The sequence below is a fragment of the Roseateles sp. FW301-B2 genome (assembly GCF_058788955.1).
Genome location: NZ_JBYTBE010000011.1, coordinates 1 through 56,611, shown reverse-complemented (window position 1 = coordinate 56,611; position 56,611 = coordinate 1). Strand labels below are relative to the sequence as shown.

Below are 56,611 nucleotides of genomic sequence, written 5' to 3'. Positions count from 1 at the left end.
GGCTGGGTGGTGATGAGGCGCCGGCCCAGCTGCGTGTCGCCCACGGCCTGGTAGGAGGTGATCGCGCGCACATCACGCAGGTTTTGCACCCACAGGCTCAAGTCCCAGTGATCCCAGCTCAGACCGAGATTGGCATTGAGCAGGGTGTAGGCCGCATAGGCATGCGGGGCCGCTTGCTTGGGGTCGTCCTGGCGCGAGGAGAGCACGGCGCCCACCCGGCGCGCGTTCAGCCCGGCGCTGAACTCCATGCCGTTTTCCAGCTCCCGGCTGTAGCGCAGGCCCGCGGTGTGCTTCCAGGCGGGCGCGCCGCCCAGCGCACCGCCGGCCGACCAGGTGGTGCAGCCGCTGCCGTCCACGTAGGCGCACAGGGTCTTGGTCTGGTCCCACTCGGCCTTGGTGTAGGCGCTGTTCAGGCTGAACTGCCAGTGTTCGTTGAGCAGGTAGCGCGCGGCGAACTCGATGCCCTGCGTGTGGGCATCCGGGCCGTTGGCCGTGCCGTTGATCGGGAAGCCGATGCCGAAGTTGGGGCTGTCGGGATTGTGGTCTTCCAGGCTTTGCGAGAAGTCGGTCTGCGTGTTCTTCCACTTGATGCGGTAGACATCGGCCTGCAGCTGCAGGCGGCGCTCCAGCGCAAATCCCTTCACGCCGAGCTCGAAGTTGGTGGTGGTGTCGGGCAGGTAGTTCTGGACCGCCGGGTTCACGGCCTTGACGGTGCCGGCAAAGCTGTCCACATCGTCGCGGAAGCCGTTGCTGCCGCCGCGGCGGAAGCCTTGCGAGAGCGTGGCGTAGCCCAGCATGTCGTCGCTGAGCTGGTAGGCGCTGTTGAGCTTGAAATAGGCCTTGCCCTTGCCGCTGTCGGTGAATTCGCCGCCGCGGCTGGTGGAGCCGATGTAGTCGCGCACCAGGGGCGTGGCGCGGTCTTCGTAATTGAAGACGCGGGCGCCGGCGGTGAGGGTCCAGCGCTCGGTGGGCTTGAAGCTCAACTCGCCGTAAGCGGCGGTTTCGCGGTAGCGGCTCTGCCTGTCCTCGGCATAGCCCTCGTCCACACGGCCGCCCACGGCGGCGCGCGTCCAGGTGAGCGCGGGGTACCAGCTCTGCAGTACCGGGAAACCCACCTCGTCCAGGCCCGGCAGCCACTCGGAGAAGCGCAGGTTCTTGTCCTGGCCGTTGCGGTACAGGCCCAGCAGCCAGTTCCAGGGGCCACTGCCGTTGGACACCAGGCGCAGCTCATGGCTGTGGCCGCGGTAGCGGTTGTCGAAGCTCATGAAGGCGCTGCGCTTGCTGTCGCCTAGGCCCAGGCCGGTGATCCAGCCGTAGTAGCTGTTGCCATTGGCCGCGTAATCACCCTGACCGACGCGCGCATCGCTGAAGCGCGAGCTGCTGGCGTGCAGGCGTGCGAAGCCGAGGTTCCAGTCCAGGTCCAGGCTGTCGAGCTTGAAGTCGCGGTCGGCGTACTCCGGGTAGCGCGAGATCAGGGTGTGGTCGTTCACCACGAAAGGGGTGTCCCAGGTGGATTCGTAGTTCGCGCCCGGGTTCTGTGCCTGCGCCACCTTTACCGGCAGGGTGTTGGCGCCATTGCTGCCATGCGCCAGCATCGATTGCTCCGCATGGGCCAGCAGCAGCTCCAGGTCGGCGGTGGGCTTGAACAGCAGGGAGACCCGGCCACCCTTGACACGCTGCCAGTCGTCGCGTGGGTACAGCAGGGTGCCGGCGTCGGGCCGGCCATCCCAGGCCAGCTTGGGGTCGGTGATCCAGGGTCGGCTGGCCAGGCGGTCGGTGTAGCCCTTCTCATCCAGCTTGGCCAGCGAGACACGCAGGGCCAGCTGCTCGCTCAGCGGCGCGTTCAGCATCAGGTCGGTGTCGTTGCTCAAGGCCCCGTGGCGCGTCTGGTAGAAGGAGGTGTTGAGCCTGGCGTCGAAGCCGCGCGTGTCGGGCTTGTTGGTGATGTAGCGGATGGTGCCGCCCAGGCTGCCGGCGCCGTAGAGTGTGCCCTGCGGGCCCAGCAGGGTTTCGACGCGAGACACGTCCTTGATGCGGTAGCCCATATGCGGCAGCGGCGTGTCGTCCAGGTAGTAGGCCACCGTGGTGCGGATGAACTGTTCCAGGTTGTTGGCGTTGACGTTGGAGACGTTCAGGCCCCGCACCGAGACCGAATCGGCAAAGCGTGCGCTGTTGCCGGGGGCGTTGATGGAGACGTTCTCGGCGATCAGCTTCTTGGCGTCGCTGATGTTCGCCTCGCGCAGCTGCTCCTGCGTGAGCGCGCTGACGTTGTAGGGCACCTTGTGCGCAGCCTGGTTGCGCTTGCTCGAGGTGATCACCACGGTCTCGAGCTTGTCGGTGGGCTTCTTGCTGCCCGGGCTCAGGATCGGCAAGGCTTCGTCACTCGCCTCGGCTGCTTGAAGCTGCGCGTGGGCCGGCGCCAGCAGGCCCAGCGTCAGCAATGCCACTGCATGCGCCACCGGGGTGGCGGAGATCTTTGTTGCGCTCATCATCAAGTACTCCTCGCTTGGGGATGGCGCGACTTTCACGGCTGTGCAGTGCCGCGGCGATTGAGATTTCTGCGCGCCCCCATGCCACGCGGTTATGCCGTTGCCGCGCTCTCCTGGGAGAACAGCATGCCCAAGGCTGATGTCCTATTTGGAAACCTGTGGTTTCCAAGTAGGATTTGCCATGGCGAATGCACTGAATCCCCTGGAAGTCCTGCTGGAGTTGCATATGAGCGGCAGCCTGGCACTCACGGCCAGCCGCATGGGCAAGACGCCCTCGGCGGTGTCCAAGCTGATACGTGCCCTGGAAGTGCAGGCCGGTCATGCGCTGGTGGAACACGCCGCGCGACCGCTCAAGCTCACCGAAGCGGGGCGCGCCTACGCTGAGGCGGCGCGGCTGGTGCGCAACCAACTGCGGGAGACCGAGGACCGAATCGCCAGCCTGAGCAAGCAACCGGGCGGCAGCCTGCGCATCACCAGCTCCATGCTGTTTGGCCACACGGTGCTGGCCGACTACGTGGTGGAGTTCAGGCGCGCCCATCCCCAGCTGCGTGTGGAGGTGGTGTTGAGCGACGCCTATGTGGATCTGGCGCGGGACGACCTGGACCTTGCCATCCGCCACGGCCAGCGTGCCAGCGGGGACATGATTGCGCGCGCCATCGGCCGCAACAGCGTGCGCCTGTGTGGCACGCCGGGCTATTTCAAGCGCCACGGGCGACCGCAGCGACCGGAGGATCTGTTCACGCATGAATGCCTGAACTTTCGCGCCGACACGCTGGACTCGCGCTGGCGCTTTCACAGCGCCGGCGGCGAAAGCGTGTTCGCCACGCCGATGGCGCGGCTGAGCTCCAACAGCGACGACTTTCTGCTCGCCAGCATGCGCGCCGGTGATGGGCTGCTGCCCTGCTTTGAGTGGGCCGTGGGCAAGGAGCTGCGCGCGGGACGCCTGCAGTCCTGTCTGGACGACTGGCGCTTCGAAAGCGATGCCTTTGGCGAACCCGAGCTGTGGGCCGTCTATCCGCGCGGCCAACGCGGCAAGGCCAAGGTCAGGCAGTTCGTCGACGGATTGATCGAATGGCTGGCTGCGTTGCAGGGATAGGGCGGCGCCGCGGCAGGCCGCGTTGACCCTGGCTTGACCTTGCGCAAACCGGCTTGAGCCGTTGGAATTGACCGACACCACGCCGGCCGCCCCGGTGCTAACTTGCGCGCACTTTGCAATCCTGCTGGAGGTGCCCCATGCCCAAGACCCTGATCGAACCCTTCCGCATCAAGAGCGTCGAGCCCATCCGCATGACCACGCGCAGCGAGCGCGAGGCGCTGCTGGCCGCGGCCAAGCTGAATGTCTTCAAGCTGCCCGCCGAAGACGTGCTGATCGACTGGCTCACCGACTCGGGCACCGGCGCGATGTCCTCGCGCCAATGGGGTGCCATCATGGAGGGCGACGAGAGCTATGCCGGCGCGCGCAGCTTCTACCGCCTGCAGGCAGTGATCCAGCAGATCACCGGCATGCAGCATTTCGTGCCCACCCACCAGGGCCGCGCCGCCGAGAAGGTGCTGTTCACCGCGGTGTGCAAGCGCGGCGAGCTGGTGCCCAACAACTGCCACTTCGACACCACCCGCGCCAACCTCGAATACCTGGGCGTGGAGGCGCGCGATCTGGTGATTGCCGAGGGCCTGCAGCCGGCCCTGATCCATCCCTTCAAGGGCAATATCGACCTGGCGCGCGTCGAGGCGCTGCTCCAGGCCGAGGGCGATCGCATCCCCTTCGGCATGATCACGGTGACCAACAACACCGGCGGCGGCCAGCCCGTCTCGATGGCGAATATCCGCGCCTATGCCCAGCTGCTCAAGGCGCATGGCAAGCCCTTCATCATGGACGTGTGCCGCTTTGCCGAGAACGCCATGTTCATCAAGATGCGCGAGCCGGGCTATGCCGAGACCTCGATCCGCGACATCGTCAAGGAGATGTTCTCCTACGCCGATGGCTGCACCATGAGCGCGAAGAAGGACGGCATGGTGAATATCGGCGGCTTCATCGTGCTGCGCGACGAGGCCTGGATGGACGCGGTGCGCAACGGCCTGATCATGAGCGAGGGCTTCCCCACCTATGGCGGCCTGGCGGGCCGGGACCTGGAGGCGCTGGCCGTGGGCCTGGAGGAGGGCATGCAGGAGGACTATCTGCGCTACCGCCTGCGCACTGCCGAATACCTGGGCGAGCGCCTGGAGGCGGCCGGCGTGGGCTTCGTCCGGCCGACCGGCGGCCATGCGGTCTATATCGATGCGCGCACCGTGCTGCCCGACATGCCGGTCGAGCATTACCCGGCCTGGGCGCTGTGCAATGCGCTCTATCTGGAGGGCGGCATCCGCGGCGTGGAGATCGGTTCGGTGATGTTCGGCAAGCGCCTGGACGACGGCAGCGAGACCTATCACAGCATGGAGCTGCTACGCCTGGCCTTCCCGCGCCGCATGTACACGCAATCGCATTTCGACTATGCGGCCGAGGTGATTGCCGAGGTCAAGCAGAAGGCCGCCAGCATCCGCGGCGTGCGCATCGTCAAGCAGCCCAAGTTCCTGCGCCACTTCACCTGCGAGTGCGAATGGATCTGACCAGCCGTCGCTAGACCAGATGGCAGGCCACCTGCCGGCCATCCACCTCGCGCAGCTCGGGTTCCTCCACCGCGCAGCGCGCCTGCGCGAGCGGGCAGCGCTTGTGGAAGGCGCAGCCGCTGGGCGGGTTCAGCGGGCTCGGCAGTTCGCCCTGGATCTTGATGCGCAGCCGGCGGTCCTGCGCGCGCAGCGCCGGCGTGGCGCTCATCAGCGCCTGCGTGTAGGGGTGCAGCGGGCGCGCGAAGATGCGCGCCTTGTCGCCGTATTCGACGGCGCGGCCCAGGTACATCACCAGCAGGTCCTTGGCCACATGCTCGACCACGCTGAGGTTGTGGGAGATGAACACATAGCCGGTGCCGAACTCGTCCTGCAGGTCCATGAAGAGATTGAGGATCTGCGCCTGGATCGAGACGTCCAGCGCCGAGACCGGCTCGTCGGCCACCACCACGCGCGGGTTCAGCATCATGGCGCGCGCGATCGCGATGCGCTGGCGCTGGCCGCCCGAGAACATATGCGGGTAGCGGCGCAGGTGCTCGGGCCGCAGCCCGACCTTGTGCACCAGGGCCTCGACGCGTTCGAGCCGCTCGGCCTGGCTCAGGCGGGTGTTGATGACGAGGGGCTCGGCCAGCGTGGCGGCGATGCTCTTGCGCGGGTTCAGCGAGGCAAAGGGGTTCTGGAACACCATCTGCACGCGCTGGCGCAGGCGTTTAAGCGTGGCCGCGTCGGCGCGCGCCGCGTCCTGGCCCTCGATCAGCAGGGAGCCGCTGGTGGGCGGCTCGATCAGGGTGAGCTGGCGCGCCAGCGTGGACTTGCCACAGCCCGACTCGCCTACCACCGCCAGGGTCTCGCCGGCCTTCAGGCCGAAGCTCAGGCCGTTGAGCGCCTTCACCGTGGCCTTGGGCGCGAACCAGCCGCGGCTGACGCGGTAATGGCGCGCCAGGCCCTGGGCTTGCAGCAGCAGCGGCTCAGACATGGGCGTGCTCCCTGGCGGCGCCGACCGGATGGATGCAGCGCACGCCGTCGACCAGGGCGGGCCTGGCGGCCTCGCAGGCGGGCGTGACATAGCGGCAGCGCGGCGCCAGCAGGCAGCCGCGCGGGCGGTCGTGCGCGCCCGGCACGATGCCGGGCAGGGCGCTGAGGCGGCGCTGGCCCGCGCTGTGCTCGGGGATCGCGGCCAGCAGGGCCTCGGTATAGGGGTGGCGCGGCGCGTCGAAGAGGGCGGGCACCGGCCCGGTCTCGACCACCTGGCCGGCGTACATCACCGCCACGCGCTGCGCCATCTCGGCCACCACCGCGAGGTCGTGCGTGATCATCACCAGCGCCATGCCCTGCTCGCGCTGCAGCTTCAGCAGCAGATCCATGATCTGGGCCTGAATGGTGACGTCCAGCGCGGTGGTGGGTTCGTCGGCGATCAACAGCTTGGGGCCGCAGGCGATCGCCATCGCGATCATGACGCGCTGGTTCATGCCGCCCGAGAGTTCGTGCGGATAGGCCTTCAATCGGCTGCGCGCGGCCGGGATCTCCACCTGCTCCAGCAGCTCGAGCGCACGCGCGCGCGCCGCGCCGCCGCGCAGGCCGAGGTGCGCCTTCAGCACCTCCTCGATCTGGTAACCCACCGTGTAGCTGGGATTCAGGCTGGTGAGGGCGTCCTGGAAGATCATCGCCATGTCGCGGCCGACGATGGCGCGGCGCTGGGCCGCGCTGATGCCCTGCAGCGAGCGGCCCTGGAACTCCAGCGCGCCGGCGCTGACGCGGCCCGGTGCGCCGATCAGGCCCATCAGCGCCATCATGCTGACCGATTTGCCCGAGCCCGATTCGCCCACGATGCCCAGCACCTCGCCGGGCGCGAGCGTGAAGTCCACGCCATCCACCGCGGCAAAGCTGCCGAACTCGACCCGGAGGTCTTCTATGCATAGCAGGGGAGAAGAAGGCGACATCAGCCGGCTCGTTTCAGTTTGGGGTCCAGCGCATCGCGCAGGCCGTCGCCCATCAGGTTGATGGCCAGCACCGAGACCAGGATGGTCAGGCCCGGCAGGGTCACGACCCAGGGGGCGCGCTCGATGTAGTCGCGCGCGGCCGAGAGCATGCTGCCCCACTCGGGCGTGGGCGCCTGCACGCCCAGGCCCAGAAAGCCCAGGCCGGCGGTCTCCAGGATGGCGGCCGAGAAGCTCAGCGTGGCGTTGACGATCAGCGGCGCCATGCAGTTGGGCAGCACCGCCGAGAACATCAGGCGCAGCGTGCCGGCGCCGGCCACGCGGCTGGCGGTGACGTACTCCTTGCCGATCTCGGCCAGCGCGGCGGCGCGCGTCAGGCGCGTGTAGCCGGGCAGCGCGCCGATCGCGATCGCGATCACCGTGTTGACAAGACCTGGCCCCAGCACGGTGATGACGCAGATCGCCAGCAGCAGCCCCGGCAGGGCCAGCATGATGTCCATCACCCGCATGATGGCGGGCGACACGGCGCGCTGATAGAACGCCGCCGTGAGGCCCAGCAGCACGCCGGGCAGCATGGACATCAGCACCGAGGCCAGGCCGATGCCCAGCGAGACGCGGCCGCCATGCAGCAGGCGCGAGAGCAGGTCGCGGCCCAGCTCGTCGGTGCCGAGCAGGAAGCGCCAGCTGCCGCCCTCTGCCCATACCGGCGGCGTGAGCATGTGCTCGCGGTATTGCTCGATCGGGCTGTGCGGCGCGATCCAGGGCGAGAGCAGGGCGCTGGCGGCGATCAGCAGGAACACGGCCAGCGCCAGCAGCGCACCGCGGTTGGCGGCAAAGCCGCCCCAGAACTCGGCCAGCGGCGAAGGGTAGGCCGGCGCTTCGATCACTTGGCTCATGACTTGGAACGGATGCGCGGGTTCACCACGCCGTAGAGAACATCCACCAGCAGGTTGACGGCGATGAAGGTGCAGGCCGAGATCAGGATGCCGGCCTGCACCACCGGGTAGTCGCGCCGGCCGATCGAGTCGATCAGCCATTTGCCGATGCCCGGCCAGGAGAAGATGGTTTCGGTCAGCACCGCGCCGGCCAGCAGGCTGCCGGTCTGCATGCCCACCACGGTGAGCACCGGGATCAGCGCATTGCGCAGCGCGTGCACCAGCACGATGCGGGCGGGCTTCAGCCCCTTGGCCTGGGCGGTGCGGATGTAGTCCTCGCGCAGCACCTCCAGCATGCTGGAGCGCGTCATGCGCGCCACCACCGCCATGGTGGAGGTGCCCAGCACCAGGGCCGGCAGCAGCAGGTGCAGGCAGGCCGATTTGAAGGCGCCCGCCTCGCCGCTGAGCCAGGCGTCCACCAGCATGAAGCCGCTCACGCGGGCGACGTCGTACTCGATGCTGATGCGGCCCGAGACCGGCGTCCAGCCCAGGCCCACCGAGAAATACATGATGAGGATCAGCCCCCACCAGAACACCGGCATCGAATAGCCCACCGTGGCCACGCCCATCACGCCCTGGTCCAGCAGCGAGCCGCGCCGCAGGCTGGCTGCCATGCCCAGCAGCAGGCCCAGGCTGAGCGCCAGCAGCAGGGCGGTCAGCGCCAGCTCCACGGTGGCGGGGAACAGCGCCGCGAACTCGGCAGAGACCGGCGCACGGCTCACCAGCGACTGGCCCAGATCGCCGTGCAGCAGCTTGCCCACGTAGTCGAGGTATTGCACGTGCAGGGGCTGGTCCAGCCCCATGCGGCGCACCAGCTCGGCATGCGCCTCGGGGTCGAGCCGGCGCTCGCCCATCATCACCTCGATCGGGTCGCCCGGCACCAGCCGTATCAGGCCGAAGGCGACGATGGTGATGCCCAGCAGGGTGGGCAGCAGGGTGGCGAGCTTGTGCAGCAGGAACTTGAACATCACCAGCGTGAGGTGTAGGGCTTCTGGGCGGCGGGGCCGCGGGGGTCGGTGCTTGATAACTTCATGCCTTCCGGCAGGTTCACCACCTCCAGCAGGGCCGCGGTTTCGGCGTCGGGCTCGCCATCGTACTTGGCGGGGCGGTATTTCATCTGGAAGGCGGCGATCACATTGCGCGTCATGGCGTCGAGCTCGCCATGGCGCGGCACGCCGAAGCCGTGGCGCGCCAGCTGGTCCTGGAACCAGGCCACGTCCGGCAGCGCGGCCTGGTAGCCGGGCAGCCTGGCGGCCACCAGCTCGGCATCGGGCCAGGCGATCAGGCCGGCGTCGGCGAACTGCTTCCAGGGAAACATCGGGCCGGGGTCCTGCTTGGTCTGGGGCTGGATATCGCTGTGGCCGAGGATGCGCTCGGGGCGGATCTGGTGGCGCAGCACGATGTCCTTGCTGAGCGCCAGCACCGCGTCGATCTGCTTCTGCGAGAAGGGCACATAGCTGACCGTGCCGTCCGCCGCCACCTGGCGGCCCGGGTTGACGATCTCGATGCCGATCGAGCTGGGGTTGAGATTGGCATGGCCGCGCCAGTAGCTGGGGCCGGCATGCCAGGCGCGCTGGCTTTCCTCCACCAGGCGGTAGGTGACGACCGGATCGTCGCGCACCAGGTAATGGCTGGAGACCTTGCCGCCGGTGGTGAGGGTCTTGAGCGCGCTCTCGAAATTGCCCACCGTGTAGTGCAGCACCAGGAAGAGCACGCGGCTGTCCTGGTTCTCCGAGCGGTAGCTGGTATCGATGCGTGGGCCGCTGGCGCAGGCGCTCAGCAGCAGGGCGGTGAGGGCGCAGGTGGTGAGTCGCAGGTTCATGGCTTCGGTCGGTCAAGCAGCGCGAGGCGGGCGGCGGTGTGATGGGCTTGCAGCTGCTGCACGCGCAACTCTAGGTCAGCCGGCAGGGCCTCGCGCAGGCCGGCGGCAATCGATTCGTGCAGCAGCAGGGCGCGGCCGGCGGCCACCACCGGGCGCGGGCCATGGCGGCGCAGCAGGGCCAGGGCCAGGCGCGCCAGTTCGTGGCCGGCGCGGCGCAGCAGCGCGCGCGCCCGTGCGTCGTGCTCGGCGGCGGCGGCCACGGCCAGCGCCAGGCGGCCCACCGCACCGCGGTCGGCGCCGTAGACGAAGGCGCGCGTGCTGGCCCAGTCGCTGCCACCGATGGCGGCATACAGCGCCTGCGCCAGCGGCCAGCCCTGGGTGCTGCCGGGCTGCTCGTCCTCCTGGCGCCAGATCGCGGCCAGGGCCTCGCGGGCGATCCAGTAGCCGCCGCCCTCGTCGCCGAGGATGGGGCCGCGGCCGCCGGCGCGCTCGAAGCGGCCTTGCTGGTCGATGAAGGCGGCGATGGCGCCGGTGCCGGCATAGACCAGATAGCCCTCGCCGGGGGCGGCAAAGGCGCTGCGATAGGCGATCTCCATATCGCTGCCGCAGTGCATCTGGCGCGGCGCCAGGCCCAGCGCCTGCGCGAGCAGGTCCTTGAGCTGCTGGGCCACCGGCCCCTGCGGTTCGGCCAGGCCGGTGATGCCGGCCACCAGGCGGCTGGGGCGGCCATGCAGCAGCACCGCGGCGGCCAGCTGGTGCAGGGTCTGGGTCAGCGCCATGCGGCCGGCGGCCTGCGCCAGCTGGGTGGCGCTGATGCCCGCCACCTGGCCCTCGGCCAGCAGCGCACCATCGGGCCCGGCCAGGGCCCAGCGCGTGTGCGTGCCGCCGGCGTCCAGGCCGAGGCCAAGGTCGCTGGGGGCGGGCGGTGAGCTGGGGGCGGCGCTGAACATGGGCAGGCCGAGCTTACGTGGCCGCGCGCCCGGGTGACCAATGTCAATGGCGCTGCCGGGCATAACCTCGGCGCATGTTCGGGATCTCCCGGGATGTCCCGCACGCAGGGGGCAGGCGGCGCGCGGTTCAGTTTCGGTTCATCTTGCGCGCCCATGCTGGCGCCGCTGTTGCCTACAGGAGTGCCGCACCATGATGAAGCCATGTCCGTCCCTGCGTCCCCTGGTCCTGAGCCTGGGTTTGTTGAGCCCCTTGTGGGCGGCTGCCAGCGTGTTCGGCACGCTGGGTAATTTCGACGTCGTGAACGACACCGGTCAGACCGCCCATGGCTTCGAGATCGAGCTCGAAGGCCTGCATCTGGGTGACATCACCGACACCTTTGGCGGCGCCGGCCGCGGCTTCCCCACCACGGTGGAGCGCTATGGGGCCCCCGAGGTCACCGAGTACAACGTCGGCGGCGTGTTCGGCGTGCGCGTCACCTACAAGGCCAGTTTTGCCGCCGGCGTGTGGAACGTGGGCACGCCCAGCGGCGTGTTCAGCACCCCGGGCGAGAGTTGCTGGACCGGTGGCGGCATCGGCTATGGCCCCAGCACGCCCTGCGACCATTTCGGTGTCGGCACGGTGGGCAATGCGAGCCAGACGCGCTACAGCTGGCTGGTGGAGAGCAGCCCCGGCTCGGGCGTGCTGAGCCCGGTGACGGCGGCGCTGCCGGCGCCCGCCTGGCAGGTGACGCCCTCGCCCAACCCGGCCCAGCCGCCGGTGGTGGTGGCGCGCATCCAGGCGCCGGCGCCGCCGGAAACGCCCGAGCCGCAGTTCGGCGAGCCGGTCTGGGTGAAGGTCTACACCACCGAGTTCGAGGAGAAGATCAGCCTCGAGGAGCTGATGGGCGGCGACCCCAAGATCAAGCTGGCCAAGAGCGAGACCGAGATCGAATGGCAGTTGCTGCAGACCGACCCCGGCAACCCGAACGCGGGCCAGCTGGAGAACGGCGGCCTGGCGGCGGTGGGCGATAAGTCCGAGTCGGTGGTGCGGCGCTATGAGTTCTACCACTACATCGGCGCCTTCGACCCCGAGAACCACGAGGCCAAGCCGCTGCTGGGCGACTCCAATGCCGACCCCAGCGAGGTGGGTGAATTCATCGGCGCGCAGAACGTCGCCATCAACCTGAACGGCAATATCGCCGCGGTGCCCGAGCCCTCCACCTGGCTGATGCTGGGCCTGGGCATGGCGGGCCTGGTCTGGCGCCGCCGCGACTTGATTCAACGCAACTGAGCGCGCGCGCTGCCCGCTGCGCGCCGGCCGCCCGGCGCGATGATGCGCGCATGCAAGTGCTGCTCGTCGAGGATGACATCGATCTGGGCCAGGCGGTTTGCGAGCATCTCGAGGCGGCCGGCCTGCGGGTGCATTGGTGCAAGCTGCTGGCGCAGGCGGCCGCGCTGCCGCCGCCCGAGCTGGCCCTGCTGGACCTGCAGCTGCCGGACGGCGACGGGCTCACCCTGCTGCGCCGCTGGCGCGCCCAGGGCCTGCGCCTGCCCGTGCTGGTGCTGACGGCGCGCGAGCGCATCTCCGAGCGCGTGCAGGGTCTGCGCGCCGGTGCCGACGACTACCTCACCAAGCCCTTCGACCTGGACGAGTTGCTGGCCCGCATCGAGGCCTTGTGGCGGCGTGCCCAGCCGCCCGGCCTGGCGGCGCTGGGCGATCTGGAACTCGATCTGCGCCAGCATTGCGCGCGCCGTGGCGGGCGCGCGCTGGAGCTCACCGCGATGGAATGGGCCCTGCTGAAATGCCTGGCCGCCGCGCCCGGCCGCATCGTCGAGCGCGACCGGCTGGAGACGGCGCTGGCGCCGCTCAGCCATGCCGACAGCAGCAGCAACTCGCTGGAGGTGATCGTCAGCCGCTTGCGCAAGAAGCTGGGGCCGGCGCGCATCAGCACCCACCGCGGCCTGGGCTATCGCTTTGAGGCCTGACAACGCCACCGCCGGCTGGAGCCTGGAGCGGCGCCTGCGCCGGCGCATGCTGTTGGCCCTGCTGCTGGCCTGGCTGCTCGGCAGCGGCGTGGCCCTGCTGGCGGTGCAGGAGGAAACCGACGAGGTGCTGGACAGCGCCCTGATCGAGACCGGCCAGCATCTGCTGGGCCTGGGCGATGCGGTGCTGGGCAGCGTGGCCCTGCAGGGCGCGCCGGCGGGCTTCGCCGCGCACGAGGAATTCGTCGTCTACCAGGTGCTGGACGCGCAGGGCCGCCTGCGCTGGCGCTCGCACCGCGCGCCCGAGGCGCAGCTGGCGCCGGCGGTGCGGCCGGGCCTGCTGAACCATGGCGCCTGGCGCGTGGCGGTGCTGGACTCGCGCGCCAGCGTCTACCGCGTGCTGGTGGCCGAGCCGCTGGCGCATCGCGCCGAGGTGCTGTGGGAGGCCGCGCTGGCGATGCTGCTGCCGCTGCTGGCCCTGCTGCCGCTGAGCTGGCTGATCCTGCACCTGCTGCTGCGCGCCAGCTTCCGCAGCCTGGCGCCGGTGCAGCAGGCGCTGCGCGGCGATGCCCAGGCCGCCCTGCCGCTGCAGGGCATGCCGCAGGAGTGGCTGCCGCTGCTGCAGGAGGTGAATGCGATGCGGGCGCGCCAGCAGATGATGGTGGAGGCCGAGCGCGCCTTTGCCGGCCAGATGGCGCATGAGTTGCGCACCCCGCTGGCGGCGGCGCGCGCCCAGGTGCAGCGCCTGCTGCAGGTGCTGGGCCCGGCGGCGCCACCGGCGCAGGCCGAGCGCGCCGGCGCGGTGCTCAAGCAGCTGGACCGCGTCAGCGCGCTGGCCGCGCGCCTGCTGGAGCTGGCGCGGGTGGACGCCGGCCTGGCGCTGCGCCGCGAGCCGGTGGACCTCAAGCTGCTGGCGCGCCTGGTGCTGGACGAGTTCGAGCATGGCAGCCAGCGCCCGCCGCAGCTGCATCTGTGCGAGGCCCCGGCCCTGGTGCTGGGCGACATGGACGCGCTGGGCATCGCGCTGCGCAACCTGGTGCACAACGCGCGCCTGCATGGCGGCGCGGAGGCGAACGTCGAGCTGCTGGTGGAGCCGGGGCGCCTGTGCGTACGCGACGACGGGCCGGGCCTGGATGCCGGCCGGCTGGTGCAGCTCAGGCAAGACCTGACCCTGGGCCAGGGGCCGCAGGCGCGGCTGGGGCTGGCCCTGGTGCACAAGATCGCCGAGCAGTCGGGGGCGCTGCTGCGGATGCGCTCGCCCTGCGCGGGCGGGCGCGGCTTCGAGGCCAGCATCGAGTGGGTGCGGCCATGAAAGAAAAAGGGCTCCCGAAGGAGCCCTGTGTGTCACGCAAGCGCGCGGGTTCTGGTTAGAACTCGTACTTCGCGGTGACCTGCACGGCCCACTGCGATTCGCCCTTGTTCTGGCGCGTCTCGTAGTCGTCCAGGCCGGTCACGCCGTAGACGTACTTGCCGCCCTGCATGCCGGCGAAGTTGACGAAGCCGCGGCGGTTGCCGCCGTTGCCGCCACCCAGGGTGAAGGGGATCTCGTCGATGCGGCCCCAGCTCTTGTTGAGCATGTTGCCGATGTTGAGGAAGTCCATCGTGATCACGCCCTTGTGGCCGGCGAACAGGCCCGGCACTTCCTGGCTCAGGCGCAGGTCGAAGGTGTTGGCGAACTTGGACTTGGCGCTGTTGCGTCCGATCACGCTGCCGCGTGCGGCATCGAGGTCGGGGTTGGCAGCCACGATTTCCCAGAAGCGTGCTTCGGCGGCGGCGGCGTTGTTCAGGCCGCTGTTGGGCGCGCCGCGGAAGATCACCTCACCCGAGCCCGGTGCCTTCGGGATGTACATCAGGTCGTTGCCGTTGATGCCGTCGCCGTTCATGTCGTTCTTGAAGGTCCAGCTGTAGGGCTTGCCCGAACGGCCTTCGTACACCAGGCCGACCGTGGTCTTGTACTGGCTGATAAAGGCCTTGGACCAGTTCACGGCACCGCTGAAGCGGTTCTGGATCAGGTAGGACGACTTGGAGGCCACGTCCTCGTTCGGGTTGAACACGGCGCGGTTGGCGTAGTTCGAGAACGAGGTGGAGGAGGTCAGCGGGCTGACTTCCTTGGCGGTGGTGTAGGTGTAGGCCGTCGACCAGTTCCAGCCGGTGTTGTTCTGGCCCAGCGACAGGGTCAATGCCTGGCCGCCACCCTTGCTGGTGCGCTCGGCCACGATCACATTGCCCCAGGCGGTGTCGCGGTTGGCGCGGTTGGAACCACCGCAGCCGCTGACGAAGGCCGGGCCGCCGTTCCAGCACTTCGTGCCGTCCAGACCGGCGGCGTTGTAGTACAGCTCGCGGCCATCCGGGCCCGTACCCGTGGGCGTGCCCAGGTTCAGGTTGCGGTAGTTGATGCCGTCCTTGGTCTTGGTCAGCACCACTTCGGCACCGGCCACCAGGCTGTAGGGCAGCTCGGCGTCGAAGGCCAGGTTCATCTTCCAGACCGAGGGCTGGCGCAGACCGGGGTCCAGGAAGTCGATGTTGGCGGCCGGGGGCACGCCGGTGATCGAGGTCGGGTTGTTGGCGTCAGCGTTGAACAGCAGGCTGGCCGGGCACAGCGGGTTGGTGGTGTTGCAGTTCAGGTTGGCCGTGGCCATACCGGTGTTGGAGAAGGGGTTGGACAGCCAGACATTGGCGGCTGCGCCCTGGAACAGACCGAAGCCACCGCGCAGCTGCTGCTTTTCCTTGGCCTTGGCGTTCAGCGTGTAGTTGAAGCCGAAGCGCGGCTGGAACAGGCTGGCGCCGTCCATGGTCTTGCTGTTGTCGTAGCCAAACTTGGTCTTGGCAGCCTGGTTGAACAGCGGTGCGTCGGGGATGTCGACCTGGTCGACGCGCGCGCCCACGGTCAGGTTCAGCTTGTCGTTGACGGTCCAGGTGTCCTGCACGAACAGGCCGATGTTGTTCAGCTTCCACAGCGCCACGCCGTCTTCCAGCGTCTTGCCGGTCAGCGGCAGCTGCACCACATAGGTGGAGGGCTTGCCGGCCTGGAACAGGGCCACCGGGTCCGCGCCGCGGAAGGTGTAGGTGCCCTTGGTGTTCTGCAGGAAGGCGTTGTAGGTGTCGTTGCTGCTGTAGTCGGCGCCGAACTTGATCTCGTGGTCGTCCTTCACCCAGTTGCCGGCGAAATAGGCGTCCTTGGTGTCGGTGCGCAGGATGTTGAAGTGGCGGCTGTTCTCGGTACCGAAGAACAGCGAGCGGTCGCCGCTGGCGGTGCCCGCGGGCGCGGCGCCGGTCCAGGTCAGCTGGATCTGCGGCAGGTTGGCAGCGTTTTCAGGCACGCTGTCGTACTTGCGGCTGGAGACCTTGACTTCGGTGGAGAAGTTGTCGGTCCAGTCGGAGAACCACTGGCCCACCACCGTCTCGATGCTCTTCTTCTGGCTCCACCAGTAGGAGTTCAGCGACAGCGAGGTCGAGCTGAAGCCGGCGAAGGTCGGGTCGCCCTGCTCGGTCTTCGCATAGCGCAGGTTGGCGCGCTGCTTGTCGGTGATGTTCCAGTCCAGCTTGAGCAGGTAGTCCTTGACCTTCAGCTCGACGCCGGCGGGGATCTCCGTGCTGCCCACGTCGATGCCCCATTTGTCCTTGGCGACCTTGATGGCGGCGTCGATCTGGGCGGGCGTGATGCCCACATTGGTCAGGGCGCTGCCCACCGGGCCGAAGCTGGGGGTCGCGCGGGTGCTCTTGAGCTCTTCGTAGTTGGCGAAGAAGAACAGCTTGTCCTTGATGATCGGGCCACCCAGGGTGAAGCCCTTGGTGTCTTCCTTGAAGGTCGCGGGCTGGAAGTAGCCCTGGGTGCCGCGGTTGTAGCGCTGGCCGGCCATGCTGTCGTCGCGGTAGACGTAATAGACGCTGCCCTTGTACTCATTGGTACCGGACTTGGTCACCGCGTTGATGTTGGCGCCCGTGTAGCCCTTCTGGGTCACGTCGTAGTTGGAGAGGTTGACCTGCACCGCCTGGATCGCGTCGATCGAGATCGGCTGCTTGGCGGTGGGCAGGTTGTTGGCCTCCAGACCGAAGGTGTCGTTGGTGGAGACACCGTCGATGGTGATCGAGTTGAAGCGGGTGTTCTGGCCCATGGCCGAGATCTCGCCGCGCTCCTTGTCGGTCTGCGCCAGGCGGGGGTCCAGGCGCGCATAGTCCTGCAGATTGCGCTGGATCGAAGCGTAGGCGTCGAGCTCCTTGCGGCCCAGGCTGGTGCCGGCGCCTTGCGAAGCGCTGTCGAACTTGCTCGCCACGGCGCTGCCGGTCACCACCACCTGGCTCAGCACATTGCCGCCCAGGGTGAGGTCGAGGTTCAGCGATTCGGCCAGGGCGAGGTAGATGCCATCGCGGCTTTCCTTCTCGCTGCCCTTGCTGGCGGTCACCGTGTAGGGGCCGCCCACGCGCAGGCCGCGCACGCTGTAGCGGCCCTCGCCGTCCGTGGTGATGTTGTTCACCGAGCCCGACTCACGGTGCACGATGCTCACCGTGGCGCCCGCCACCGGCTTGCCATCGGCGCCGATGATGCGGCCAGCCACGGCCGAGGTGGTGTTCTGCGCGAACGCGGGGGCTGCCGCGACGATGGCAACGGCCACGCTGAGTGCCGTCCTCGAAAATCCAGACCAATCTTTGCTGCTCATCCTGCATGCTCCATGTTGAGAATTCAGTGACCGAATCCTGGCGCTCCGAAACACCTTGAAGCCGGTCCGCAAACGTTTGACGTTGCAGTTTTCCGGCAAAAAAATGGCCCCAGGGGGTCTTCAAAGGGTTTTCGGCAGGCCGGACAAGCGCGCCAACTCGCACTCATCCCACTTCTATCCAAGTGAAAAGCCTACCAGCGGGGCCTTTCCACTTCAATCCGCGCGTTCCCAGGATTGCCAGGTCCTGGGCCTGCCTCGCGCCATGCCTGGTGGCGCAAAAGCGGTGCGGATTCGGTCGTCCACGGGGTGCAGTCTGGGGCCTGGATATTGAGCTTTTGTGACCTTGTCACAGAGTGTGTCCTGTGGCCCACATCGGCCGGGCGGCGGCGGCTGCGCCGGCCACGAGCCGGCCCCAGGCTGGTGCACGCATGGGCAGCAGCGCCGGGTTTTGGCACCCTGCGAGGGCGAATTGCGGCGTGCATGTTTTTTGCCAGCCGTTGCTCAAAGTCCACAAGCTGGGTGCGAATTCTCCGGCGACGCTGCGGCATGATGGTGGCAGGAGGCTGTCGGGTTTAGGGATGGGCTCGCGTTGGGACGCTTTGGGGGTGCAGGCAAGGCGCAATGCGGAGCCGGATTGGACATCCGGCGAGCAGTTGCAACGCCGCATGCGCCCCCAAAGCGTCCCAACCCTTCGGGCCATAGCGATTTGCCTGGCCATCCGTCGTTGCCGGTGCCTGGTGGGGGCCGATCCCACGGCGGCACCGCCGCCTAGGCTGGCCAGGCAACTCGCTTTGGCGCGAGCCCATCCCTAAGCCCGACAGCCTCCTAGACCTGCCTACCCAGGCGGGGCGGTTCCGACCGGGGGACGCATGGCGCGCGCATCCAAGAAACCAGCGGGCGAGGAAAGAAAAGCCATCAATCTGGCGCTGCAGGGCGGTGGCTCGCATGGCGCGTTCACCTGGGGCGTGCTGGATGCCTTGTTGGCCGACGGCCGCCTGCGCATCGAGGCCATCAGCGCCACCAGCGCCGGCAGCCTGAACGCGGTGGCCCTGGCCGACGGCCTGCGGCGCGGCGGGCCCGAGGGTGCGCGGCAGGCGCTCGCCGGGCTCTGGCAGGCGGTGGCCGCGGCCGGCCGGCTGACGCCCTGGCAAGCCCCCTGGCTGGAAGCCTTCATGCAGGGCTGGCAACGGGCGCTGCCGCCCGAGTTCTCGCCGCAGCACTGGTGGGCCGGCAGCCTGCTGCAGGCCTTCTCGCCCTACCAGCTCAACCCGCTCAACATCAACCCGCTGCGCCAATTGCTGCAGCAATGCGTGGATCTCGACGCGCTGCGCCGGGCGCTGCCGCTGAAACTGTTCCTCAGCGCCACCAATGTCGAGACCGGCAAGATCCGCGTCTTCAGCGGCAGCGAGATCACGGCCGATGCGGTGCTGGCCAGCGCCTGCCTGCCCAGCCTGTTCCAGGCGGTGGAAATCGACGGCGAGTATTTCTGGGACGGCGGCTTCATGGGCAACCCGGCGATCTTCCCGCTCATCTATGAGGACGTCAGCGCCGACGTGCTGATCGTGCATGTGAACCCGCTGGTGCGCCGGGGCGTGCCGCGCACGGCGGCCGAGATCGCCAACCGCGTCAACGAGATCAGCTTCAACTCCTCGCTGATGCGCGAGATGCGCGCCATCGCCTTCGTCACCAGCCTGATCGACCGTGGCAAGCTGGCGCCCGCGGACGCGCGCCGCATGCGCATCCACTCGATACGCTGCGACGAGCTGATGGCGGCCCAGGCGGCCAGCAGCAAGCTGGATATTGGCTGGGCCTATTTGTGCGAGTTGCGCGATGCCGGCCGCGCCCAGGCCGAGGCCTGGCTGGCGGCGCATGTCGAGCAGGTCGGCAAGGCCTCCACGGTCGACATCCGCGCCGAGTTCCTCTAGAGGGGCCCTAAGGCCTGGGAGCCAGCCAGGGCATCGCCGGTGGCAGGGCCGGCTCGACATAGGGCCCGGCCAGCAGGGCATCGGCCAGGCCGCGCCGGTTCTGCGCCAGCGCCACCATGCTGAAATGGGCATGGCCCGAGCCGGGCGCGCGTGCGCGCGTGAGCGCGATCTGTCCCAGGATCTCGTCCACCGGCCAGCTGTCGGCCTTGTCGCTGATGCGGCTGGTGAACAGGCCCGGGTAGATATGCCGGCCCAGCGGGTTCTGACCATGCCAGTAGTCCAGCAGCACCTCGAACGCCTGCGCGGTCTGCGCGCGCGGCCAGTAGAGCTGCGGCGCCAGATAGTCCAGCCAGCCCTCGCGCAGCCAGCGCTCCACGTCGGCGTAGAGCTTGTCGTACTGCGAGAAGCCGGCAATGCCGGCCGGGCGCAGATCGGGGCGCGGCAGGCCGAAGGGGCTGATGCCCAGCTTGACCCATGGTTTTCCGGCTTCGCGCACCAGCTGGTAGAGCTGCTGCACCAGGCGGTCGACGTTGTCGCGGCGCCAGTCGGCGCGGCTCAGGCCGCTGGCCTGGCCGTGGCGCTGCCAGCTCGGCTCGTCGGGGAAGTCGAGCTCCTGCTTGTTGCCGTCCTGCACCGGGTAGGGATAGAAGTAATCGTCGATGTGGATGCCATCGACGTCGTAGCGCTGCAGCACATCGCGCACCACCGCCAGCGTGTGCGCGGCGGCCGCGGGCTCGCCGGGGTCGATCCAGAGCTGGTCGCCATAGCGCTTGACCCAGTCCGGCCGGGTCTGGCTCAGATGGCCGGCCGCGGCCGCCGAGCGCGCCTGGCTCTGGCGCGCTCGGTAGGGGTTGAACCAGGCATGCAGCTCGAGCCCGCGCGCATGGGCCTCGCTCACCCAGGTGGCGAGGGGGTCGTAGAAGGGCTCGGGGGCCTGGCCCTGCGTGCCGCTCAGGTATTCGCTCCAGGGCTCCAGCGCCGAGGGGTAGAGCGCGTCGGCGCTGGTGCGCACCTGCAGGATGATGGTGTTGAGCCCGAGCGCCGCGGCGCGGTCCAGCAGGGCGTGAATCTCGACAATTTGCTCGGCGCTGCTCAAGGCCTTGCGGCTGGGCCAGTCGATATTCGCCACCGTGGCCACCCAGGCGGCGCGGAACTCGCGCGCCGGCGGCTCGGCCGGTGGGGCGGGCGGCTCGGCCGGCGGGATGGGCAGGGGCGCGCAGCCGGCCAGGCCCATCATCGCCACGGCCGTCAGGGCCTTACGTCGTTGCATGCAATCTCAAACCTTCACAAACCACCGCCTGCGCCACATGACCCAGGCCACCAGGTACATGCTGGCACAGAAAGCCAGGGCAAACAGCAACGAGGCATTGCGCGGTGCCAGCTCCAAGGCCTGGATGGGCGCATACAGCAGGGCCTTGAGCGTGCGCTGGCTGCCGTCCGGCTGCGCCAGCTTGACGAATCCCAGCAGCTTGGCCACCAGGCCCGAGAGCGCGAAGATGAACAGCGCGTTCATGCCGAACACCTGCAACGGCCTGGCCCAGCGCGCCAGGCGCGCGCGCAGCAACGGCAGGGGCATGGCGTCCAGCAGCCAGTAGAAGCTGCCGAACAGCAGGCAGGCCCAGCCCGTCATCGCCACCGTGTACGCGGGCGTCCAGAGATTCTTGTTGATGGGCATCAGCCAGGCGTCGAGCAGCTGGCCCAGCCACAGGCAGGCAAGACCTGACACCATGAACCACATGGCCTTCTCGACCGGCGCGCGCCGCGCCATCAGCCAGTGGCCGGCCAGCAGGCCGGCGATCTGGCTGGCCAGGGCCGGCAGGGTGGAGAGCAGGCCCTCCGGGTCCCAGTGCTTGCTCTTCGCCCACAGATGACCATCCATCAGCGCGCGGTCCAGCCAGGCGCCGGTGTCTTCGCCGGGCTGCAGCGAGCCGACATGCCACACGCCCTGGGCGTCCGGCACCGGCACGCACAGCATCAGTAGGCTGTAGAGCCCCAGCAGGGCCAGGGCCGCGGCCAGCTGCTGGCGCCAGCCCAGCAACAGCGCCAGCGGCGCGGTCAGCAGGGTGCACAGGCCCAGGCGCTGCAGCACGCCGGGCCAGCGCAGGGTCTCGGGATGGAAGGCTGGGATGAGGTTGAGCGCCAGCCCGATCGCGATGATGACGAGGCCGCGCCGCCAGGTCTGCAGCAGCAGGGCCTGCCGGGCGGCGCCCGCCGCGGCACGGCGGCCCAGGCTGATGTGCATGGCCACGCCGCTGATGAAGACGAAGAAGGGAAAGATCCAGTCGGTGAAGGTCCAGCCATGCCACTCGGCATGCGCCAGCGGGCCGTACAGATGCGCCCAGTCGCCCGGGTTGTTGACCAGCAGCATGGCGGCGATGGTGAAGCCGCGGAAGGCGTCCAGGCTGGCCAGGCGCTGCTCGTCGTGCCTCACGCGTCGGCCTCCTTCTTGCCGAAGCCTTCAGGCACCTTGAGCAGGGCCGTCATCGCGAACGAGGGCAGGGTGGCCAGCAGCACCCAGGCAAAGAACCAGGGGTAGCCGATCTGCGCCTGCAGCCAGCCGCTCCACATGCCCGGCAGCATCATGCCCAGGGCCATGAAGCCGGTGCAGATGGCGTAATGCGCGGTCTTGTGCGGCCCCTCGGCCACCAGAATCATCACCATCAGATAGGCGGTGAAGCCCAGGCCGTAGCCGAACTGCTCCAGCGCCAGCGCTGCGCTCACCAGCCACAGGCTGCCGGGCTGCATGAGCGCCATCAGCAGGAACACCAGGTTGGGCACATGCATGCTGAGGATGAGCGGCCAAAGCGCGCGCTTCAGGCCCACGCGCGAGATGATCCAGCCGCCCAGCAGGCCGCCCAGGGTCAGCGCCGTCAGGCCCACCGTGCCATAGGCGATGCCGACCTCCTTGGTACTGAGGCCCAGCCCGCCCTGCGCCGGTGCGTCCAGCAGAAAGGGCGTGGCCAGCTTCAACAGCTGCGCCTCCGGGAAGCGGTAGAGCAGCAGATAGCCCAGGATCACCCCGATGGCGGGCTTGCGGAAATAGGCCTTGAAGACGGCGAAGAACTCGCGTACCGGCCGGCCGGTACGCGCGGCGGGGCGATCCGCCGCCGGGCGCGGCAGCAGCGCGAGATGGTAGAGCGCCAGCAGCACGAAGGCCGCGGCCAGCAGCATGAAGACCTGGCTCCAGGCCGTGGCCATGCTGCCGCTGCGCTCCTGCAGCACGCCCGCCAGATAGACCAGGCCGCCCTGGCCGGCGATATTGGCGATGCGGTAGAAGGTCGAGCGCACGCCCACGAAGGCGGCCTGCTGGTGTTGTTGCAGCGCCAGCAGGTAGAAGCCGTCGGCGGCGATGTCGTGCGAGGCCGAGGCAAAGGCCATCAGCCAGAACACCGCCAGGCTGAGCTGGAACCAGGCCGGCAGCGGCAGTACCAGGGCCACGCCGGCCAGCGCCGCACCGACCAGGAACTGCAGCGCCCAGATCCAGCGCCGCTTGCTGCCCAGCAACTCGATCAGGGGCGACCACAGCGGCTTGATCACCCAGGGCAGGTAGAGCCAGCTGGTGGTGAGCGCGATCTCGGTGTTGCTTAGCCCCAAGTTCTTGTACATCACCACCGAGAGCGTCATCACCACCACATAGGGGATGCCTTGCAGCAGGTAGAGGCTGGGGATCCAGGCCCAGGGGCTGCGTGGCGCCGCCATCATCAGCGCAGCGCCCGGCGCACGCTGCCGTCGGCGGCCTGCAGCGCGGCGCGCGCCTGCGCCGGCGTGCAGCCACGCCGCAGCGCCACGATGGCCAGCTTTACCGAATGGTCGCAGGCCCGCAGCATGTCCTCGGCGCGGGTCTCGTCGGCGCCGCTGGCGCGCATGGTCAGGTCCAGGGCGCGGCGCAGCAGCTTGGCATTGGTGGCCTTCAGATCCACCATCAGATTGCCGTAGACCTTGCCCAGCTGCACCATCAGCGCGCTGGAGAAGGTGTTGAGCGCGATCTTCTGCGCGCTGCCCGCCTTCAGCCGCGTGCTGCCCGAGATCACCTCGGGCCCGGTGTCCAGCACGATGCCGATCTCGGCAAGACCTGACACCGGCGCGCCCGGGTTGTTGGCAAAGCCCAGGGTCAGCGCCCCGGCGGCGCGCGCCGCCTGCAGGGCGCCCAGCACATAGGGCGTGGCGCCGGAGGCGGCGAGCAGCAGCACGACGTCGTTCGGCGTGAGCTGCAAAGACAGCACGTCGACGCCGCCCTGGGCAGCGTCGTCCTCGGCCCCCTCCACCGCCTCGAACATGGCGCCGGGCCCGCCCGCCAGCAGGGCCAGCGCGCGCTCATGCGGCCAGGAGAAGGTGGGGTAGAGCTCCACGCTGTCCAGCACGCCCAGCCGGCCGGAGGTGCCGGCGCCCACATAGATGAGCCGGCCGCCGGCGCGGATGCGGGGCAGGGCGGCCTGCACCGCCGCCGCCAGCTGCGGTGCGGCGGCGCGCACCGCCCGTACCGCCTCGCCCTGGTCGTCCACAAAGGCGGCGATCAGGGCCGGCGTCTCGTATTCATCCAGGTTCTGGTGGGCGGGGCTGGGCGTCTCGGTCTTGAGCATGGGCCCGACTCTACGGGGCCTGGCCGGCCCTGGCCAATGAATGGCGGGCCCGCGGGCATAACCGAGGGTAATCCGCATCCAAAAAAAACTTCGACGCGTATGTAAGGCCAGGCCGCGCAGGCGCGACACAAGCTCACAAGTCGTGGGCAAGGCGACGCCGCCACGGCCTGTTGTTCAAGCAACCTCAACGATTCCTTCATTCATCTCAGGAGCTTCACATGCAACAAACCCTCAAGACCGGCCTGTCCATCGCCGCCGCCGCTGCCGCCCTGTTTGCCACCGCCGGCTTCAGCACCGCCGTGCAGGCCGCCGACGACGGCATGGTCAAGTGCTCCGGCATCAACAGCTGCAAGGGCAGCTCCGAGTGCAAGACCGCCAAGAGCGAATGCAAGGGCCACAACAGCTGCAAGGGCCAGGGCTGGGTCAGCAAGGCCAGCGCGGCCGAATGCACCAAGGCCGGCGGCAAGGTGGAAAAGTAAGCGGCCGAACTCGCCAGGAGCGCCCATGTCCAGCATCCAACCCGATAGCTTCGGCCTGGGCCTCCGGACCGAGCATTACCAGGCCCTCGCCGAGCCCCTGCCGGCCGGCTTGCGGCCGGACTGGCTCGAGATCATTTCCGAGAACTATCTGGTGCCCGGCGGCAAGCCGCTCTGGCATCTGGAACGCCTGCGGCGCGACTACCCCGTCGTCATGCATGGCGTGTCGCTGTCCATCGGCAGCGCCGACCCGCTCAGCCTGGACTATCTGCGCGAGCTGAAGGCGCTGGCCGATCGCATTCAGCCCGCCTGGCTGTCGGACCATCTGTGCTGGACCGGCGTGGACCATCGCAATCTGCACGACCTGCTGCCCATGCCCTACACCGAGGCCTCGCTGCACCATCTGTGCGGCCGCATCGCGCAGGTGCAGGAGCTGCTGCAGCGCCCGCTGGTGCTGGAGAACGTCTCCAGCTATGTGGCGTTTGCGGCCGACGAGATGGACGAGGCCAGCTTCGTGGCCGAGCTGCTCAGGCGCAGCGGCTGCCGCTTGCTGCTGGATGTCAACAACGTCTACGTGTCGGCCCGCAACCATGGCTTCGACCCGCGGGCCTATATCGACCGCATGCCCGCCGCGCAGGTGGTGCAGATCCATCTGGCCGGCCATGAGGACCTGGGCGAGCTCGTGATCGACACCCACGACCACGCGGTTTGCCCCGCGGTCTGGGAGCTCTATGCCTATACGCTGGGCCGGCTGGGCCCCAAGCCCACCATGATCGAGCGCGACGACCAGATCCCGCCGCTGGCCGATCTGCTGGCCGAACTGGCCACCGCGCGCGATGTGGCACGGCGCGTCGCGCAAGACCTGACCCCGGCCGCCGCGGTGGGAGCGTTCGCATGAGCCTGCTGGCGCAGCAGCGCGGGCTGCAGGCGACGGTGCTGGAGGGGCGTGCCGCCGATCAGACGCTTGCCGGCCTGCTGACCGAGCGCAGCCTGGCGCGGCTGGCCGTCTATGCCCATGCCTACCGCGCCCGCCTGCTGGGCGCGCTGCGCGACAACTACGAGGTGCTGGCCCTGGCCATGGGCGACGTGGCCTTCGATGCGCTGGGCCATGCCTATATCGATGCCCGGCCCTCGCAGCAGGCCTCGATACGCTGGTATGGCGATGCGCTGGCCGACTTCATGGACGGGCCTTACGCCGCGCGGCTGCCGCATGCGGCGCTGTGCGATCTGGCACGCATGGACTGGGCCCTGCGCGGCGCCTTCGACGCCGCCGCGGCCACCCCGATGACGCTTGCGCATCTGCAGGCGCTGGCGCCCGAGGCATGGGCCGGCCTGCCGCTGCGGCCGCAGCCCAGCGTGCGGCTGTTGGCGCTGGACTGGGCGGTGGAGCCGGTCAGGCGCGCGCTGCGCCAGCACCGCAGCGGCGCGGCCGAACCCGAGCTGCCCGAGCCGCTGGCGCAGGCCCATGGCTTGCTGGTCTGGCGCCAGGGCCTGGAGACGCGCTGGCGCTCGCTCGCTGCCGAGGAAGCTGCGCTGCTGCAAAGCCTGCTGAGCGCGGGCGGCACGTTTGCGCATCTGTGCGAGGCGGCAGCGCTGGCGCAAGGGCCCGAACAGGCCGCCGCCGTGGCGCTGGGCGCGCTGCAGCAATGGCTGGCCGACGAGCTGCTGCAGGCGCCCCCGGTTACCTAACGGGTACAGCGCCGGCGCGGCCGCTGCACTAGGATGCCGCGGCGTCCTTCCCGCTGCCCCGTCCATGCAACAACCCCGCCTGTTCTCGCTCGCCTGGCCGCTGTTCCTCGAGCTTTGCCTGGGCATTGCGGTGGGCCTGATCGGCACCCTGCTGGCGGCACGCATCTCGGACAGCGCGGGTGCCGGCTTCGCGCTCGCCAACCATGTGGCGGGCACCTTGTTCATCCTGTTTCGCATCGTCGGTGCCGGCATCAGCGTGGTGATCACGCAGAGCCTGGGCGGCGGGCGGCGCGAGCTCGCCGATGCCAGCGCGCGCGCCGCCCTGGGTGCCAGCAGCTGGATCGGCGGGCTCACCGCCTTGGCCGCGGCGCTGGCCGCCGCGCCGCTGCTGCGCCTGCTGAATGCGCCGCCCGAGGTGCTGCCGCTGGCCGCGCCCCTGCTGCAGGCACTCGCCCCCGCGATGCTGCTGGATGCCTGGAACGCCTCCATGGCCAGCGTGATGCGGGCCCATCTGCGCACGCGTGACACCCTGGCGGTGCTGGTGGCGATGCAGATCGTGCAGCTGGGCCTGGCGATGCCCTTCATGCAATGGCTGGGCCTGCCAGGCTTTGCCCTCGCCCTGCTGTGCAGCCGCAGCCTCGGCCTGCTGCTGCATCTGTGGCTGTGGCGTAGCCGCCTGGGCCTGCGCCCGCAGTGGGCCGACTGGTGGCGGCTGCCGCGCCGCGAGCTGGCCGGGCTGCTGCACATCGGTCTGCCCGGGGCGGCCGAGAACATCGCCTACCGCCTGGCCTTCATGGTCAGCATCGCGGTGGCCGGCCAGCTGGGCGCCGGTGCCCTGGCCGCGCATTCCTATGCCTCGCAGCTGATGTACTTCGTGCTGCTGTTCGGCCTGGCCACCGGCTTCGCGGCCGAGATCGTGGTCGGGCATCTGATCGGCGCCGGCCAGCTGCATGCCGCGCACCGGCTGGTGCGGCGCGCGCTGGGGCGCGGCCTGCTGGTGAGCGTGGCGGTGGCCACTGCGGCGGCGCTGGCCTCGCCCTGGCTGCTGCGCCTGTTCACGCACGACCAGGCCATCGTCGCCCAGGCCGTCACCCTGATGTGGCTGACGGTGATCCTGGAGCCCGGCCGTACCTTCAATCTGGTGGTGATCAACGCGCTACGCGCCACCGGCGACGCGCGCTATCCGGTGCTGGCCGGTGCGGCCTCGATGCTGGTTGTGCTGGCCGGCGGCAGCTGGCTGCTGGGCCAGGTGCTGGGCCTGGGCCTGGTGGGCATCTGGATCGCCTACGCCGCCGACGAATGGCTGCGCGGCCTGCTGATGTGGCGGCGCTGGGCGCGCCATGGCTGGGTGCCCCATGCGCGCGCGGCGCATCGGCGCCTGCGCCGGCAGGCCTCGCATTGAAGGCTCGGGCATGAAAAAACCCGCAGCCTGCAGGAGGCTGCGGGTCGCGTTGCGGGCTGGCGGCGCGCGGCCGCGCTTGCCCGATCAGGCGGCCTTGCGGCGACGCGCCACGGCGGCTGCCGCGGCGGCCAGACCCACCAGGGCCAGCACGCCGGGTTCCGGCACGCGGTTCGGCGGCTCCACCTGGTCGCCCACATAACCAATCAGGTTCTTGGTCAGCTGCTGCGAGTTCGGCAGGTCGTACTGGTTCATCATGAAGTTGACGTCCAGGATGGTGGTCAGGGCACCCTTGCTGGCGCCGGACAGGCTGCCCACGCCGAATGCAATGCCGGCGCCCAGCGAGCCGTCGTTGCGCGAGGTGATCCAGTTGCCGGTGCCGTGGCCGGTGAAGCAGCCGGAGGCCGCGTAGTTCACGTTGCTCACCGCGTTCGGGCCGTCGAAGGGGGCGTACACCTTCTCGAAGCCATCGAAGCAACCGTTGAAGCCGATGCTGCCGCCGCCCAGGCCGCTGATCAGCGACAGGATGGAGTTGTTGCGGCTCATGAAGCTGGAGTTCTCGCCCATCAGGAACAGGCCACCGCCCGCCGACAGGAAGGCGCTGTATTCGCTCGTCGCGCCGGCGTCGAGGCCGGTGTTGAAGCGCACGTCCCAGACCTGCGAATAGCCGGCCAGCGAGAGCGGCAGGCTGTCGGCCACGGTAACGGTATTGCCAACGGCCAGGTGCAGGGCCTGCAGGTTGTTGGTCACGGCGGTGGTGGTGCCCACCTCGGACGTGGTGGACATGCCATTCACGATCAGGATCGGGCCGGCTTGCGCGGCGGTCAGGCCACCCAGTACCAGGGCGGCGCAGAGGCTCTTCAGTTTGTTCATTTGTAACTTTTTTGCGTTGATGAAAAGGACCCGGCCCCTGGGATGCAAATAGCGGGCCAAAGGGAAAATCCTTATGAATCAAGACTTGAATATCGAGATCTCTTGCATGTGTAAGAAATGTCGACAAGTGTTTTCGGCTGCTTGTTACATCTATGCCCGGCCGCGGCCACATGGTTTCTCCGCTGGCCGGCGCAGCCGGCGCGGCGGCCGGGCATGATGCGGGCTTCCGAAAAAAGGATGTCTGCCATGCGTCTCAAGACCACCTGCGCCACGGTCATCGCCACCGCCACCCTGCTGCTGAGCAGCGCCGCCTTTGCCGCCCTGCCGGTGGGGGCGCCGGCGCCCGACTTCGCAGCCGATGCCGCGCTGGCGGGCGCGCCCTACAAGTTCAGCCTGGCCGCCAGCCTCAAGCAGGGGCCGGTGCTGCTGTACTTCTATCCCAAGGCCTTCACCAGCGGCTGCACCGTCGAGGCGCACCTGTTCTCCGAGGCCACCGAGCAGTTCAAGGCGCTGGATGTGACGGTGCTGGGCATGTCCAACGACGACATCGAGACGCTCAAGAAGTTCAGCACAGAGGCTTGCCGCGGCAAGTTCGCGGTGGCGGCCGATGCCGGCGCCAAGGTCATGAAGGACTACGACGCCGCGCTGAAGATCGTGCCCGGCATGGCCGACCGCATCTCCTACCTGATCTCGCGCGACGGCAAGATCGCCGCCGTGCATGCCAGCATGAGCCCCGAGGGCCATGTCGGCGCGATGCTGAAGGCGGCGCAGGCGCTCAAGGCGGCGGGCAAGTAAGCGGCGCGGGCGCGGGGAGGGCGGGCCGGTCGCGGTGACAATGTGCCGCCAGCCTCTGCCGCCTCACCCACCGCCATGCCACGAGCCCTGTTGCCGCGAATTGCCAGCCTGCTGATCAGCCTGCTGGCGGCCACGGCGCTGATCTTCGGGCTGCTGGAGGTGCTGCCCGGCAATGTGGCGCAGCTGATGCTGGGCAGTGAGGCCACGCCCGAGGCGGTGGCCGCGCTGGCCGAGCAACTGGGCCTGCAGCGGCCCGCCGCGCTGCGCTACCTGGACTGGCTGGCCGGCCTGGCGCGCGGCGAGATGGGGCTTTCGCATGCCTATGGCGCGCCGGTGGCCGAGCTGATCGCCGAGCGCCTGGTGGTGACCCTGCCGCTGGCCCTGCTGGCGATGGCGCTGGCGGCGCTGATCGCGCTGGCGGCGGGCGGCTACGCGGCGGCGCGGCGCGGCCGCCCGGGCGATCTGCTGGTGATGCTGCTGAGCCAGCTGGGGCTGGCCACGCCCAGCTTCTGGTTTGCCATCCTGCTGATGCTGTTGTTCGCGGTGAAGCTGCAATGGGTCGCGGCCGGCGGCTTCCCGGGCTGGCGTGCGGCCGAGGGCGGCGGCCTGGGCCCGGCGCTGCAGGCCCTGGCCCTGCCGGCGCTGGCGCTGGCGCTCACCCAGGCCGCCATCCTGGCGCGCATCACCCGCTCGGCCCTGCTGGAGGTGCTGGGTGAGGACTATGTGCGCAGCGCGCGCGCCGCTGGCGCCAGCGAGCCGCGCATCCTGCTGCACCATGCCTTGCGCAATGCGCTGATCCCCATCGTCACCGTGATGGGCCTGCAGTTCGCCAACCTGCTGGCCGGCACCATCGTGGTGGAGAACATCTTCCAGCTGCCCGGGCTGGGCCGGCTGCTGTTCCAGGCGGTGGCCAACCGCGACCTGATGGTGCTGCGCAATGGCGTGCTGCTGCTGGTGGCGCTGGTGCTGCTGCTGAACTTCGTGGTGGACCTGCTCTACCTGGCGCTGGACCCGCGCCTGCGCAGGGAGCGCGAACATGGCTGAAGTAAAACAACCCCTCGCCCAATCTCGCCCCGCTGAACGTGGGCGAGCCCGGTCGGTCCCCCGCGGGGACGGCGATGCTTGCCGGATTGACCGGCAAGCACATCGCCAGCGCGGGCCGGCTTGGGGCGGCCCGGCGCTCGGCCCGAGCACCGGGTTCATGCGTCGCGGGTGCCGCGAACGCGGAGCGGATAACTGACATGCAAGCAAACGGCTTCTGGCCCCGCGCGCGGCGCCATCGCGGCTTCTGCGCCGGCGCCGCCATCGTGCTGGCGGTGGCGCTGACGGGCCTGCTCTCGCTGCTGTGGACGCCCTGGCCGCCCGCCGAGATCGAGCTGGCCGCCAAGCTGCAGCCGCCCAGCGCCGCCCATTGGCTGGGCACCGACGGCCTGGGCCGCGACCTGCTGAGCCAGCTGATGGCGGGCGCGCGCAATGCCCTGCTGGTGGGCGCCTGTGCGGCCGGCCTGGGCCTGCTGCTGGGGGCTGGCCTGGGTCTGCTGGCGGCGGCGCGACGCGGCTGGTGCGAGGAGCTCATCATGCGCGCCGCCGATCTCGGCTATGCCTTCCCGGCCCTGCTGCTGGCCATCCTGCTCGCCGCCACGCTGGGGCCAGGTCTTGCCGTCGCGGTGCTGGCGATCGCCCTGCACAGCGTGCCCGTGTATGCGCGCCTGACGCGCGGCGCGGCGCTGGTGCAGTGGCAGCGCGACTATGTGCGCGCCGCGCGCGCCTTCGGGCGCGGCCCGCTGGCGATTGCCTGGGTGCATGTGCTGCCCAATCTGCTGCCGCTGCTGATCGTGCAGGCCACCATCCAGTTCGGCCTAGCCATCCTGGCGGAGGCGGCGCTGGCCTTTCTGGGCCTGGGCAGCCAGCCGCCCGAGCCCTCCTGGGGCCGCATGCTGGCCGAGGCCCAGACCTGGCTGTTCCAGGCGCCGCTGCTGGCGGTCTGGCCGGGCCTGGCGATTGCCCTCACCGTGCTGGGGCTGAATCTGCTGGGCGACGGCTTGCGCGATCTGCTGGACCCGCGGCTGCGCGAGTGAGCGCGTGGCAAGATGCGCCGGTCGTGAGGAGTTCCGGATGATTCGACGCCGCAAGGTCTTGCTGAGCAGTGCCGCCGCCATGCTGGCGCTGCCGGCCGCGCACGCCCAGGGGCGTGACAGCCTGGTGCTGGGCATGACCCTGGAGCCGCCGGGCCTGGACCCGACGCTGGGCGCGGCCTCGGCGATTGCCGAGATCGTGCACTACAACGTCTTCGAGACCCTCACCAAGATCGGCGCGGATGGGCGCGTGAGCCCGCTGCTGGCCAGCAGCTGGGAGGTCTCGCCCGACCTCAAGACCTACACCTTCCGCCTGCGCCCGGGGCTGCGCTTCCACAACGGCGAGCCCTGCGATGCCGCGGCGGTGAAGTATTCCTTCGAGCGCGCCGCCGGCGAGAAGAGCGCCAACAAGGACAAGCGCGTGTTCGCCAATATCGCGCTGCTGGCCACGCCCGCGCCCGACACCCTGGTGATAGGCCTGAAGAGCATCGAGCCCGATTTCCTGTTCCTGCTGGGCCAGGCCACCGCCATCATCGTCGAACCCAAGAGCGCCGCCGGCAATGCCACGCAGCCGGTCGGCACCGGGCCCTACCAGCTGGCGCAGTGGGCGCGCGGCGCCAGCCTGACGCTGAAGGCCTGGCCGGGCTACCGAAACAACAACAACGCGGGCGCGGTGGCGCTCAAGCGCGTGCAGTTCCGCTTCATCTCCGAGCCCGCGGCCCAGGTGGCGGCGCTGCTGAGCGGCGATGTCGATGTGTTTCCGCGCGTGGCCGCGGCGCGCAGCCTGGCGCAGTTCAAGGCGCAGCCGCAGCGCTACCAGGTGCTGGTGGGCGCCTCGCGCGCCAAGACCATCCTGGCCATCAACCACCGCAAGAAGCCGCTCGACGATGTGCGCGTGCGCCGCGCCATCGCGCTGGCGATCGACCGCCAGGCCGTCATCGAGGCCGCCGCCGATGGCTATGGCGTGCCGATCGGTAGCCACTATGTGCCCGGCGCGCTGGGCTATGTGGACACCACCGCGATCAACCCCTACGACCCGGAGCGCGCACGCGCGCTGCTGAAGGAGGCCGGCGTGGCATTGCCGCTGGAGCTGAGCCTCAAGCTGCCGCCCACGCCCTATGCGCGCCAGGGCGGCGAGGTGGTGGCGGCGCAGCTGGCCAAGGTGGGCATCCGGGCGCGCATCGAGAACATCGAATGGGCGCAATGGCTCTCCGGCGTGTATGCCAACAAGGCCTTCGACCTCACCCTGATCGCCCATGTGGAGCCCTACGACCTCGGCAACTTCGCCAAGCCCGGCTACTACTGGGGTTATGAGAGCGCCGCGTTCAACGCGCTCTACCAGCGCATCCTGAACGCGCCGCGCGAGGCCGAGCGTGCCAAGCTGCTGGGTGAGGCCCAGCGCCTGATCGCCCAGGACGCCGTGGCCGCCTACCTCTACCAGCCGCAGTGGATCACGGTGGCCAAGCGCGGCCTCAAGGGCCTGTGGACCGACATGCCCATCTTTGCCAACGACCTGGCCGCGCTCAGCTGGGAAGGAACCGCACGATGACGAGCCCCGATATGCCCTCACGCCCCCTGCACGACTGGAGCGCCACCGAGCTGGTGGCCGCCTACGCCGCCCGCCAGCTCAGCCCGGTGGAGGTGACGCAGGCGGTGCTGGCCCACATCGAGCGCTGGGAGAGCCAGCTGCACGCGCTCTATGCGCTCGACGCCGAGGCCGCGCTGGCGCAGGCGCGCGCCTCCGAGGCGCGCTGGCTGGAGGGCGAGCCGCTGGTGGGCCCGCAGGGCGCCTGCCTGGACGGCGTGCCCGCCACGCTGAAGGAGAACATCGCCACCCGCGGCACCCCCATGCCGCTGGGCACCGCCGCCACCGAGCTGGTGCCCGCGGCCGAGGACGCTCCGCCGGCCGCACGCCTGCGCGAGGCCGGCGCGGTGCTGCTGGCCGCTGGTGGCATCAACGGCAACCTGGCGCGCGTGCGCGCCCATTGGCATGCCGACTGGGGCCAGCCGCCCGCGCGCCTGCTGAATGGCTCGCACCGCTATGCCGATGGCCTGCTGCACGATGCCGTGGCCGCCGCGGGCGGCTGCATCACCCATCTGGACCGGCAGTGGAACTACGCCGCCGGCGTGGCCCATCCGCGCCCGCGCAAGCCCGAGCATGGGCTCTCGCTGGTGCCGCCGCGCTCGGCCCTGTGGCTGAACTGGCGCGGCGACCGCATCGGCCCCATGCCCCTGGTGACCGGCTACGACACGCGTGACTTGGTGGCGCGCATCTGCGCCGAGCCGCGCGCCTACTCCTGGCAGCTGATGAACCGCCGCATCGCGCTCAAGGAGCTGGCGGTCTCGGGCGCCGAGTTCAACCCCTCGGTGCGCGAGCGCCGCTGGCTCGGCTTTGCGCGCGACCTGCTGTTGGGCAACCGCTGGCTCTACCGCGAGATGCTGGCGGGCTGCCCGGACTTCGTGCAGGCCCCCGACCTGGCCGGGCTGGTGGCGCGCATGAACGCGCTGCAGGGCGACCAGGCGGTGGAGCTGGCGCGCGTGCGCGCCGGCGTCGAGGCCTACGACGCCAACATCGCGCGCGGCCCGGCCCTGCACAACGACGAGCAGCTGCGCCGCATCGCCCAGCTGCGCGAGTGGAAGGGCGACCGCATCCGCACCTGCAAGCCCCGCCCCCTGCTCGACCCGCGGGCCGGCCCGCTGATCGCGGTGCGCGAGCACATCATCAGCCGCAAGAGCCTGGGCGGCATGCAGACCGATCTGGCCAGCCGCGTGCTGAGCCATGCGGGCCAGCCCATCCCGGGCCTGCTGGCGGCCGGCGAGGCCGCGGGCTTCGGCGGCGGCGGCCTGCATGGGCTGCGCGCGCTGGAGGGCACCTTCCTGGGCGGCTGCGTGCTGAGCGGGCGCATCGCCGGGCGCAGCGCGGCGGCCCAGACCTGAACTCAAGAGGAGACGATCATGGCGAAGAAAAGAACCGGTGCCTGGCTGGCGGTGCAGGCGCTCGAACGCCTGGGGGTGCGCTACACCTTCGGCATCCCCGGCGTGCACAACACCGAGATCTACGACGAGCTCAACAGCTCGGCCCTGATCACCCCGGTGCTGGTGACGCACGAGGGCGGCGCGGCCTTCATGGCCGACGCGGTGAGCCGCACCTCGGACAGCACCGGCACGCTGGTGATCGTGCCCGCGGCCGGCGCCACCCATGCGGCCAGCGGCATCGGCGAGGCCTTTCTCGACGGCATCCCGATGCTGGTGATCTGCGGCGGCATCAGGCGCGACAGCGGCCGGCGTTACCAGCTGCACGAGATCGACCAACAGGGCTTCATGCGCGGCCTCACCAAGGCCTGCTTCCTGATCGAGCGCCATGCCGACATCGTGCCCACGCTCTACCAGGCCTGGCGCATCGCCAACGAGGGCGAGCCGGGGCCGGTGTTCGTCGAGATCCCGGTGGAGCTGCAGCTGTTCCCGGCCGAGGTCGGCGACGAGCTGCCCGCGCCGCCGCGGCTGGAGCCGCCGCCCCTGCCGCCGGCCGAGGCGCTGCGGCGCGCCGCCGAGCTCTTGCGCGGCGCGCGCCGGCCGGGGCTGTTCCTCGGCTGGGGCGCGCGCGGCGCGGGCGCGCAGACACGCGCCATCGCCGATTACCTGCAGGCGCCGGTGGCCACCACGCTGCAGGGCCTGTCGGCCTTCGAGGCCCAGCATCCGCTGCACTGCGGCTTCGGCTTCGGTGCCGCCGCGGTGCCTGCGGCGCGCGGCGCCTTCGAGGGCTGCGACGCCATGCTGGCGGTGGGCACGCGCTTCGGCGAGATCGCCACCGGCAGCTATGGCGTGGCGGTGCCGGCGGCGCTGGTGCACCAGGACATCAATCCCGCGGTGTTCGACGCCAACTACCCGGCCGCGGTGCGGCTGCCCGGCGATGCCGCCCCGGTGCTGACGGCGCTGCTGGCCGAGCTGCAGCGCCTGGGCCCGGCGCGGGCGCCGGACAGCGTGCTGCAGCAGCGCGTCGCGCGTGCCAAGGCCGACTACCAGCGTGCCTGGCTGGCGCACGACAGCCGGGGTCGGGTCAACCCGGCGCGCTTCTTCCAGGCGCTGCGCGAGGTGCTGCCGGATGACGCCATCACCGTGGTCGACGATGGCAACCACACCTACCTGACCGCCGAGCTGTTCCCGGTGCGCAGCCTGGGCTCGCTGATCGTGCCCACCGACTTCAACGCCATGGGCTATGCGGCACCGGCGGCGATCGGCGCCAAGCTGGCGAATCCGCGGCGCGAGGTGGTGGCCATCATCGGCGACGGCGCCTTCATGATGAGCTGCATGGAGCTGGTATCGGCGACGCGCCTGGGCCTGGGCCTGGTGTGCTTCATCTTCCACGACGGCGAGCTCTCGCAGATCGCGCAGGCGCAGCAGATCCCCTACAACCGCAAGCCCTGCACCGCGCTGGGCGCGGTGGACTTTGCCGGCGTGGCCCAGGCCACCGGTGCCGACTATGTGGCGATCGCCAACGACGCCCAGCTGGCCGAGGGCATTGCGCGGGCGCGCGCCAGCGCCGCGCGCGGCCGCGTGGCGGTGGTGGACGTGGCGATCGACTACAGCCGCCGCACCGCCTTCACCGAGGGCGCGGTGAAGGTCAACTTCAGGCGCTTCCCGCTCGCCCAGCGCCTGCGCATGGTGACGCGCGCGGTGAAGCGCAGAATCAGCGGCTAGATGCCAGCCCGAAGCCAGCCCGCTGCCAACGACGATGTGCGCCAGCACCTGCCGCTGCTGTTGCGCGGGCGCTGGTTCGCTGCCATCTCGGCGCCGCTGCGCGAGGCCCTGCTGGACGCGGCCGCGCTGCGCAGCCTGCCCGCCGGCGCCCGGCTGTTCGGCCGCGGCGAGCCGGCCGACGGCCTTTACGCGGTGCTGCGCGGCGCGCTGCTGATCAGCGGCGTCAGCGAGGCCGGCCGGCAGAGCAGCCTGCTGGTGCTGGAGCCGCCCAGCTGGTTCGGCGAGATCGCGCTGTTCGACGGCGGGCCGCGCACCCACGATGCCCAGGCGCTGCAGGACGCGCTGCTGCTGCATGTGCCCAGCAGCCGGCTCGACGCCCTGCTGGCCGCGCGGCCGCAGTACTGGCGCGAGCTGGGCCTGCTGCTGGCCGACAAGCTGCGGCGCGCGCTGCTGGCCTTCGAGGACCAGGCCCTGCTGGGCGCCGGGCCGCGGCTGGCGCGCCGCCTGCTGATGCTGGCCGAGGGCTTCGAGACGCGGCCCGGCGGCCCGTGCCAGCGCATCGCGCTGTCGCAGGAGCAGCTGGCGATGATGGTGGCGGTGTCGCGCCAGACCGCCAACCAGCTGCTCAAGGCGCTGGCGGCGCGCGGCATCGTGAGCCTGCAGCGCGGCGGCATCGAGATCCTCGATCCGGCGGGCCTGCGCGCCGCCGCCGCGCTCGATTAGGGCCCGACGCCTACTTCACCGCCGCCGCCGCGTCCAGCATGCCGGCGCCGAAGAAGGAGGTGTTGCCCATGCCGCCGCTGCATTGCCGCGCGTCGCCGCTGGGCCAGTCGGCCGGGCAGGCCATGGGGCTGGCCGAGGCGCGCAGCAGCGCCGCCACCGCGCCAGCGGGCATGCCGGGATGGCGCTCGCGAATCAGCGCCGCCACGCCCGCCGCGTGCGGCGAGGCCATCGAGGTGCCGCTGATCCAGACATAGCGCCCGCCGCCGCTTTCAACGGCGCGATTGGCGCCTATCAGGGCCTCCCAGGTGCCGGTGGCGTCGGTGATGGACCAGCCGGCCAGCACGCGTCCGCGGCCAAACACCGTGCCGGCGGTCTGGCCGGCATCGCCGCCGGGGGCCGCCACGTCCACCGGCGTGCCGACATTGGAATAGCTCGCCAGCGTCCTCACGCCGGTGGCCGACACCGTGATGACGCCCGGCAGCTCGGCCGGCGCCACGCGGCAGTTGTTGCGCACCACGCGGCCGATGGCGCCGCCGGGCGGCCAGTCGGGGCTGATGTCGTCGGTGCTGGGGTGGCCCAGGTCCTGCGCCTCGTTGCCGGCGGCCGCCACGATCACCACGCCGCGCGACTGGGCGTAGCGTGCGGCGTCCTGCAGCTCGCGCAGCATGGCGCGCTGGCCGGCCTCGTCGGCGCAGTAGTACAGATAGGGATCGGCAAACAGGCTGAGGTTGACCACGTCCAGCCCCTGGTCGCCGGCATAGCGCAGCGCCGCCGCCACCGAGTCGGCGAAGCAGTAGCCGCTGATGGTGCAGGCCTTCAGCGCCACGATGCTGGCCTCGGGCGCCACACCGATGATGCCGATGCCATTGGCGCGCGCGCCTATGGTGGTGGCCGTGTGCGTGCCGTGGCCGCCGAGATCCTGCACCGCGCCCTTGTTCGTGCAGTCGCCATTGGCGATCTCGGCCGGGTCGGCGGTGGGCGTGCTGCCGTAGATGAAGGAGCAGGAGCGTGCCACGTCGATGGCGCCCACCAGGTCCGGGTGGTAGAAGTCGATCCCGCCATCGATGACGCCGACCTTGACGCCCTTGCCGGTGGCCTTGGCGCGCGCCGCGCCGGCCTTGATCACCGCCATGTCCCATTGGCAGGCCGAGAGCTGGTCGGGGCCGCCGCTGCCCGGATAGCCAAGCGTACAGCGCGCATTCGCCGTGCCCCCGTCGATCAGGACCGCCGTGTCCGCCTGACCGGGCGAGCTCATGCCCAGCAGCAGCAGGGTGGCTGCCAGCGTGATCGATCCCTTGGCTTGAAAGGAAAGCTTTTCCATACCGGGTCTCCATGGGTGTTGGTGTGGTGGGTGTGGCCGCGCGCCTGGCGTGCCACCGGCGCAGCGTAGGCACTCTGCACTCCCATCACCATCCCGCAGAACATGGTCGCCGGAGGGGCGGCCGGCGCCGACCTCAGGGCTCTGCCAGGTCGGTGCTGCGCTTCTTCATGCCGGCCTTGGCCTCGTACATGCGTGCGTCGGCCTGGGCCACGCAGCTATGCAGCGATTGCGTGGCGCTGGCGCGCATGGCATGGCCCAGCGCGGCGCTGGGGCTGATCCAGGCGCCCGGCGCCAGCTCGCGGCGCGTCTGCTGGCAGCGCGTCTTCAAGGCCTCCAGTTCGGCCAGTACCTGGGCCTCGCCGATATTGGGCAGGATGAAGACGAACTCGTCGCCGCCGATGCGGAAGGCGTCGGCCTGCGGCCATTGCGCGCGCGCCGTCTCGGCGAACAGGGTGATAAGCGCATCGCCGGCGGCATGGCCATGGGCATCGTTGACGCGCTTGAGGTTGTTCATGTCGGCCACCACGATGGCCTGCGGGTAGTCGCCCGCGGCGGTCTCGGCGCGCTGGCTGAAGTAGTTGCGGTTGTGGAAGCCGGTCAGGCTGTCGGTATAGAGCAGGTGCTCGCGCTCGCGCAGGAACTGGGTCTTGGCGCGCTGCTCGATCAGCTTGCGCACGATGCGCACCGTCACCGCCAGGATCGCCAGCAGCACCAGGCCCAGGCCGGCCAGCAGCATCAGCAGCCGCCGGTTGGCCTCGTTGCGCAGCGTCGGCACGGTCTGGATGCCGGCGTACTTCATCTCGTCGAACTGGATCAGCGGGATCACCTTGTCCATGATGCCGGCCAGCTCGGGCTGGCGCTTGCCGACGCCGAAATAGATGAAGGAGTCCTTGGAGGTGATGCCGCGCTTGACCAGGTCGGTATAGCCCAGGCCGTTGATGTAGAACTCCACCACCGTGGGGTTCTCGATCATGTAGGCGGCGCCGCCATCGCGCAGCAGCTGCAGCGATTCCATGATGTTGGCGGTCTTGACGATGCGCGGGTTCTTGAGGTTCTTGCGCAGGTATTCCTCGTGCCAGAAGCCGTCGATCACCGCCACCGGCTGGCCGTCCAGGCCGTAGACATCCTGCACCGGCGCGCTGCTCTTGGCGCCGACGATGATGTCGCGCTCGGTGCTGATGGCGCGCGGGAACAGGAAGTCGGCCAGGCGGTCCTCGGTCTTGGCCATGTTCAGCACATCGACCTTGCCCGTGCGCACCTGCTCGATCAGCTGGGCGAAGGGCCCGCTCACCACCTTGAAGCGGATGCCGACGATCTCGCCGATGCGCTGCAGGGTGGCGCCGGCAATGCCCTTGTACTGGCCCTCGTGGAAGTAGTCGAAGGGCAGATAGTCCTCGGCCACGCCCACCACCGCCTCGCCCTGCAGCTCCAGCCAGGCCAGCTCGGCCTCGCTGAGGCGCAGCACCTTGCGGTTGTAGAGGCGGCCGGCCTCGCGCGCGAGCTGCTGTATATGGGGTTGGCGCTGCTCGATGTAGCGGTTGATGATCTGGCCCAGCAGCTGCTGTTCGCGCGCCACCGCGAAGGTCATGTCCGAGGTGATGGACTTGAGCTCGGCCACCAGGGTCAGGGTGGGGTGCTCGTGCAGGAACTCGTATTCGACGCCGCCGCCCGAGGTGACGAAGCCGTCCACCTGGCCGGCGGCCAGCGCGGCCAGGCCGGCGGTCTGGTCTTCGAAATTGCGCGGCTCGAAGCGGATGTTGGGGAATTCCTTGGGCAACTGCTCGAGCACGAAGTCGTTGGCCAGAAAGCCGACGCGCTTGCCGTCCAGGTCGCCCAGGGTCTGCACGCTCGAGTCCTTGCGCGCAAACACGGTGTAGGGGTATTTCCAGGCCGCCCGGGTGAAGCGCATGATCTTTTCGCGCTCGGGGGTGGCGTTGGCGCCGTAGAGCACGTCAATGCGGCCCTGCACGAAGCGGCTGTAGGCGTCGTCCCAGCTCTTCACCTCGGCGGGCACCAAGCTCAGGCCCAGCTGCGTGCGCATATCGTCCAGCAGCGCGGGCAGCAGGCCGACGCGGCGGCCGCGGAACTCGAAGCTGTCCATGCCGCCAAAGGGATCGAAACCGACCGTGAAAACCTGTTTCTGGTGAGCGGCGATCCAGCCGCGCTCGGCCTCGCTCAACTTCACCGCGCCGGCCGCCGTGGCGGCGGCTCCCGCCATGCACAGCAGCAGCGCCAGCAGGGCACGCGTGCAAAGCCTCAGAATTTCAGCAACAAGCAGCAAGGGCAACTCACTTGGGACGCCGTCAGCGGCGCGCCGATCTTAGGGCCTGGCAGGCCCGGCCCAGATTGCACTACTTACAGGCTGTTGCAGGCCATCGCGCCGCACGCCTCATGATGCGCTCCATGGGCCGCGACGACGGCCTGACGGAGGCGGCTCCAGCCCGGAGCGCCCCAGCCTTGTTGGGGACCATCATGAGATTCGTAGGCACATTGAAGGTTTGGAATGCGGAGCGCGGTCACGGCCTGGTCGACCCCGAGAACGGCGGTCAGCCGGTGTTCGTGCACATCTCGGCCTTCCCGACGGATGCCGCACCCCCCACCCAGGACGAGTGGCTGAGCTTCGAAATTGTGACCGGGCGTGACGGACGCAAGCAGGCCGTCAAGGTGCAGCGTAGCAGGCGCGTCGTCAACCAGGCCTGGGCCACGCCGGCACCGCCGCGGCGCGTGCAGCGTCAGCGCCCGGCCTGGGGCCTGGCGCTGGGGCTGGCCCTGGCGGCCAGCGCCGGCCTGCTGGGCTGGATGCAGCTCTCGCAACCGCAGGAGCCCGAACGGCTGGCGCAGCTGGCGCCCGTGGCGGTCAAGGCGCCTGCCGCCAAGAAGCACTAGACCTTCAGTTCCAGGCGCAGCTGCCATTGCGTGTAGCTGCGGCCCGCGCTCTCGCTGGCGATCTGCTGGCTGGCGGTATTGAACAAGGTGGCGCTGCTGTAGTCCAGCGGCGCCACATTGCTGCCCGACAGGCGCAGCTGCGCATTCGGGTTGAAGCTCCACATCGCGAAGGCGTCAAGCACCAGCTTGCGCGTGGTCTGGCTCTGCTGCAGCGCGCTTTGCTGGATGGTGTTGGCGGGCGTCCAGTTGAGCGTGGCGCCCAGGGTCAGCGGCAGGCTGCGCAGGCGGTAGTCGGCGCCCAGGTTGGCGGTGGCGCGCGGCTGCTGGTCGAGCCGGTTGTCGGGCCCGGGGATGCCATCCACCCTGGAGCTGAACAGGCTCAGATTGCTGCGCACCGCCACCGGCCAGGCCTCGTCCCACCATTCGTCAAGGCGGAACTTGGCCTCCAGCTCCAGGCCCATGGTGCGGGCCTGGCCGATATTGCGCGGCCGCGTGATCCAGCGCGGATCGCTGGCCCAGCCCACCATCTCGAGCTGCGGATTGCTGCGGATCAGGTCCTTGATGCGGCGCACGAACAGGTTGGCGCTCAGTACCCCGCCCTTGCTGAGATAGGTCTCGTAGGCGATGTCGACGCCGGTGGCCAGCTCGGGGCGCAGCTCGGGGTTGCCGGCACGGTCGGGCTGGTCGGGGGTGTTGGGGCCGCAGAGCTGGCCGGCCAGCGGACAGGAGCCGTTGGTGTTGTTGATGCTGGGCTTGGCGATCAGGTCCTGCAGCTGGGGTGATTTGTAGCTGCGCGTCAGGCTCATGCGGATCTGGTCGCGGCTCTTTTCATCGAACTTCCAGACCGCGTGCAGGAGCGGCGTCCAGACGCCGGACTTGTTGCTGACGCTGTAGCTGGCGGCGGTGCTCTTGGTCGCTATGCCCTCCCAGCGCAGGCCGGCATAGAAGGCCCATTGCTTGCCCACGCTCCACTCGTCCTGCGCATAGGCGGCCAGGCGCAGCGTGGACGCGGAGAGCTCGTCGCCGAAGTCCAGCAGGTTGTGGCAGGCCAGGCCGTTCTCCAGGCAGACGCGGGTCTGGTCGCGGCGCGTGCTCTCGGCCTCCAGGCCGGCCACCAGGCTGTGCTCATTCTCCAGCTGGCGCGAGAGCTTGCCGTTGAGGCTCCAGCTGCGGTCGTCGCTGTCGGTGCGGTCGTCCTGCGTGCGCGAGGGCAGCAGGCTGCCGTCGGCGCCACGCAGGTATTCCTGGCGCAGGCTGTGGCCCTTGCCCTGGCCGGCGCCCAGGCCGGCGCGCAGCTCCAGTCGCGTGCTCTCGTCCAGCCGGGTCTGCCATTGCGGGCCCAGGCGCAGCATGGTGAAGCGATTGTGGCTGCTGGTGTCGGCCACATCGAAGGCCTGGGTGGGCGTTTGCAGCGCATGGCTCTCGCTGTCGCTCTCGTTGGCCACCAGAAAGCTCTGCAGGGCCAGCGTGTCGCCGCCGCCCAGGCGCCATTGCAGGCGGCCGGCGGCGTGCAGGCCGCGGGTCTCGCCCTCGGTCTGGCCGCTCAGGCTGCGCAGGCTCTGCTGGCCGCTGGCCAGATCGGTGCTGCGCGTGCGGTTGTTGATGTCGTCCAGGCGCCTGCTGTTGAGCAGGCTCACATTCAGGTTGTAGGCGCCGCCGCGCTCGTCGAGCTTGTCGTTGCGGGTCCAGCTGATGCCGGGGCTGATGCGGCCGCGCTCGGCGCCGAAGCCGAGCTTGATGTCGTTGATGCGCTTTTGCAGCGCCTCGCGCAGCACGATGTTGATGGTGCCGGCCACCGCGCGTGCGCCGTATTCGGCGGTCGGCGCGCGCATCACCTCGATGCGCTCCACCTGCTCGGGCGGCAATTGGTCGAGCGAAAAGCCCGGCGGCATGCGCTCGCCGTTCACCAGGATCTGGGTATAGCCACCGCCCATGCCGCGCATGCGGATCTCGCCGCCGCGGCCGGGCCGGCCGCCGGTGGTGACGCCGGGCAGGCGCTTCAGCACCTCGCCCATGGTGGAGTCGCCATAGCGCTCGATCTCCTCGCGGCCGATGATGATCTTGGCGGCCGTGGCGCCGCGGCGCAGTGCGTCATCGCTGGGCCCGCCCTGGACCTCCACACGGTTCAGCTGTTCGGTGGTCGGCTTGGCGGCCGGGCGCGGCTTGGCGGCCGGTGCGCTGGCCGCGGCCGCGGGCGGTTCGGCCTGCTGCGCCAGCGCGGGTGCGCAGGCCAGGGCGAGTTGCAGGGGAAGGAGACGGCGCATCGTGCGTGAGTGGGTGGGTGAATGCAGGGCGGGGGCCGGCAAGGTGGCGAAGCATCGCACGCAGCGGCGCCGGCACCCGAAGGCCAGGCCGGGCTTTTTAACTTCTTTACAGTGCTGTCGCGTTCAGGGCAGCGGGCTGAAACGCAGGCCGCGGATGCGGCTGCAGTCCAGGCTGAGGCCGAGGATGCGGCCATCGGCGGCACGCTCGGCCACGCGCAGCAGCTGGCTGCTGCTCATCCAGTAGCCCGGCGCGCGCAGCTCCATCAACGTGTCGCTGAGGCCCAGCAACTGCCAGGGCTGCGGGCTGCGCATCAGCGGGCCCTCGACTGTCACGCTGCCGTCTTCGGCGATCTGCCAGGTGCTGGCGATGTCCGGGCAATGCCAGCGGCCGGCCAGGCCCGCGGGCAGGCCGGCGCGCTGGCCCAGGGGCTGCAACTGATGTTGCTGGCCGGCGCCGCTGTCCAGCAGCAGCGTGCCTCCGGTGCCGGCGCGCAGGCGGAACTCATAGGCACCGCGCAGCGGCAGCCAGCTGCCATCGGCCTCGGGGTAGAGCTCGAAGCTCAGGCCCCATTGCTGCGCCATCAGGCGCGTGCCGGGGCCGCGCTGCAGGCTCAGCAGCAGGCCGGCCTCGGCATTGATCCACTCGCCCGCCCAGTCCGGTGCCGGCGGCGCGGCCGGCTCCGCCACCGCCGCGGGCGGCAGCAGCAGGTCCAGCAACTCGCGCGCGAGCTTGTAGGGGTTGCTGCCGCTGTCGTTGCTGACCACCACGATGCTCAAGCCCTCGGCCGGCAGCAGCAGGAACTCGCTGCGGTAGCCCGGCCACAGCCCGCCATGGCCCACGCAGGCATGGCCGCGCCATTGGCTGTGCTCGAGGCCGCGCGCATAGGCGGCAGGTTGATTGCCGCTCAGCAAGGTGGGCGCCATCAGCGCCTCGGCCAGGGCGGCCAGTTCGGGCGGCGGCGCCAGCAGGGCCTGGGCCCAGTGCGTCAGGTCCAGCACATTGGAGACCAGGCCGCCCTCGCCGCCATGCTCGAAGCCATGCAGGGCGCGGCGGTAGCCGCCGTCCTCCTGGCGCAGATAGGGCGCGGCCAGGCCCGGCAGGGCCAGGTCGCAGGGCACCACCATGCGGGTCTGCGCCATGCCCAGCGGCGCGAAGAAGGCCTGTTGCAGATAGTCGCCCAGACTCTGGCCGCTGAGCCGCTCCACCAGCAGGCCCAGCAGCAGGTAGTTGCTGTTGCAATAGAGAAAGCGGCTGCCCGGCGTGCTGTTGAGGTGGCGGCTGCGCGCCAGCGCCGCGGCCATGCTGGCGCGGCGGGTCAGGTGTTCGAGGCCCACGCCACCCAGGCGCAGCAGCTCCAGGAAGTCGGGCAGGCCGCTGCAGTTGCGCATCAGCTGGTCCACCGTGACGGCCTGCGGCAGCTGCGCCAGCTCGGGCAGCATGCCGCGCGCATCGGCGCCCAGATCGAGCCGGCCCTGGACGGCCAGTTGCAGGCCGGCCGCCACGGTGAATTGCTTGCTCACCGAGGCGATGCGGAACAGCGTCTCCGCGCCGATGCCGCTGCGCTGCTCCAGGCTTGCCAGGCCATGGCCGCTGGCATAGAGCAGCTCGCCATGGCGTGCCACCGCCACCGCGTGGCCGGGGCTCTGCGGGCGGGTGAGGGCGGCCAGATGGCCGTCGATGCGGGTCTGCAGCGTGCTCATGGTGATGGGCGCCAAGGAGGGGTGTGTCGCGCCGGGCTGGCGCAACTTCACACATCATTACACCGGCAAGCGCGCCAAGAGCCGGCGACTTTTCTACCATGCGCACAAACGGAGGCGCCCATGACCTTGCTCCTGACGACCCGCCGCGCGATCTGCGCCTGCGCCCTCGGTGCGCCGATGCTGCTGACGATGATGGCCGGCGCGCGGGCGGCCGGCCTCGACGAGGGCGAGGCGCGGCGCTTCCTGGCCCAGGCCAGCTTCGGGCCCACCGAGGCCAGCACCCAGGCCCTGATGGCCAGCGGCAAGGCGGCCTGGCTGCAGGAGCAGTTCGCCCAGCCGGCCTCGGACTTCGTCGGCATCGTCGCGGTGGACGTCAACGCCAAGATCGGCTGCCCGGAGGGCGCGCCGCCCGGTTGCAAGCGCGACAACTACAGCCTGTTCCCCTTGCAGCTGCAGTTCTTCCGCAACGCGCTCGGCGGGCCCGACCAGCTGCGCCAGCGCACCGCCCTGGCGCTGAGCCAGATCCTGGTGGTGTCGGGCCAGCAGATCAGGCTGCCCTATGCGATGGCCAACTACGAGCGCATCTTCCTCGGCCATGCCTTCGGCAATTTCCGCGACATCCTGCGCGAGGTGACGCTGAGCCCGGCGATGGGCCGCTTCCTCAACATGGCCAACAACGACAAGCCCAATCCGGCCAAGGGCATCGCGCCCAACGAAAACTATGCGCGCGAGCTGCTGCAGCTGTTCAGCATCGGCCTGTGGCAGCTGAACCCTGACGGCAGCCAGCAGCTCGACGCCCGTGGCCTGCCCCTGCCCAGCTACGACCAGGAGGTGGTGGAGGGCTTTGCCCATGTATTCACCGGCTGGAGCTATCCGCCGCGCCCCGGCGGGCGCGACAGGTTCCCGAATCCGCCCAACTTCGGCGGCCCCATGCTGGCCTATGCCGCCCACCACGACCTGGGCGCCAAGCAGTTGCTGCTGGGGCAGACCCTGCCGGCGGGGCAGGGCGCCGCGGCCGATCTCGAGGCCGCCCTCGACAACGTCTTCAGGCATCCGAATGTCGGGCCCTTCATCGGCCGGCAGCTGATCCAGCAGCTCGTCACCGCCAACCCCAGCCCGGCCTATGTGGCGCGCGTGGCGGCCGCCTTCAATGGCAGCTCCGGCGCTCTGGGTGGGTCGGCGCGCGGCGACATGAAGGCCACGCTCAGCGCCATCCTGCTGGACCCCGAGGCCAGCGCTCCGCCGCAGCCGCAGAACTTCGGCAAGCTGCGCGAACCGATCCTGCAGCTGACGCATCTGTTCCGTGCCCTCGGCGGCGAGAGCGATGGCGTCTGGCTGCGCGGCCAGGCCGCGGCGCTGGGCCAGCCGATCTACAGCCCGCCCTCGGTGTTCAACTTCTTCCCGCCCGATTACGACCTGCCCGACGACCCGAGCCTGGATGGCCCGGCCTTCGGTGTCTTCAATGCCAGCGCCGCCTTCCGGCTCAGCGGCATGTTCGCGACCGCGCTGAACGGCAAGGGCGTGCCGCCCGACGACAAGGTCGCCGGCAGCACCGGCAGCAAGATCGACCTGACGCGCTGGCAGGCCCTGGCGGCCGACCCCGCGGCCCTGGTGAAGGAGATCAGGCGCGTGCTGTTCGCCGGCCGCATGAGCAGCAGCCTGGAGCAGGCCCTCTTGAAAGCCGCGCAGCTCGCGCCCGCGAGCAAGCCCTTGGAGCGCGCCCGGGCGGCGCTGTTCCTGGCCGTCATGTCCCCTGAGTATCTGGTGGAGCATTGAGATGAGCGACTACACAGCCAACCGCCGCCAGTTCCTCGCCCGCGCCGCCGCGCTCTCCGCCGCCGGCCCCTTCGCGCTGGGGTCGGGTCTTGCCGCGCCGCTGCAGGGCAGCGACTACCGTGCCCTGGTCTGCGTGTTCCTCTACGGCGGCAACGACGGCAACAATATGCTGGTGCCGATGGATGCGGCCGGCTATGCCGCCTATGCGAAGGCGCGCGGCAATGCCGCCGCCGGCGGGCTGGCGCTGCAGGCCTCCAGCCTGGCGCCGCTGGACGGCCTGACGCTGGGCCTGCATGGCGCGCTGGCGCCGCTGGCCGAGCTCTGGAACCAGGGCCATCTGGCCCTGCAGGCCAATGTGGGCACGCTGCTGCGGCCGCTCAGCAAGGCGCAGTTTGCCAATGGCGGCAGCGGCGTGCCGGGCAATCTGTTCTCGCACAGCGACCAGCAGGCGCAATGGCAGCAGGGTGGCTCGGGGGCGCAGGGCAGCAGCGGCTGGGGCGGCCGCATCGCCGACCTGCAGCCCGCCAGCACCGTGCCCGCGGTGATCTCGGTGAGCGGCAACAACGTCTTCATGAACGGCGCCAGCAGCCAGGGCCTGGCGGTCTCCGCGGGCGGCAACTTCGCCATCAAGGGCTTCGGCGCCAACCCGGCGCGCAACCCGCTCTACGGCCTCTACACCAGCCTGCTGCAGCAGCCCTATGCGAATGCCGAGCAGCGCGCCGCCGCCGCGGTGCTGAACCAGGCCCTGCGCGCCAGCGAGGCGCTCAATGGCGCGCTGGCCTCCGCCGGCAGCGTGGCGGGCCTGTTCGCCGGCCAGGGCAGCGCCATCGCCCAGCAACTGCTGACGGTGGCCAAGCTGCTGGAGGTGCGCGCCAGCCTGGGCGTGACGCGGCAGATCTTCTTTGTCTCGCTGGGCGGCTTCGACACCCACAACAACCAGCTCGCGCAGCAGGAGAACCTGTTCGGCCAGCTGGGGCCGGCGCTCAGGGCCTTCTACGACGCCACCGAGCAGCTGGGCCTGGCCAAGCAGGTCACCACCTTCACAGCCTCGGACTTCGCGCGCACCCTGCAGCCGGCCTCGGGCGGCGGCAGCGACCATGCCTGGGGCAACCACCAGCTCATCATGGGCGGGGCGGTCAGGCGCGGGCTCTATGGCCGCATGCCAGAGCTGCTGCTGGGCGGCCCCGACGATGTCTCGGACGAGGGCCGCTGGCTGCCCAGCACCGCGGTGGACCAGATGAGCGCGACGCTGGCGAGCTGGCTGGGCGTGGGCGCGGCGGACCTGCCGCTGCTGTTCCCGCAGCTCGGCAACTTCGCCACGCCGACGCTCGGCTACTTTGCCTAACCACCGCTCTTGGCGCGTATGCGGATGCGCGCCTCGCGCGAGCGCGACTTCCACTCCGACAGCTGGGCCTGGCGCTGCAGCGGCGTGCGCTGCTCGCGGCCCAGCTCGCGCTGCAGCTTGTGATAACTCTTCAGCCGGGCGGCACTGAGGGCATCGCGCACCGCGCAGCCGGGCTCGTCCTGGTGGCTGCAGTTGCGGAAGCGGCATTGCGGCGCCAGGCCGCTGATGTCGTCGAAGGCCTCGGCCAGCTCCTGCTGGTTGACGTCCAGCTGCAGGCCACGCAGGCCCGGGGTGTCGATGATGCAGGCACCGCAGGGCGCGCGATGCAGGCTGCGCACGCTGGTGGTGTGGCGGCCGCGGCTGTCGTCCTCGCGCACGCTGCCCGTACCCTGCAAGTGCGCGTCACACAGGCTGTTGGTGAGCGTGCTCTTGCCGGCGCCGCTGGAGCCCAGCAGCACCAGCGTCTGGCCCGCGCCCAGCCAGGGCCAGAGCGATTCGCGCGCGCTCGCCTGCGTGCCGTTCACCGCCAGCACCGCCTGCGGCCCCTCGCGGCAGGCGCGCAGATGGGCCTGTACCTCGGCCAGGCGTGCCTGCACCTGGGCGCAGCGGTCGGCCTTGCTCAGCACCACCACGCTGGCAATGCCGGCGGCATGCGTCAGCACCAGGTAGCGGTCCAGGCGCGCCAGGTTGAAGTCGTGGTCCAGCCCCATTACCAGCAGGGCGGTGTCGACATTGGCCACCAGGGTCTGGCGCAGGCCCTCGGGGTTGCGGCGGGTCAGCGCGTTCAGGCGCGGCGCCTGGGCCCGCACCCAATGCTCGCCGAAGGCGTCGGGGCCGGCCAGCACCCAGTCGCCCACGGCCAGCGATTGGCCCTCGTCGCGCAGCGCCTGCTGCAGTTCGGCCGCGATGCGTGCGCTGCACGCGCGCTGGTGGGCGCCCAGCAGCTGGACGCGGTCGCGCTGCACTTCGACGACGCGCATCGCGTCGGTGTTGGCGGGCCAGTCAAGGCCGGCCAGATGGGAACGGAGACTGTGGTTGAGACCCAGGGTCTGCAACAGGGTCAGGTGTTGTTGTTGCGTTGCTTCGAGCATGAGTGACGATTCCAGGCATGTGGAGACTCGGCAGGGTCAAGGCCTTGCCGGTGACAGCGGGGGAATGCGTCGGCCGCGGGGGGCGGCTCGGAAGCTAGCTCAGGCCACGCAGGCTGCGTGGCGGGTCCAACTCAGGTGCGGCGTGTCGTGAACGCGGCCGACAGGAGGCGGGCAATATCAGTCTTGGCCATGGTGATCTCCTGTTGAGTTGAAGGAAGAAGAATGAGCCGCGAGTGTGCTGCAGGCGCGCCGCGCCGGTCAAGCGCCGCGCGGCAGCTGTGCGCTCCGGGCCACAAAAAGCAAAGGGCCACCGATGGTGGCCCTGCTTACCGGACAGGAGGTTTGCACCCCGAGACGGTTCCCTTGGCGCTGGTGACGGGTTCCAGTGTTCTGCCCAATCTGCAGCCGGTTTGTCGCCTTGGATGCTTTGCATTGTGCCGAGTCTGTGTGACAGTGATTTGACGAACAACAATGTTTTGACAGCTCATATGAAAACTGCGGTCTCCACCGCCAAACCCCGTCTGCCGGCCGGCATCTGGGTGCTCGGCTTCGTGAGCCTGCTGATGGACATCTCCTCGGAAATGATCCACAGCCTGCTGCCGCTCTTCATGGTGGGCGGCCTGGGCGCCTCGGTGTTCACGGTGGGCCTGATCGAGGGCGCGGCCGAGGCCACCGCGCTGATCGTCAAGGTGTTCTCCGGCGTGCTGAGCGACCACTGGGGCAAGCGCAAGGGCCTGGCCCTGCTGGGCTATGGCCTGGGCGCGGCCACCAAGCCGCTGTTCGCGATCGCCAGCGGCGCCGGCCTGGTGCTGGCGGCGCGCCTGATCGACCGCCTGGGCAAGGGCATACGCGGCGCGCCGCGCGACGCACTGGTGGCCGACATCGCCCCGCCCGCGCAGCGCGGCGCCGCCTTCGGCCTGCGCCAGTCGCTCGATACCGTGGGCGCCTTCGCCGGGCCGCTGCTGGGCGTGGGCCTGATGCTGCTGTGGGCCAACGACTTCCGCGCCATCTTCTGGGTGGCGGTGATCCCGGCGGTGCTGGCCGTGCTGCTGCTGGCCCTGGGTGTGCGCGAGCCCGTGCATGCCGCCAGCGCCGCGCCGCGCGGCGCACCGATCAGCCGCGCCAAGCTGCGCCGGCTCGGCCCGGCCTATTGGTGGGTGGTGATGATTGGCGCGGTGTTCACGCTGGCGCGCTTCAGCGAGGCCTTTCTGGTGCTGCGCGCGCAGCAGAGCGGGCTGGCGCTGGCGCTGATCCCGCTGGTGATGGTGGCGATGAATGTGGTCTATGCCCTCAGCGCCTACCCGCTCGGCGCGCTGGCCGATCGCGTCAACCATCGCAGCCTGCTGGCCTGGAGCCTGCTGCTGCTGATCGCCGCCGATCTGCTGCTGGCCAGCAGCACGGCCCTGCCGGCCCTGCTGGGCGGCGTGGCGCTGTGGGGCCTGCACATGGGCATGAGCCAGGGCCTGCTGGCCGCCATGGTGGCCGACGTCGCGCCCGCCGAGCTGCGCGGCACCGCCTACGGCTTCTTCAACCTGCTCAGCGGCGTGGCGATGCTGATCGCCAGCGTGGCGGCGGGGCTGTTGTGGGAGACGCTGGGTGCGCCGGCAACCTTCGTGGCCGGTGCCATGATCAGCACGGTGACGCTGGCCTTGTTGATGATGCGCAAGGCCTGAGCGCCGCTCTGCTGACGAAAAAAGCCCCCGGCAAGCGCAAGCTCGCCGAGGGCATGAACGGTAAGTGCGGCGCGAGCGCTGCGGGGCCTACCGAGGAGACAAGGGGTCAGGTCTTGCCGGGCTTATTGGCTGTGGTTCAGCGCGCCCCGGGGACGTAGATCTGGTCGAACACGCCGCCGTCGTCGAAGTGGGTTTTCTGTGCGCTGCGCCAGCCGCCGAAGAGTTCGTCGATGGTGAAGAGCTTCACGGCGGCGAACTGCTTGGCGTATTTGGCGGCGACCTTGGCGTCGCGCGGGCGGTAGTAGTTCTTGGCGGCGATCTCCTGGCCTTCGGGCGTGTAGAGGTACTCGAGGTAGGCCTGGGCCTGCTTGCGCGTGCCCTTCTTGTCGACGTTCTTGTCCACCACCGCCACCGGCGGCTCGGCCAGCACCGAAAGGCTGGGGGTGACGATCTCGAACTTGTCGGGGCCCAGCTCCTTCACCGCCAGATAGGCCTCGTTTTCCCAAGCGATCAGCACGTCGCCGATGCCGCGCTCCACGAAGGTGGTGGTGGAGCCGCGTGCGCCGGAGTCCAGCACCTTGGTGTTGGCATAGATGCGCTTGACGAAGGCCTTGGCCGAATCGGCGTTGCCGCCCGGTTGCTTGAGTGCATAGCCCCAGGCCGCCAGGTAGTTCCAGCGCGCGCCACCCGAGGTCTTGGGGTTGGGCGTGATCACGTCGATGCCGCTGCGCGCCAGGTCCGGCCAGTTGGCGATGTGCTTGGGGTTGCCCTTGCGCACCAGGAACACGATGGTGGAGGTGTAGGGGCTGGCGTTGTTGGGCAGGCGCTTCTGCCAGTCGGCGGGGATCAGCTTGGCCTGGTCGTGCAGGGCGTCGATGTCATAGGCCAGGGCCAGGGTCACGACGTCGGCGTCCAGGCCGTCGATCACCGAGCGCGCCTGCTTGCCCGAGCCGCCGTGCGACTGCTTGATGGCCACGGTCTCGCCGGTCTTGGCCTTCCATTGCTTGGCAAAGGCGGCGTTGAAGTCCTGGTAGAGCTCGCGCGTCGGGTCGTAGGAAACGTTCAGCAGGTTCACATCGGCATGGGCGGCGACGGCGCCCAGCGCAAGGGCCAGCGAGGCGAGGGAAAAAAGGGTGCGGCGGATGGGGTTCACGGTGTTGGCGGGTGGCAGTGGTTCGGAATGCTGCCGACTGTAGGCAGGCGGGCGGCGCGCGCGAACCAAGAAATCCTGCTTTGCTTTGCAGCGCGCTTGACTCTGGTCCAGGTGCAGGGTTTCCAATGGCGGCATGGACACACCGATTGCATCTACGCCCGCTCCGTCGACTTGCGGCAGCCACTGCTGCGGCGCTGCAGAGCCACCGCCCACGCCGACGCCGCCTGCGCGTGCAGGGGCGGTGGGCTTTCACATCCCCAGCATGGACTGCGCTGTAGAGGAGGGCGAGATCCGCCGCGCGCTGGCGCCGATCGCCGGCATCGAGGGCCTGCGTTTTGACCTGGGCCAGCGCACGCTGAGCCTGGCCGCTGCGCCGCCCGTGCTGGAGGCGGCCCTCGCTGCCATCCGCGGCATGGGTTTCGATCCGCAGCCGCTGGCGGGCGCCGCCGCGGCACCGACTCCGCACGGGCATCATGGGCATGCCGGCGAGGGCCTGCCGCGCCTGCTGGCATCGCTGCTGCTGGCGCTGGCGGCCGAGGCGCTGGCCTTGGTTCCCGCAGCCGCGGGCCCGGGCCTGCAAATCTCTCAACTGGCCGAAATGGGCCTGGCCGCCGCGGCCATCGCCCTGGCCGGCTTCGACACCTACAAGAAGGGCTTCTATGCCCTGCGCGCCGGGCGCCTGAACATCAATGCGCTGATGGCGGTGGCGGTGACCGGCGCCTTCCTGATCGGCCAATGGCCCGAGGCCGCGATGGTGATGGCGCTCTACGCCATTGCCGAGCTGATCGAGGCGCGCGCCGTCGACCGCGCGCGCAATGCCATCAAGAGCTTGCTGGCGATGGCGCCGGAAGACGCTGAGGTACGCCAGGCCGACGGCTCGTGGGCCCGGCATCTCACCGCCTCGGTGGCGGTCGGGGCAAGGGTGCGGATTCGACCCGGCGAGCGCATCCCGCTCGACGGCGTGATCTTGGCGGGCATCAGCGCCATCGACCAGGCGCCGGTCACCGGTGAGAGCCTGCCGGTCGACAAAGGGCCCGGGGACGAGGTCTATGCCGGCACCATCAACCAGGCGGCCGCGCTTGAATTCCGTGTCACGGCAGCCGCCTCGGACAGCACCCTGGCCCGCATCATCCATGCGGTCGAGGAGGCGCAGGCGAGCCGCGCGCCCACCCAGCGCTTCGTCGACCGCTTTGCCGCCATCTACACCCCGGCCGTGTTTGCGCTGGCGCTGGCGGTGGCCCTGCTGACGCCCTGGTTGATGGGCTATGGTTGGCTGCAGGCGCTCTACAAGGCGCTGGTGCTGCTGGTGATCGCCTGCCCCTGCGCGCTGGTGATCTCGACCCCGGTCACCTTGGTGAGCGGCCTGGCCGCGGCGGCGCGGCGCGGCATTCTCATCAAGGGCGGGGTCTACCTGGAACAGGCGCGCTTGCTCAAGGTGGTGGCGCTGGACAAGACCGGCACCGTCACCCAGGGCCAGCCGGTGCTGGTGGAGTTCGCGCCGGTGGCCGCGGGCGCCGACCGCGCACAACTGGCGCGCCTGGCGCTGGCGCTGGCGAGCCGCTCCGACCATCCGGTCTCGCTGGCGATTGCGCGCGGCCTGGCGGCCGAGTGCGCGCAGCCGGCCGAGGTGCACGACTTTGCGGCCGCGGCCGGGCGCGGCGTGCAGGGGGCGGTCGATGGCCTGCCGCTGGTGCTGGCCAACCACCGCTGGATCGAGGAGCGTGGCCAATGCTCGGCCGCGCTCGAGGCCGGCCTGGCCCTGCACGAGCGCGCCGGCCGCACCGTGGCGATGCTGGCCGACGCGAGCGGCGTGCTGGCGATCTGCGCGGTGGCCGACACCATCAAGCCATCGTCGCGCCAGGCGGTGGCCGAGCTCAAGGCCCTGGGCATCACGCCGGTGATGCTGACCGGCGACAACCTCACCACCGCACAGGTCATCGCGGCCCAGGCCGGCATCACCGAGCTGCGCGCCGATCTGCTGCCCGAGCACAAGCTCGCCGCCGTCCGCGAGCTGCAGCAGCGCTTCGGGCCCACCGCCATGGTGGGCGACGGCATCAACGATGCGCCCGCGCTGGCGCAGTCGGACATCGGCTTCGCGATGGGCGCCGCCGGCACGCACACGGCCATGGAAGCCGCCGACGTGGTGGTGATGAACGACGAGCTGGGCCGCCTGCCCGAGACCGTGCGCCTCTCGCGCCGCACCCGCGGCGTGCTGCTGCAGAACATCGCCCTGGCCCTGGGCATCAAGACGGCCTTCCTGCTGGCCGCGGTGTTCGGCAGCGCCACCATGTGGATGGCGGTGTTCGCCGACATGGGCGCCAGCCTGCTGGTGGTGTTCAACGGCCTGCGCCTGCTGCGCGGGAAGTAGCGGCGCCCCTCGCCATACTGCCTACACTGCCGGCACCATGCGCATCCCCTCATTCCGCCCCCAGCCCGGTGTCGCGGCCGCCCTGGGCGCGGCCATCCTGTTCGGCGCCGGCACGCCGCTGGCCAAGCCGCTGCTGGGCGCCACCAGCCCCTGGCTGCTGGCCGCCTTGCTCTACCTGGGCTCGGGCCTGGGCCTATGGCTGGTCCGGCTGCTGCGGCGCGCACCGGCGGTGCAGCTGCCGCGCGCCGAGCGCCTCTGGCTGCTGGGCGCCATCGTCGCCGGCGGGGTGGTGGGGCCGGTGCTGCTGATGCTGGGCCTGGCCCGGCTGCCGGCGGCCAGCGTGGCGCTGCTGCTGAATGCCGAGGGGGTGTTGACGGCGCTGCTGGCCTGGTTCGCCTTCAGGGAGAACGTTGACCGCCGCATCGCGCTGGGCATGCTGGCGATCGTGGCCGGCAGCCTGCTGCTGGCCTGGCCCGGCGGCGATGCGGCTCGGCCCGGCGCCTGGTGGCCGGCGCTGGCGATCGCCGGCGCCTGCCTGGCCTGGGCGCTGGACAACAACCTCACGCGCAAGGTATCGCTCAGCGATGCCGGCTTCATCGCCATGAGCAAGGGCCTGGTGGCGGGTGGCACCAACCTGCTGCTGGCCCTGCTGCTGGGCGCCGCATGGCCGGGCCCGGTGACGGTGCTGGCGGCCGGCCTGCTGGGCTTTGCGAGCTATGGCGCCAGCCTGGTGCTGTTCGTGATCGCGCTGCGCCATCTCGGCACCGCACGCACGGGCGCCTACTTCTCGGTGGCCCCCTTCATCGGCGCGTTGCTGGCCATCGCGCTGCTGGGCGAGCCGGTGAGCTGGCAGCTGCTGCTGGCCGGAGCGCTGATGGCGCTGGGCGTGGCCCTGCACCTGACGGAGCGGCATGAGCACGAGCATGAGCACGAGGCGCTGGAGCATGCCCACAGCCATGTGCATGGCCGGGGCGACCCGCATCACGAGCATGCGCACGAGCCGCCGGTGCCGGCGGGCACGCGCCACAGCCATGCGCACCGGCACGAGCCGCTGCGCCACAGCCACGCCCATTACCCGGACGCGCACCACCGCCACGAGCATTGAGGCGGCCGCGCGGCGTGCGGCTCAGAGCGCCTCGATGCGCGGATAGAAGTCGTGGTTCTCGCGCTGCATGCGCTCGTAGACCATGCGCAGCACCTGGTTGGCGTCGCGGCGGAAGCCCTCGGCATCGGCCCGCAGCTTGTTGGCCTGGTTCCAGCGCCGCGAGAAGCCCTCGTAGGCCTTGGCGATGGCGCCCATCTCCTGCTGGTAGCGCTGGCCCATGCGTGCCAGTTCGGCATCGCGCTCGCGTTGCAGCGCCGGATAGAGCGCCTGGTCTTCCACCGCCAGATGCAGCTTGATGGTCGAGCTCATCGCCACGATGTGCTCGGCGATGTCGCCGGCGTGCTGTGCCACGCCGGCCCGCGCCAGCCGGCGCAACGCGTCGATGCTGCCCAGGATGCTGGCGTGCTGGTGCTTGAATTTGTCGATGTTCATGATGGGCTTGCGGTAGGGATGGGATGGCTGCGCCTCAGCGCTGCAGTTGGGCGCGCTTGTCTTCGGCATCGCGCCAGGCCTCGGCGTCCGGCAGCGCCGGCTTGGTCTTGGTGATGGGCTTCCACAGGCGCGCCAGCTCGGCATTCAGCGGGATGAAGTCGCGCTGACCGCCGGGCACGTCCTCCTCGGCATGGATGGCCGCCACCGGGCATTCCGGCACGCAGACCGCGCAGTCGATGCACTCATCGGGGTCGATGACGAGGAAGTTGGGGCCTTCGCGAAAGGCATCGACCGGACAGACGTCCACGCAGTCGGTGTATTTGCAGCTGATGCAGGCCTGGGTGACGACGAAGGTCATGGCATGGCTCCGGGAACGGGATTTCTATAAGAAGTATTTTTGATGCATCTTAAAGATCTGCAAACCTTAAAGCAATAAACTGCATACATCTTTAGGGGCATCGATGCGGCTGGCCGAATACACCGACTACACCTTGCGCGTGCTGATGTACTGCGCGGCGCGCCCGCAGCAACTCGTCACCATCGGCGAGCTGGCGGAGCGCCATGGCGTCTCCAAGAACCATTTGATGAAGATCGTCAACGACCTGGCGCGCCAGGGCGTGCTGGAGACCACGCGCGGCCGCGGCGGCGGGTTGCGCTTGCTGGCCGACCCGGCCACCTTGCGCGTGGGCGATGTGGTGCGCGCCGCCGAGACCGACTTCAGGCTGGTGGAATGCTTCGATGCCGAAGTCAACGAATGCCTGCTGAGCCCGGCCTGCCGCCTCAAGCATCTGTTCGACAGCGCGCTGCGCGCCTTTCTCAAGGAACTCGACGGCGCGACCCTGGCCGATCTGGCCGCGCCCGCCGCGGCGGCGCCCAAGCCGGGCGCGCCGTCGAGTTCCTTGAGAAAGG

At 69.9% G+C, this 56,611-nt stretch carries 45 protein-coding genes (1 of these 45 cut by a window edge); 24 read left to right on the top strand and 21 right to left on the bottom strand.

The window, feature by feature from the left end:
• Positions 1-2,492, bottom strand: partial view of a TonB-dependent receptor gene (locus AC3WQY_RS09790; protein WP_492707888.1) — the 5' portion only. The gene continues 40 nt to the left of window position 1, outside the view; the window shows 2,492 of its 2,532 coding nt (coding positions 1-2,492); the start codon lies at positions 2,490-2,492; its stop codon lies beyond the left edge, outside the window.
• Between the two features lie 178 nt (positions 2,493-2,670).
• On the opposite strand from AC3WQY_RS09790, the gene AC3WQY_RS09785 reads away from it, so the two are divergent.
• The gene (locus tag AC3WQY_RS09785) at positions 2,671-3,585 is read left to right on the top strand and encodes a LysR family transcriptional regulator (RefSeq protein WP_285234758.1); all 915 of its coding nucleotides are present in this window, start codon (positions 2,671-2,673) and stop codon (positions 3,583-3,585) included.
• Between the two features lie 137 nt (positions 3,586-3,722).
• Positions 3,723-5,093, top strand: a complete 1,371-nt coding sequence (locus tag AC3WQY_RS09780) for a tryptophanase (protein ID WP_492707885.1) — start codon at positions 3,723-3,725, stop codon at positions 5,091-5,093.
• Between the two features lie 10 nt (positions 5,094-5,103).
• Here AC3WQY_RS09780 and AC3WQY_RS09775 read toward each other — a convergent pair whose 3' ends face one another.
• From AC3WQY_RS09775 to AC3WQY_RS09750, 6 genes are read right to left on the bottom strand one after another with little or no spacing between them, the layout of a single operon-like run.
• Complete coding sequence (locus AC3WQY_RS09775; protein ID WP_285234760.1) at positions 5,104-6,066, bottom strand: peptide ABC transporter ATP-binding protein; 963 nt, start codon at positions 6,064-6,066, stop codon at positions 5,104-5,106.
• On the bottom strand, positions 6,059-7,030 hold the full coding sequence (locus AC3WQY_RS09770; protein ID WP_492707883.1) for an ABC transporter ATP-binding protein: 972 nt from the start codon (positions 7,028-7,030) through the stop codon (positions 6,059-6,061). The genes AC3WQY_RS09775 and AC3WQY_RS09770 overlap by 8 nt, the downstream gene beginning before the upstream one ends.
• Positions 7,030-7,923, bottom strand: a complete 894-nt coding sequence (locus tag AC3WQY_RS09765; RefSeq protein WP_285234762.1) for an ABC transporter permease subunit — start codon at positions 7,921-7,923, stop codon at positions 7,030-7,032. The genes AC3WQY_RS09770 and AC3WQY_RS09765 overlap by 1 nt, the downstream gene beginning before the upstream one ends.
• Positions 7,920-8,930: an ABC transporter permease subunit gene (locus tag AC3WQY_RS09760; protein ID WP_285235558.1), complete on the bottom strand. Its 1,011-nt coding sequence runs from the start codon at positions 8,928-8,930 to the stop codon at positions 7,920-7,922. Before AC3WQY_RS09760 ends, AC3WQY_RS09765 begins: the two co-directional genes overlap by 4 nt.
• Positions 8,930-9,784 carry an N-acetylmuramoyl-L-alanine amidase gene (locus AC3WQY_RS09755; RefSeq protein WP_285234763.1) on the bottom strand — a complete coding sequence of 285 codons (855 nt, stop codon included), beginning with the start codon at positions 9,782-9,784 and terminating at the stop codon, positions 8,930-8,932. Before AC3WQY_RS09755 ends, AC3WQY_RS09760 begins: the two co-directional genes overlap by 1 nt.
• Complete coding sequence (locus AC3WQY_RS09750; RefSeq protein ID WP_492707880.1) at positions 9,781-10,734, bottom strand: N-acetylglucosamine kinase; 954 nt, start codon at positions 10,732-10,734, stop codon at positions 9,781-9,783. Before AC3WQY_RS09750 ends, AC3WQY_RS09755 begins: the two co-directional genes overlap by 4 nt.
• Before the next feature lie 190 nt (positions 10,735-10,924).
• On the opposite strand from AC3WQY_RS09750, the gene AC3WQY_RS09745 reads away from it, so the two are divergent.
• From AC3WQY_RS09745 to AC3WQY_RS09735, 3 genes are read left to right on the top strand one after another with little or no spacing between them, the layout of a single operon-like run.
• Positions 10,925-12,004, top strand: coding sequence for a PEP-CTERM sorting domain-containing protein (locus AC3WQY_RS09745; RefSeq protein WP_492707878.1), 1,080 nt, complete (start codon positions 10,925-10,927; stop codon positions 12,002-12,004).
• Positions 12,005-12,054: 50 nt separating this feature from the next.
• The gene (locus AC3WQY_RS09740) at positions 12,055-12,699 is read left to right on the top strand and encodes a response regulator transcription factor (RefSeq protein WP_492707876.1); all 645 of its coding nucleotides are present in this window, start codon (positions 12,055-12,057) and stop codon (positions 12,697-12,699) included.
• Positions 12,689-14,008, top strand: coding sequence for a sensor histidine kinase (locus AC3WQY_RS09735; RefSeq protein WP_492707874.1), 1,320 nt, complete (start codon positions 12,689-12,691; stop codon positions 14,006-14,008). Before AC3WQY_RS09740 ends, AC3WQY_RS09735 begins: the two co-directional genes overlap by 11 nt.
• A gap of 55 nt (positions 14,009-14,063) precedes the next feature.
• Here the strand turns inward: AC3WQY_RS09735 and AC3WQY_RS09730 are convergent, their stop codons facing one another.
• Entirely contained in the window at positions 14,064-17,354 is a 3,291-nt protein-coding gene (locus AC3WQY_RS09730; protein ID WP_492707872.1) for a TonB-dependent receptor, read from the bottom strand.
• A gap of 869 nt (positions 17,355-18,223) precedes the next feature.
• Between AC3WQY_RS09730 and AC3WQY_RS09725 the strand changes: the two genes are divergently transcribed.
• Positions 18,224-19,279 carry a patatin-like phospholipase family protein gene (locus AC3WQY_RS09725; RefSeq protein WP_492707870.1) on the top strand — a complete coding sequence of 352 codons (1,056 nt, stop codon included), beginning with the start codon at positions 18,224-18,226 and terminating at the stop codon, positions 19,277-19,279.
• A 7-nt stretch (positions 19,280-19,286) separates the two neighbouring features.
• Here AC3WQY_RS09725 and AC3WQY_RS09720 read toward each other — a convergent pair whose 3' ends face one another.
• Genes AC3WQY_RS09720 through AC3WQY_RS09705 form a run of 4 tightly spaced genes read right to left on the bottom strand, consistent with a single transcriptional unit; the run spans position 19,287 to position 23,859 of the window.
• Entirely contained in the window at positions 19,287-20,549 is a 1,263-nt protein-coding gene (locus AC3WQY_RS09720) for a glycoside hydrolase family 10-like protein (RefSeq protein WP_492707868.1), read from the bottom strand.
• A 6-nt stretch (positions 20,550-20,555) separates the two neighbouring features.
• Positions 20,556-21,710 carry an acyltransferase family protein gene (locus AC3WQY_RS09715; protein WP_492707866.1) on the bottom strand — a complete coding sequence of 385 codons (1,155 nt, stop codon included), beginning with the start codon at positions 21,708-21,710 and terminating at the stop codon, positions 20,556-20,558.
• Entirely contained in the window at positions 21,707-22,981 is a 1,275-nt protein-coding gene (locus AC3WQY_RS09710; protein WP_492707864.1) for an MFS transporter, read from the bottom strand. The genes AC3WQY_RS09715 and AC3WQY_RS09710 overlap by 4 nt, the downstream gene beginning before the upstream one ends.
• The gene (locus AC3WQY_RS09705; RefSeq protein ID WP_492707862.1) at positions 22,981-23,859 is read right to left on the bottom strand and encodes an N-acetylmuramic acid 6-phosphate etherase; all 879 of its coding nucleotides are present in this window, start codon (positions 23,857-23,859) and stop codon (positions 22,981-22,983) included. Before AC3WQY_RS09705 ends, AC3WQY_RS09710 begins: the two co-directional genes overlap by 1 nt.
• Before the next feature lie 218 nt (positions 23,860-24,077).
• Between AC3WQY_RS09705 and bufA2 the strand changes: the two genes are divergently transcribed.
• The 4 genes from bufA2 (at position 24,078) to AC3WQY_RS09685 (ending at position 27,426) form a co-directional block, all read left to right on the top strand.
• Entirely contained in the window at positions 24,078-24,338 is a 261-nt protein-coding gene (gene bufA2 / locus AC3WQY_RS09700) for a BufA2 family periplasmic bufferin-type metallophore (RefSeq protein ID WP_285234774.1), read from the top strand.
• A gap of 25 nt (positions 24,339-24,363) precedes the next feature.
• A complete protein-coding gene (gene bufB, locus AC3WQY_RS09695; RefSeq protein WP_492707859.1) occupies positions 24,364-25,233 on the top strand; it encodes an MNIO family bufferin maturase in 870 nt (289 codons plus the stop codon).
• Positions 25,230-26,024 carry an HvfC/BufC family peptide modification chaperone gene (locus tag AC3WQY_RS09690; protein ID WP_492707857.1) on the top strand — a complete coding sequence of 265 codons (795 nt, stop codon included), beginning with the start codon at positions 25,230-25,232 and terminating at the stop codon, positions 26,022-26,024. Before bufB ends, AC3WQY_RS09690 begins: the two co-directional genes overlap by 4 nt.
• A gap of 64 nt (positions 26,025-26,088) precedes the next feature.
• Complete coding sequence (locus AC3WQY_RS09685; RefSeq protein WP_492707855.1) at positions 26,089-27,426, top strand: MATE family efflux transporter; 1,338 nt, start codon at positions 26,089-26,091, stop codon at positions 27,424-27,426.
• An 84-nt stretch (positions 27,427-27,510) separates the two neighbouring features.
• Here the strand turns inward: AC3WQY_RS09685 and AC3WQY_RS09680 are convergent, their stop codons facing one another.
• Positions 27,511-28,296 carry a PEP-CTERM sorting domain-containing protein gene (locus AC3WQY_RS09680; RefSeq protein WP_492707853.1) on the bottom strand — a complete coding sequence of 262 codons (786 nt, stop codon included), beginning with the start codon at positions 28,294-28,296 and terminating at the stop codon, positions 27,511-27,513.
• A gap of 246 nt (positions 28,297-28,542) precedes the next feature.
• On the opposite strand from AC3WQY_RS09680, the gene AC3WQY_RS09675 reads away from it, so the two are divergent.
• The 7 genes from AC3WQY_RS09675 to AC3WQY_RS09645 all read left to right on the top strand — a co-directional run bounded on the left by AC3WQY_RS09675 (position 28,543) and on the right by AC3WQY_RS09645 (position 36,587).
• Positions 28,543-29,091: a peroxiredoxin gene (locus tag AC3WQY_RS09675; protein WP_492707851.1), complete on the top strand. Its 549-nt coding sequence runs from the start codon at positions 28,543-28,545 to the stop codon at positions 29,089-29,091.
• Between the two features lie 75 nt (positions 29,092-29,166).
• Positions 29,167-30,135 (top strand): ABC transporter permease, encoded by a 969-nt coding sequence (locus tag AC3WQY_RS09670; RefSeq protein ID WP_492707849.1) that lies wholly within the window; start codon positions 29,167-29,169, stop codon positions 30,133-30,135.
• A gap of 197 nt (positions 30,136-30,332) precedes the next feature.
• Complete coding sequence (locus AC3WQY_RS09665) at positions 30,333-31,169, top strand: ABC transporter permease (RefSeq protein WP_492707847.1); 837 nt, start codon at positions 30,333-30,335, stop codon at positions 31,167-31,169.
• Positions 31,170-31,206: 37 nt separating this feature from the next.
• A complete protein-coding gene (locus AC3WQY_RS09660; RefSeq protein WP_492707845.1) occupies positions 31,207-32,715 on the top strand; it encodes an ABC transporter substrate-binding protein in 1,509 nt (502 codons plus the stop codon).
• A complete protein-coding gene (locus tag AC3WQY_RS09655; protein ID WP_492707843.1) occupies positions 32,712-34,103 on the top strand; it encodes an FAD-binding protein in 1,392 nt (463 codons plus the stop codon). Before AC3WQY_RS09660 ends, AC3WQY_RS09655 begins: the two co-directional genes overlap by 4 nt.
• An 18-nt stretch (positions 34,104-34,121) precedes the next feature.
• Positions 34,122-35,864, top strand: coding sequence for a thiamine pyrophosphate-binding protein (locus tag AC3WQY_RS09650; RefSeq protein ID WP_492707841.1), 1,743 nt, complete (start codon positions 34,122-34,124; stop codon positions 35,862-35,864).
• Positions 35,865-36,587: a Crp/Fnr family transcriptional regulator gene (locus AC3WQY_RS09645; RefSeq protein WP_492707839.1), complete on the top strand. Its 723-nt coding sequence runs from the start codon at positions 35,865-35,867 to the stop codon at positions 36,585-36,587. It abuts the gene before it with no gap.
• Positions 36,588-36,597: 10 nt separating this feature from the next.
• Here the strand turns inward: AC3WQY_RS09645 and AC3WQY_RS09640 are convergent, their stop codons facing one another.
• Together AC3WQY_RS09640 and AC3WQY_RS09635 are read right to left on the bottom strand one after the other, a co-directional pair.
• A complete protein-coding gene (locus tag AC3WQY_RS09640) occupies positions 36,598-37,908 on the bottom strand; it encodes a S8 family peptidase (protein ID WP_492707837.1) in 1,311 nt (436 codons plus the stop codon).
• Positions 37,909-38,041: 133 nt separating this feature from the next.
• Positions 38,042-40,189: a transporter substrate-binding domain-containing diguanylate cyclase gene (locus AC3WQY_RS09635; RefSeq protein ID WP_492707835.1), complete on the bottom strand. Its 2,148-nt coding sequence runs from the start codon at positions 40,187-40,189 to the stop codon at positions 38,042-38,044.
• Positions 40,190-40,380: 191 nt separating this feature from the next.
• Between AC3WQY_RS09635 and AC3WQY_RS09630 the strand changes: the two genes are divergently transcribed.
• Positions 40,381-40,794, top strand: a complete 414-nt coding sequence (locus AC3WQY_RS09630) for a cold-shock protein (RefSeq protein ID WP_492707833.1) — start codon at positions 40,381-40,383, stop codon at positions 40,792-40,794.
• On the opposite strand, the gene AC3WQY_RS09625 is transcribed toward AC3WQY_RS09630, so the two are convergent.
• Both AC3WQY_RS09625 and AC3WQY_RS09620 read right to left on the bottom strand, forming a co-directional pair.
• On the bottom strand, positions 40,791-43,058 hold the full coding sequence (locus AC3WQY_RS09625; protein WP_492707831.1) for a TonB-dependent receptor plug domain-containing protein: 2,268 nt from the start codon (positions 43,056-43,058) through the stop codon (positions 40,791-40,793). The two genes, AC3WQY_RS09630 and AC3WQY_RS09625, sit on opposite strands and share 4 nt — an antisense overlap.
• Before the next feature lie 123 nt (positions 43,059-43,181).
• Positions 43,182-44,759 carry a serine hydrolase domain-containing protein gene (locus AC3WQY_RS09620; RefSeq protein ID WP_492707829.1) on the bottom strand — a complete coding sequence of 526 codons (1,578 nt, stop codon included), beginning with the start codon at positions 44,757-44,759 and terminating at the stop codon, positions 43,182-43,184.
• A 120-nt stretch (positions 44,760-44,879) separates the two neighbouring features.
• Here AC3WQY_RS09620 and AC3WQY_RS09615 point away from each other — a divergent pair, with 120 nt between their 5' ends.
• Both AC3WQY_RS09615 and AC3WQY_RS09610 read left to right on the top strand, forming a co-directional pair.
• On the top strand, positions 44,880-46,535 hold the full coding sequence (locus tag AC3WQY_RS09615; protein WP_492707827.1) for a DUF1800 domain-containing protein: 1,656 nt from the start codon (positions 44,880-44,882) through the stop codon (positions 46,533-46,535).
• Between the two features lies 1 nt (position 46,536).
• Positions 46,537-47,880 carry a DUF1501 domain-containing protein gene (locus AC3WQY_RS09610; RefSeq protein ID WP_492707825.1) on the top strand — a complete coding sequence of 448 codons (1,344 nt, stop codon included), beginning with the start codon at positions 46,537-46,539 and terminating at the stop codon, positions 47,878-47,880.
• Here AC3WQY_RS09610 and rsgA read toward each other — a convergent pair.
• Positions 47,877-48,971 (bottom strand): ribosome small subunit-dependent GTPase A, encoded by a 1,095-nt coding sequence (rsgA, locus tag AC3WQY_RS09605; protein WP_492707823.1) that lies wholly within the window; start codon positions 48,969-48,971, stop codon positions 47,877-47,879. The two genes, AC3WQY_RS09610 and rsgA, sit on opposite strands and share 4 nt — an antisense overlap.
• A gap of 488 nt (positions 48,972-49,459) precedes the next feature.
• Between rsgA and AC3WQY_RS09600 the strand changes: the two genes are divergently transcribed.
• The gene (locus AC3WQY_RS09600) at positions 49,460-50,644 is read left to right on the top strand and encodes an MFS transporter (RefSeq protein ID WP_492707821.1); all 1,185 of its coding nucleotides are present in this window, start codon (positions 49,460-49,462) and stop codon (positions 50,642-50,644) included.
• Between the two features lie 136 nt (positions 50,645-50,780).
• On the opposite strand, the gene AC3WQY_RS09595 is transcribed toward AC3WQY_RS09600, so the two are convergent.
• Positions 50,781-51,797 (bottom strand): sulfate ABC transporter substrate-binding protein, encoded by a 1,017-nt coding sequence (locus AC3WQY_RS09595; RefSeq protein WP_492707819.1) that lies wholly within the window; start codon positions 51,795-51,797, stop codon positions 50,781-50,783.
• 133 nt (positions 51,798-51,930) lie between these two features.
• Between AC3WQY_RS09595 and AC3WQY_RS09590 the strand changes: the two genes are divergently transcribed.
• Entirely contained in the window at positions 51,931-54,165 is a 2,235-nt protein-coding gene (locus AC3WQY_RS09590; RefSeq protein ID WP_492707817.1) for a heavy metal translocating P-type ATPase, read from the top strand.
• A 37-nt stretch (positions 54,166-54,202) separates the two neighbouring features.
• Complete coding sequence (locus tag AC3WQY_RS09585) at positions 54,203-55,270, top strand: DMT family transporter (protein WP_492707815.1); 1,068 nt, start codon at positions 54,203-54,205, stop codon at positions 55,268-55,270.
• A gap of 21 nt (positions 55,271-55,291) precedes the next feature.
• Here AC3WQY_RS09585 and AC3WQY_RS09580 read toward each other — a convergent pair whose 3' ends face one another.
• Both AC3WQY_RS09580 and fdxA read right to left on the bottom strand, forming a co-directional pair.
• On the bottom strand, positions 55,292-55,702 hold the full coding sequence (locus AC3WQY_RS09580) for a hemerythrin domain-containing protein (RefSeq protein ID WP_492707813.1): 411 nt from the start codon (positions 55,700-55,702) through the stop codon (positions 55,292-55,294).
• Between the two features lie 34 nt (positions 55,703-55,736).
• Positions 55,737-56,060 (bottom strand): ferredoxin FdxA, encoded by a 324-nt coding sequence (gene fdxA / locus AC3WQY_RS09575; RefSeq protein ID WP_492707811.1) that lies wholly within the window; start codon positions 56,058-56,060, stop codon positions 55,737-55,739.
• Between the two features lie 103 nt (positions 56,061-56,163).
• Between fdxA and AC3WQY_RS09570 the strand changes: the two genes are divergently transcribed.
• The coding region (locus tag AC3WQY_RS09570; protein ID WP_492707809.1) for an Rrf2 family transcriptional regulator at positions 56,164-56,611 on the top strand (448 nt) is incomplete at its 3' end.

Coding starts and splice junctions, on each gene's coding strand:
- AC3WQY_RS09775 (WP_285234760.1), bottom strand. CDS start 6,066: ATGTCTGAGCCGCTGCTGCTGCAAGCCCAGGGCCTGGCGCGCCATTAC.
- AC3WQY_RS09640 (WP_492707837.1), bottom strand. CDS start 37,908: ATGGAAAAGCTTTCCTTTCAAGCCAAGGGATCGATCACGCTGGCAGCC.
- AC3WQY_RS09770 (WP_492707883.1), bottom strand. CDS start 7,030: ATGTCGCCTTCTTCTCCCCTGCTATGCATAGAAGACCTCCGGGTCGAG.
- AC3WQY_RS09585 (WP_492707815.1), top strand. CDS start 54,203: ATGCGCATCCCCTCATTCCGCCCCCAGCCCGGTGTCGCGGCCGCCCTG.
- AC3WQY_RS09660 (WP_492707845.1), top strand. CDS start 31,207: ATGATTCGACGCCGCAAGGTCTTGCTGAGCAGTGCCGCCGCCATGCTG.
- AC3WQY_RS09630 (WP_492707833.1), top strand. CDS start 40,381: ATGAGATTCGTAGGCACATTGAAGGTTTGGAATGCGGAGCGCGGTCAC.
- bufB (WP_492707859.1), top strand. CDS start 24,364: ATGTCCAGCATCCAACCCGATAGCTTCGGCCTGGGCCTCCGGACCGAG.
- AC3WQY_RS09765 (WP_285234762.1), bottom strand. CDS start 7,923: ATGAGCCAAGTGATCGAAGCGCCGGCCTACCCTTCGCCGCTGGCCGAG.
- AC3WQY_RS09710 (WP_492707864.1), bottom strand. CDS start 22,981: ATGATGGCGGCGCCACGCAGCCCCTGGGCCTGGATCCCCAGCCTCTAC.
- fdxA (WP_492707811.1), bottom strand. CDS start 56,060: ATGACCTTCGTCGTCACCCAGGCCTGCATCAGCTGCAAATACACCGAC.
- bufA2 (WP_285234774.1), top strand. CDS start 24,078: ATGCAACAAACCCTCAAGACCGGCCTGTCCATCGCCGCCGCCGCTGCC.
- AC3WQY_RS09580 (WP_492707813.1), bottom strand. CDS start 55,702: ATGAACATCGACAAATTCAAGCACCAGCACGCCAGCATCCTGGGCAGC.
- AC3WQY_RS09760 (WP_285235558.1), bottom strand. CDS start 8,930: ATGTTCAAGTTCCTGCTGCACAAGCTCGCCACCCTGCTGCCCACCCTG.
- AC3WQY_RS09780 (WP_492707885.1), top strand. CDS start 3,723: ATGCCCAAGACCCTGATCGAACCCTTCCGCATCAAGAGCGTCGAGCCC.
- AC3WQY_RS09750 (WP_492707880.1), bottom strand. CDS start 10,734: ATGTTCAGCGCCGCCCCCAGCTCACCGCCCGCCCCCAGCGACCTTGGC.
- AC3WQY_RS09745 (WP_492707878.1), top strand. CDS start 10,925: ATGATGAAGCCATGTCCGTCCCTGCGTCCCCTGGTCCTGAGCCTGGGT.
- AC3WQY_RS09590 (WP_492707817.1), top strand. CDS start 51,931: ATGGACACACCGATTGCATCTACGCCCGCTCCGTCGACTTGCGGCAGC.
- AC3WQY_RS09600 (WP_492707821.1), top strand. CDS start 49,460: ATGAAAACTGCGGTCTCCACCGCCAAACCCCGTCTGCCGGCCGGCATC.
- AC3WQY_RS09725 (WP_492707870.1), top strand. CDS start 18,224: ATGGCGCGCGCATCCAAGAAACCAGCGGGCGAGGAAAGAAAAGCCATC.
- AC3WQY_RS09610 (WP_492707825.1), top strand. CDS start 46,537: ATGAGCGACTACACAGCCAACCGCCGCCAGTTCCTCGCCCGCGCCGCC.
- AC3WQY_RS09650 (WP_492707841.1), top strand. CDS start 34,122: ATGGCGAAGAAAAGAACCGGTGCCTGGCTGGCGGTGCAGGCGCTCGAA.
- AC3WQY_RS09685 (WP_492707855.1), top strand. CDS start 26,089: ATGCAACAACCCCGCCTGTTCTCGCTCGCCTGGCCGCTGTTCCTCGAG.
- rsgA (WP_492707823.1), bottom strand. CDS start 48,971: ATGCTCGAAGCAACGCAACAACAACACCTGACCCTGTTGCAGACCCTG.
- AC3WQY_RS09740 (WP_492707876.1), top strand. CDS start 12,055: ATGCAAGTGCTGCTCGTCGAGGATGACATCGATCTGGGCCAGGCGGTT.
- AC3WQY_RS09705 (WP_492707862.1), bottom strand. CDS start 23,859: ATGCTCAAGACCGAGACGCCCAGCCCCGCCCACCAGAACCTGGATGAA.
- AC3WQY_RS09675 (WP_492707851.1), top strand. CDS start 28,543: ATGCGTCTCAAGACCACCTGCGCCACGGTCATCGCCACCGCCACCCTG.
- AC3WQY_RS09620 (WP_492707829.1), bottom strand. CDS start 44,759: ATGAGCACGCTGCAGACCCGCATCGACGGCCATCTGGCCGCCCTCACC.
- AC3WQY_RS09720 (WP_492707868.1), bottom strand. CDS start 20,549: ATGCAACGACGTAAGGCCCTGACGGCCGTGGCGATGATGGGCCTGGCC.
- AC3WQY_RS09785 (WP_285234758.1), top strand. CDS start 2,671: ATGGCGAATGCACTGAATCCCCTGGAAGTCCTGCTGGAGTTGCATATG.
- AC3WQY_RS09730 (WP_492707872.1), bottom strand. CDS start 17,354: ATGAGCAGCAAAGATTGGTCTGGATTTTCGAGGACGGCACTCAGCGTG.
- AC3WQY_RS09755 (WP_285234763.1), bottom strand. CDS start 9,784: ATGAACCTGCGACTCACCACCTGCGCCCTCACCGCCCTGCTGCTGAGC.
- AC3WQY_RS09680 (WP_492707853.1), bottom strand. CDS start 28,296: ATGAACAAACTGAAGAGCCTCTGCGCCGCCCTGGTACTGGGTGGCCTG.
- AC3WQY_RS09670 (WP_492707849.1), top strand. CDS start 29,167: ATGCCACGAGCCCTGTTGCCGCGAATTGCCAGCCTGCTGATCAGCCTG.
- AC3WQY_RS09655 (WP_492707843.1), top strand. CDS start 32,712: ATGACGAGCCCCGATATGCCCTCACGCCCCCTGCACGACTGGAGCGCC.
- AC3WQY_RS09690 (WP_492707857.1), top strand. CDS start 25,230: ATGAGCCTGCTGGCGCAGCAGCGCGGGCTGCAGGCGACGGTGCTGGAG.
- AC3WQY_RS09625 (WP_492707831.1), bottom strand. CDS start 43,058: ATGCGCCGTCTCCTTCCCCTGCAACTCGCCCTGGCCTGCGCACCCGCG.
- AC3WQY_RS09615 (WP_492707827.1), top strand. CDS start 44,880: ATGACCTTGCTCCTGACGACCCGCCGCGCGATCTGCGCCTGCGCCCTC.
- AC3WQY_RS09665 (WP_492707847.1), top strand. CDS start 30,333: ATGCAAGCAAACGGCTTCTGGCCCCGCGCGCGGCGCCATCGCGGCTTC.
- AC3WQY_RS09645 (WP_492707839.1), top strand. CDS start 35,865: ATGCCAGCCCGAAGCCAGCCCGCTGCCAACGACGATGTGCGCCAGCAC.